General features: G+C 68.6%; 52 protein-coding genes (2 of these 52 cut by a window edge). 28 read left to right on the forward strand and 24 right to left on the reverse strand.

Translation table 11 applies throughout. From position 1 onward, the window contains the following. Positions 1 to 1,817 carry the 3' portion of a ligase-associated DNA damage response DEXH box helicase gene (locus MKK67_RS24550; RefSeq protein ID WP_279601815.1) on the forward strand. 931 nt of this gene lie to the left of the window's left edge, so only the last 1,817 of its 2,748 coding nucleotides appear in the window; the start codon falls outside the window, past its left edge; the stop codon is at positions 1,815 to 1,817. 41 nt (positions 1,818 to 1,858) lie between these two features. Continuing rightward, on the forward strand, positions 1,859 to 2,572 hold the full coding sequence (gene pdeM, locus MKK67_RS24555; RefSeq protein ID WP_243970414.1) for a ligase-associated DNA damage response endonuclease PdeM: 714 nt from the start codon (positions 1,859 to 1,861) through the stop codon (positions 2,570 to 2,572). A 7-nt stretch (positions 2,573 to 2,579) separates the two neighbouring features. Here pdeM and MKK67_RS24560 read toward each other — a convergent pair whose 3' ends face one another. The 3 genes from MKK67_RS24560 to MKK67_RS24570 form a co-directional block, all read right to left on the reverse strand. Next, complete coding sequence (locus MKK67_RS24560) at positions 2,580 to 3,062, reverse strand: DUF3455 domain-containing protein (RefSeq protein ID WP_243970416.1); 483 nt, start codon at positions 3,060 to 3,062, stop codon at positions 2,580 to 2,582. Between the two features lie 105 nt (positions 3,063 to 3,167). After that, positions 3,168 to 4,628: a methyl-accepting chemotaxis protein gene (locus MKK67_RS24565; RefSeq protein ID WP_243970418.1), complete on the reverse strand. Its 1,461-nt coding sequence runs from the start codon at positions 4,626 to 4,628 to the stop codon at positions 3,168 to 3,170. A gap of 196 nt (positions 4,629 to 4,824) precedes the next feature. After that, the gene (locus MKK67_RS24570) at positions 4,825 to 5,811 is read right to left on the reverse strand and encodes a CorA family divalent cation transporter (RefSeq protein WP_243970420.1); all 987 of its coding nucleotides are present in this window, start codon (positions 5,809 to 5,811) and stop codon (positions 4,825 to 4,827) included. Between the two features lie 211 nt (positions 5,812 to 6,022). Between MKK67_RS24570 and groES the strand changes: the two genes are divergently transcribed. Both groES and groL read left to right on the forward strand, forming a co-directional pair. After that, positions 6,023 to 6,313, forward strand: a complete 291-nt coding sequence (gene groES / locus MKK67_RS24575; protein ID WP_007567860.1) for a co-chaperone GroES — start codon at positions 6,023 to 6,025, stop codon at positions 6,311 to 6,313. A gap of 72 nt (positions 6,314 to 6,385) precedes the next feature. Next, on the forward strand, positions 6,386 to 8,029 hold the full coding sequence (gene groL / locus MKK67_RS24580; RefSeq protein ID WP_243970422.1) for a chaperonin GroEL: 1,644 nt from the start codon (positions 6,386 to 6,388) through the stop codon (positions 8,027 to 8,029). A gap of 75 nt (positions 8,030 to 8,104) precedes the next feature. Here groL and MKK67_RS24585 read toward each other — a convergent pair whose 3' ends face one another. The 8 genes from MKK67_RS24585 to MKK67_RS24620 form a co-directional block, all read right to left on the reverse strand. Continuing rightward, positions 8,105 to 8,923, reverse strand: a complete 819-nt coding sequence (locus MKK67_RS24585) for a prephenate dehydrogenase (RefSeq protein WP_243970424.1) — start codon at positions 8,921 to 8,923, stop codon at positions 8,105 to 8,107. A 342-nt stretch (positions 8,924 to 9,265) separates the two neighbouring features. After that, positions 9,266 to 9,775 carry a 5,6,7,8-tetrahydromethanopterin hydro-lyase gene (gene fae, locus MKK67_RS24590; RefSeq protein WP_243946719.1) on the reverse strand — a complete coding sequence of 170 codons (510 nt, stop codon included), beginning with the start codon at positions 9,773 to 9,775 and terminating at the stop codon, positions 9,266 to 9,268. Positions 9,776 to 10,014: 239 nt separating this feature from the next. Continuing rightward, positions 10,015 to 10,848 (reverse strand): triphosphoribosyl-dephospho-CoA synthase, encoded by an 834-nt coding sequence (locus MKK67_RS24595; RefSeq protein WP_243970426.1) that lies wholly within the window; start codon positions 10,846 to 10,848, stop codon positions 10,015 to 10,017. Next, positions 10,845 to 11,753 (reverse strand): RimK family alpha-L-glutamate ligase, encoded by a 909-nt coding sequence (locus MKK67_RS24600; protein ID WP_243970428.1) that lies wholly within the window; start codon positions 11,751 to 11,753, stop codon positions 10,845 to 10,847. The genes MKK67_RS24595 and MKK67_RS24600 overlap by 4 nt, the downstream gene beginning before the upstream one ends. A gap of 269 nt (positions 11,754 to 12,022) precedes the next feature. Next, the gene (gene mch, locus MKK67_RS24605) at positions 12,023 to 12,997 is read right to left on the reverse strand and encodes a methenyltetrahydromethanopterin cyclohydrolase (protein ID WP_243970430.1); all 975 of its coding nucleotides are present in this window, start codon (positions 12,995 to 12,997) and stop codon (positions 12,023 to 12,025) included. Next, a complete protein-coding gene (locus tag MKK67_RS24610; protein ID WP_243970432.1) occupies positions 12,997 to 14,145 on the reverse strand; it encodes an ATP-grasp domain-containing protein in 1,149 nt (382 codons plus the stop codon). Before MKK67_RS24610 ends, mch begins: the two co-directional genes overlap by 1 nt. Positions 14,146 to 14,167: 22 nt before the next feature. Beyond that, positions 14,168 to 15,061, reverse strand: a complete 894-nt coding sequence (locus MKK67_RS24615) for an NAD(P)-dependent methylenetetrahydromethanopterin dehydrogenase (protein ID WP_243970434.1) — start codon at positions 15,059 to 15,061, stop codon at positions 14,168 to 14,170. A gap of 92 nt (positions 15,062 to 15,153) precedes the next feature. Beyond that, complete coding sequence (locus tag MKK67_RS24620; RefSeq protein WP_243970437.1) at positions 15,154 to 16,134, reverse strand: beta-ribofuranosylaminobenzene 5'-phosphate synthase family protein; 981 nt, start codon at positions 16,132 to 16,134, stop codon at positions 15,154 to 15,156. Between the two features lie 307 nt (positions 16,135 to 16,441). On the opposite strand from MKK67_RS24620, the gene MKK67_RS24625 reads away from it, so the two are divergent. The 16 genes from MKK67_RS24625 to folK all read left to right on the forward strand — a co-directional run bounded on the left by MKK67_RS24625 (position 16,442) and on the right by folK (position 30,386). Continuing rightward, a complete protein-coding gene (locus MKK67_RS24625; protein ID WP_243970439.1) occupies positions 16,442 to 17,521 on the forward strand; it encodes a formyltransferase in 1,080 nt (359 codons plus the stop codon). Next, entirely contained in the window at positions 17,515 to 19,146 is a 1,632-nt protein-coding gene (locus MKK67_RS24630; protein WP_243970441.1) for a formylmethanofuran dehydrogenase subunit A, read from the forward strand. The genes MKK67_RS24625 and MKK67_RS24630 overlap by 7 nt, the downstream gene beginning before the upstream one ends. 264 nt (positions 19,147 to 19,410) lie before the next feature. Then, entirely contained in the window at positions 19,411 to 20,358 is a 948-nt protein-coding gene (gene fhcD / locus MKK67_RS24635; RefSeq protein ID WP_243970444.1) for a formylmethanofuran--tetrahydromethanopterin N-formyltransferase, read from the forward strand. Between the two features lie 3 nt (positions 20,359 to 20,361). Then, complete coding sequence (locus MKK67_RS24640) at positions 20,362 to 21,156, forward strand: formylmethanofuran dehydrogenase subunit C (RefSeq protein ID WP_243970446.1); 795 nt, start codon at positions 20,362 to 20,364, stop codon at positions 21,154 to 21,156. 84 nt (positions 21,157 to 21,240) lie between these two features. Next, positions 21,241 to 21,447 (forward strand): hypothetical protein, encoded by a 207-nt coding sequence (locus tag MKK67_RS24645; RefSeq protein WP_243970448.1) that lies wholly within the window; start codon positions 21,241 to 21,243, stop codon positions 21,445 to 21,447. Positions 21,448 to 21,493: 46 nt separating this feature from the next. Continuing rightward, entirely contained in the window at positions 21,494 to 23,128 is a 1,635-nt protein-coding gene (locus MKK67_RS24650; RefSeq protein WP_243970450.1) for a sensor histidine kinase, read from the forward strand. Further along, entirely contained in the window at positions 23,125 to 23,829 is a 705-nt protein-coding gene (locus MKK67_RS24655) for a response regulator transcription factor (RefSeq protein ID WP_243970453.1), read from the forward strand. Before MKK67_RS24650 ends, MKK67_RS24655 begins: the two co-directional genes overlap by 4 nt. A gap of 221 nt (positions 23,830 to 24,050) precedes the next feature. Further along, positions 24,051 to 24,140, forward strand: a complete 90-nt coding sequence (pqqA, locus tag MKK67_RS24660) for a pyrroloquinoline quinone precursor peptide PqqA (RefSeq protein ID WP_007564431.1) — start codon at positions 24,051 to 24,053, stop codon at positions 24,138 to 24,140. A 49-nt stretch (positions 24,141 to 24,189) separates the two neighbouring features. Then, entirely contained in the window at positions 24,190 to 25,089 is a 900-nt protein-coding gene (gene pqqB / locus MKK67_RS24665) for a pyrroloquinoline quinone biosynthesis protein PqqB (protein WP_243970456.1), read from the forward strand. 181 nt (positions 25,090 to 25,270) lie between these two features. Beyond that, on the forward strand, positions 25,271 to 26,368 hold the full coding sequence (gene pqqC, locus MKK67_RS24670) for a pyrroloquinoline-quinone synthase PqqC (RefSeq protein WP_243970458.1): 1,098 nt from the start codon (positions 25,271 to 25,273) through the stop codon (positions 26,366 to 26,368). Next, the gene (gene pqqE, locus MKK67_RS24675) at positions 26,365 to 27,510 is read left to right on the forward strand and encodes a pyrroloquinoline quinone biosynthesis protein PqqE (protein ID WP_243970460.1); all 1,146 of its coding nucleotides are present in this window, start codon (positions 26,365 to 26,367) and stop codon (positions 27,508 to 27,510) included. The genes pqqC and pqqE overlap by 4 nt, the downstream gene beginning before the upstream one ends. 41 nt (positions 27,511 to 27,551) lie before the next feature. Then, the gene (locus MKK67_RS24680; RefSeq protein WP_279601817.1) at positions 27,552 to 28,220 is read left to right on the forward strand and encodes a hypothetical protein; all 669 of its coding nucleotides are present in this window, start codon (positions 27,552 to 27,554) and stop codon (positions 28,218 to 28,220) included. Further along, positions 28,201 to 28,563, forward strand: coding sequence for a hypothetical protein (locus tag MKK67_RS24685; RefSeq protein WP_243970464.1), 363 nt, complete (start codon positions 28,201 to 28,203; stop codon positions 28,561 to 28,563). Before MKK67_RS24680 ends, MKK67_RS24685 begins: the two co-directional genes overlap by 20 nt. 139 nt (positions 28,564 to 28,702) lie before the next feature. After that, entirely contained in the window at positions 28,703 to 29,539 is an 837-nt protein-coding gene (folP, locus tag MKK67_RS24690) for a dihydropteroate synthase (RefSeq protein WP_243970466.1), read from the forward strand. Next, positions 29,536 to 29,919: a dihydroneopterin aldolase gene (folB, locus tag MKK67_RS24695; RefSeq protein ID WP_243970469.1), complete on the forward strand. Its 384-nt coding sequence runs from the start codon at positions 29,536 to 29,538 to the stop codon at positions 29,917 to 29,919. Before folP ends, folB begins: the two co-directional genes overlap by 4 nt. Further along, entirely contained in the window at positions 29,916 to 30,386 is a 471-nt protein-coding gene (folK, locus tag MKK67_RS24700; RefSeq protein ID WP_243970471.1) for a 2-amino-4-hydroxy-6-hydroxymethyldihydropteridine diphosphokinase, read from the forward strand. The genes folB and folK overlap by 4 nt, the downstream gene beginning before the upstream one ends. A gap of 118 nt (positions 30,387 to 30,504) precedes the next feature. On the opposite strand, the gene xoxJ is transcribed toward folK, so the two are convergent. From xoxJ to MKK67_RS24730, 6 genes are all read right to left on the reverse strand, one after another. Continuing rightward, a complete protein-coding gene (xoxJ, locus tag MKK67_RS24705) occupies positions 30,505 to 31,350 on the reverse strand; it encodes a rare earth element methanol dehydrogenase accessory protein XoxJ (protein ID WP_243970474.1) in 846 nt (281 codons plus the stop codon). Continuing rightward, positions 31,350 to 31,961 (reverse strand): c-type cytochrome, methanol metabolism-related, encoded by a 612-nt coding sequence (locus MKK67_RS24710; RefSeq protein ID WP_279594806.1) that lies wholly within the window; start codon positions 31,959 to 31,961, stop codon positions 31,350 to 31,352. The genes xoxJ and MKK67_RS24710 overlap by 1 nt, the downstream gene beginning before the upstream one ends. A 132-nt stretch (positions 31,962 to 32,093) precedes the next feature. Beyond that, positions 32,094 to 33,899 carry a lanthanide-dependent methanol dehydrogenase XoxF1 gene (xoxF1, locus tag MKK67_RS24715; protein ID WP_243970476.1) on the reverse strand — a complete coding sequence of 602 codons (1,806 nt, stop codon included), beginning with the start codon at positions 33,897 to 33,899 and terminating at the stop codon, positions 32,094 to 32,096. Between the two features lie 760 nt (positions 33,900 to 34,659). Continuing rightward, on the reverse strand, positions 34,660 to 34,947 hold the full coding sequence (locus tag MKK67_RS24720; protein ID WP_243970478.1) for a hypothetical protein: 288 nt from the start codon (positions 34,945 to 34,947) through the stop codon (positions 34,660 to 34,662). A gap of 220 nt (positions 34,948 to 35,167) precedes the next feature. Continuing rightward, positions 35,168 to 36,355, reverse strand: coding sequence for a ribonuclease D (gene rnd / locus MKK67_RS24725; protein WP_243970480.1), 1,188 nt, complete (start codon positions 36,353 to 36,355; stop codon positions 35,168 to 35,170). Positions 36,356 to 36,430: 75 nt separating this feature from the next. Further along, on the reverse strand, positions 36,431 to 36,844 hold the full coding sequence (locus MKK67_RS24730; protein ID WP_243970482.1) for a hypothetical protein: 414 nt from the start codon (positions 36,842 to 36,844) through the stop codon (positions 36,431 to 36,433). A 133-nt stretch (positions 36,845 to 36,977) separates the two neighbouring features. On the opposite strand from MKK67_RS24730, the gene aspS reads away from it, so the two are divergent. The 6 genes from aspS (at position 36,978) to MKK67_RS24760 (ending at position 42,927) form a co-directional block, all read left to right on the forward strand. Further along, entirely contained in the window at positions 36,978 to 38,822 is a 1,845-nt protein-coding gene (aspS, locus tag MKK67_RS24735; RefSeq protein ID WP_243970484.1) for an aspartate--tRNA ligase, read from the forward strand. Positions 38,823 to 38,844: 22 nt separating this feature from the next. Next, entirely contained in the window at positions 38,845 to 39,714 is an 870-nt protein-coding gene (locus tag MKK67_RS24740; protein ID WP_243970486.1) for a glycosyltransferase family 2 protein, read from the forward strand. After that, positions 39,714 to 40,790: an acyltransferase family protein gene (locus MKK67_RS24745; protein WP_243970488.1), complete on the forward strand. Its 1,077-nt coding sequence runs from the start codon at positions 39,714 to 39,716 to the stop codon at positions 40,788 to 40,790. Before MKK67_RS24740 ends, MKK67_RS24745 begins: the two co-directional genes overlap by 1 nt. Further along, complete coding sequence (locus tag MKK67_RS24750; protein ID WP_243970490.1) at positions 40,787 to 41,119, forward strand: hypothetical protein; 333 nt, start codon at positions 40,787 to 40,789, stop codon at positions 41,117 to 41,119. Before MKK67_RS24745 ends, MKK67_RS24750 begins: the two co-directional genes overlap by 4 nt. 66 nt (positions 41,120 to 41,185) lie before the next feature. Then, a complete protein-coding gene (locus MKK67_RS24755; RefSeq protein ID WP_243970492.1) occupies positions 41,186 to 42,247 on the forward strand; it encodes a hypothetical protein in 1,062 nt (353 codons plus the stop codon). 284 nt (positions 42,248 to 42,531) lie between these two features. Beyond that, positions 42,532 to 42,927, forward strand: coding sequence for a hypothetical protein (locus MKK67_RS24760; protein WP_243970494.1), 396 nt, complete (start codon positions 42,532 to 42,534; stop codon positions 42,925 to 42,927). 13 nt (positions 42,928 to 42,940) lie between these two features. Here the strand turns inward: MKK67_RS24760 and MKK67_RS24765 are convergent, their stop codons facing one another. Together MKK67_RS24765 and MKK67_RS24770 are read right to left on the reverse strand one after the other, a co-directional pair. Beyond that, positions 42,941 to 43,195, reverse strand: a complete 255-nt coding sequence (locus MKK67_RS24765) for a DUF3297 family protein (protein ID WP_007564388.1) — start codon at positions 43,193 to 43,195, stop codon at positions 42,941 to 42,943. Next, positions 43,192 to 43,869 carry a CatB-related O-acetyltransferase gene (locus MKK67_RS24770; RefSeq protein ID WP_279601819.1) on the reverse strand — a complete coding sequence of 226 codons (678 nt, stop codon included), beginning with the start codon at positions 43,867 to 43,869 and terminating at the stop codon, positions 43,192 to 43,194. The genes MKK67_RS24765 and MKK67_RS24770 overlap by 4 nt, the downstream gene beginning before the upstream one ends. 78 nt (positions 43,870 to 43,947) lie before the next feature. Here MKK67_RS24770 and MKK67_RS24775 point away from each other — a divergent pair, with 78 nt between their 5' ends. After that, positions 43,948 to 46,275, forward strand: coding sequence for an NADP-dependent malic enzyme (locus tag MKK67_RS24775; protein ID WP_279601804.1), 2,328 nt, complete (start codon positions 43,948 to 43,950; stop codon positions 46,273 to 46,275). 56 nt (positions 46,276 to 46,331) lie between these two features. On the opposite strand, the gene MKK67_RS24780 is transcribed toward MKK67_RS24775, so the two are convergent. The 5 genes from MKK67_RS24780 to MKK67_RS24800 form a co-directional block, all read right to left on the reverse strand. Beyond that, positions 46,332 to 48,428 (reverse strand): methyl-accepting chemotaxis protein, encoded by a 2,097-nt coding sequence (locus MKK67_RS24780; protein ID WP_243970498.1) that lies wholly within the window; start codon positions 48,426 to 48,428, stop codon positions 46,332 to 46,334. Between the two features lie 556 nt (positions 48,429 to 48,984). Next, the gene (locus MKK67_RS24785) at positions 48,985 to 50,538 is read right to left on the reverse strand and encodes a Ppx/GppA family phosphatase (protein ID WP_243970499.1); all 1,554 of its coding nucleotides are present in this window, start codon (positions 50,536 to 50,538) and stop codon (positions 48,985 to 48,987) included. Positions 50,539 to 50,808: 270 nt separating this feature from the next. Further along, positions 50,809 to 53,394 (reverse strand): RNA degradosome polyphosphate kinase, encoded by a 2,586-nt coding sequence (locus MKK67_RS24790; protein WP_243970502.1) that lies wholly within the window; start codon positions 53,392 to 53,394, stop codon positions 50,809 to 50,811. A 91-nt stretch (positions 53,395 to 53,485) separates the two neighbouring features. Continuing rightward, a complete protein-coding gene (locus MKK67_RS24795; protein ID WP_243970503.1) occupies positions 53,486 to 54,196 on the reverse strand; it encodes a hypothetical protein in 711 nt (236 codons plus the stop codon). Positions 54,197 to 54,216: 20 nt separating this feature from the next. Then, the gene (locus MKK67_RS24800) at positions 54,217 to 55,347 is read right to left on the reverse strand and encodes an AI-2E family transporter (protein WP_243970505.1); all 1,131 of its coding nucleotides are present in this window, start codon (positions 55,345 to 55,347) and stop codon (positions 54,217 to 54,219) included. A 156-nt stretch (positions 55,348 to 55,503) separates the two neighbouring features. Here MKK67_RS24800 and purM point away from each other — a divergent pair, with 156 nt between their 5' ends. Next, positions 55,504 to 56,306: the 5' portion of a phosphoribosylformylglycinamidine cyclo-ligase gene (gene purM, locus MKK67_RS24805; RefSeq protein ID WP_243970508.1), read on the forward strand. The gene runs 265 nt beyond the window's last position; 803 of the gene's 1,068 nt are visible here — the first part of the coding sequence; its start codon is at positions 55,504 to 55,506; its stop codon lies beyond the right edge, outside the window.

The following is a 56,306-nucleotide window of genomic DNA, read 5'->3' on the forward strand; positions in this document are numbered from 1 at the left end:
TGCGCATGCTCGATCTCGGCCGGTCGCTGCCGATTGCGGGGCACACCGCCTGGCACTCGATGCCGGCGATCTACGACCTGATCAAAGAGCACCAGACGACCCTGGTCTTCGTCAACACCCGGCTCCAGGCCGAGTACACCTTCCAGGAGCTGTGGCGGCTCAACGACGACGCGCTGCCGATCGCGATCCATCACGGCTCGCTGGACGCGCAGCAGCGCCGCCGGGTCGAGGCCGCCATGGCGGCGGGCCAGCTGCGGGCGATCGTCTGCACCGCGACCCTCGATCTCGGCATCGACTGGGGCGACGTCGATCTCGTGGTCAATGTCGGGGCGCCCAAGGGCGCGAGCCGGATCATGCAGCGGATCGGCCGGGCCAACCACCGCATGGACGAGCCGTCGAAGGCCTATCTGGTGCCGGGCAACCGCTTCGAGATGCTGGAATGCCAGGCGGCGCTCGACGCCGTCGAGGAGGCTGCGCAGGACACCCCCGATGCGCGGCTCGGCGCCCTCGACGTGCTCGCCCAGCACGTGCTCGGCATGGCCTGCGCCGACGCGTTCGATCCGCTGGGCCTCTATGACGAGATCGTCTCTGCATCGCCCTACACCGGCCTGACCTGGGAATCGTTCGAGCAGGTGGTCGATTACGTCGCCACCGGCGGCTACGCCCTGCGCGCCTATGAGCGCTTCGCCAAGATCCTGCGCGGTCCCGATGGGCTGTGGCGGGTGCGCGACGCCCGCACGGCCCAGGCCTACCGGATGAATGTCGGCACCATCGTCGAGGCGGCGCGGGTGCGGGTGCGGCTCGGCCGGACCCTGCGCGGCAAGCCCGGCACGGTCCTGCCGAAGGGCGGCCGGGTGCTCGGCGAGATCGAGGACGAGTTCGCCGACACGCTCACGATCGGCGACACCTTCCTGTTCGCCGGCGAGACCCTGCGCTTCGAGGGGCTCGCCGAGGACGAGGCCCTGGTGACGCGCGCGCCGCTCGGCACCGACCCGGCGATCCCCTCCTATGCAGGGGCGAAATTTCCGCTATCGACCTTTTTGGCCGAGCGGGTCCGGGCGATCATCGCCGACCCGTTCGAATGGGACCGGCTGCCGAAGCAGATCGGCGATTACCTGCAGCAGCAGCGTCGCCGCTCGGTCCTGCCGGGCGAGCGCGACCTGCTGGTCGAGACTTTTCCGCGGGGCAAGCGCCACTACCTCACGGCCTTCCCGTTCGAGGGGCGGCTGGCTCACCAGACGCTCGGCATGCTGCTCACGCGACGGCTGGAGCGCGACGGGCTGCGTCCCCTCGGCTTCGCGGCGAACGATTACGGCATCGCCATCTGGACCACCCGGGACGTGTCCGAGCGGGCCGCGCTCGATCCCGACTTCATCGGCGACCTGTTCGCGGTCGACATGCTGGGCGACGACCTGGAAGCGTGGCTCGACGAATCGGCGATGATGAAGCGCACCTTCCGGCAATGCGCGGTGATCGCCGGCCTGATCGAGCGCCACCATCCGGGGCTGAAGAAGTCGGGCCGGCAGGTCACGATCTCCACCGACCTGATCTACGACGTGCTGCGCAAGCACCAGCCGGACCACCTCCTGCTCCGGGCGGCGCGGCAGGATGCGGCAACCGGACTCCTCGACGTGAGGCGCCTCGGCATGATGCTAGAGCGCATCCAGGGGCGAATCATCCACAGGGCTCTCGATCGGGTCTCGCCGCTCTCCGTATCCGTGATGCTCGAGATCGGGCGCGAGCGGGTCTACGGCGAGGGTGCCGACGAGATCCTGGCCGAGGCAGAGGCCGAGCTTCTTCAGGAGGCTCTGTCCTGACCGGCGATCCGCCCTTCCCCTTTGAGACCGAGGATGCGATCTTGGCGGCCGGCCTGAGACTCGAGAAGACTCACAAGCATCCGACCCTGCTGCTCGCGGGCGAGACCCTGATGCTCGACCTCTGCGGCGGCGTGTGGCTGCCGGAGCATCGCACGCTGATCGTGTCCGATCTCCACCTGGAGAAGGGTTCGTCCTACGCCGCCCGGACCGGCCAGTTCCTGCCGCCCTACGACACCCGCGAGACCCTGGCCTGCCTGCACGAGGCGGTGATCCGGCACGATCCGGCCCGGGTGGTCGCGCTCGGCGATTCCTTCCACGATCACCGGGGGCCGGAGCGGATGGAGCCGGGCGACCGGGCCATGGTGGCGGCCCTCCAGGAGGGCCGCGACTGGGTCTGGATCGCCGGCAACCACGATGCGGCGGTCAGCGAGGGCGTCGGCGGCCGCTACGCCGACGCGCTGACCCTCGGCAGCCTCATCCTGCGCCACGAGCCGAGTCCCGAGCCCGTGCCCGGCGAGATCGCCGGCCATCTCCATCCCTGCGGCAAGGTCGCGATGCGCGGCCGGGCGGTCCGCCGGCGCTGCTTCGTCTCCGACGGCACCCGCCTGGTGATGCCGGCCTTCGGCGCCTTTGCGGGCGGGCTGAACGTCCGCGACCGCGCGATCGAGGGCCTGTTCCCCAACGGGTTCACGGCCCACCTGCTCGGGGACGGACGGGTTTTTTCCATCGGCCGGGCGCAGCTCGCCCGGGATTGAACGGTCGTCAGCGGTAGAACGTGTAGGTCGCCGTATAGGGCATCCGCGCGGTCTGGCCGGGCGTGCATCCGCCGGGCGGCTTCTCACCGCCGGCCGTGTCCCGGCGCAGGACGTAGCGCGTTCCGGCGAGCATCCCGGTTCCGGTCGCCTGGCCCGAGAGCAGCAGCCACGCAACGGCCTGGGGCTGCGGTGCCGGTGCTTGGTCGATCACGGATCCGACCACGCGGGAGCCGTCCTGCGATTCCCAGGTCGGGCCCTCGAAATGGCGGCCGACGACGCGTCCGTCGGCCTGGGAAAGGTCGGCTTCGGGCTTGGCCGCGCCCCAGGCCGGGGCTCCCTCCGCGGCGGTGCAGGCATAGATCTGCACGCCCCGGGCGGCGAGGCTGACGATCGGCGCGCTCCCGGGCGGCGGCCCCAGGGGCGCCGGCTCGGCCTCGGCGAGAGCCGGGACGCCGCACGCGAGCGCGACGAGGACCGGCCGCCGGAACATCCTGAAAGCGTAGGGGATCGGCTCAACTCCTCCGACATTGCGTATCGGGGATACGCACGAGGCCGCGTGCGCGTTTCACGGCCTCGAGTCGCCCCTGGCGCGGGATCAGGCGGACTTCATGAACCGCTGGACGCTCTCCGAGAGGTCCGACGAGTGTCCGGCCAGGCTCTCGGCGACGCCGAGCACGGCCTCGGCGAGCTGGCCGGTGGCGTTGGCGGCGTTCGAGACGCCGCCGATATTGCCGGACATCTCGTGGGTCGAGACCGCCTGCTCCTCGACGGCGCTCGCCATCGCCAGGGTCAGGTTCGAGAGCTCGGCGACGGCGGCGGTGATCATCTCGATCGCCCCGACCGCCTCGCCGGTGGCGCTCTGGATCGCCGCGACCTGCTGGGTGATGTCGCCCGTCGCCTTGGCGGTCTGTTCGGCCAGGGCCTTGACCTCGCTGGCGACCACCGCGAAGCCCCGACCGGCGACGCCGGCGCGGGCGGCCTCGATCGTGGCGTTGAGCGCCAGCAGGTTGGTCTGGCCGGCGATCGACTTGATCATGCCGACCACCGCGTCGACCTCGCGGGCATTCTCGGCCAGCCGCCGCATCGTGGCGTCCGTGGTCTCGGCCTGGACCGCGATCTGCCGGGCGCGCTCCGACACCCGTCCGACCTGGCCGGAAATCTCCTGGATGGCGCTGTTCATCTGCTCGGAATTGACCGCCACCGACGACGCCTTCTGGCGGGCGGAATCGGCGGACTGCGTCAGCCCCTCGGCCGAGTGCTGCATCTGCCGGATGGCCGATCCGACGGCATCGACCACGCGGCTCACGTCGGTCGCCATATTCACCTGGGCGGATACGATGGCCCAGGTCAGCATCGGCCCGATATAATTGCCCTTGCTATCGTTGACCGCCGTGACCTGCAGGTCGAGCGTCTCCGGGCCGACCTTGATCTTGGTCCGGTGCGGCAGCCGGCTCGCATCGGCCAGCATGGTGCGCTGATGATGCGGGTTCTTGTGGAACACGTCGAACGAATGGTCGAGCATCTGATCGACCTTGATCGGCAGATACTGCTCGAGCGGCCCGAGGGTCCGGCGCGAGGTGGCATTCAGGTAATTGATCTTGAACTCGTTGCGCGGATCGGCCGTCATCACCGCGACCGGCATATTGTCGATCATCGACATCAGGCGGTCGATCTGGTTCTTCTTGGCCGAGATGTCGGAGGCGAACTTGACCACCTTCACCGGCTGGCCGCGGGCGTCGAGGATGGGATTGTAGGTCGCTTCCAGCCAGACCTCCGCGCCATCCTTGCCGAGTCGCAGGAACTCGCCGGTGACGTAGTGGCCGCCTTTCAGCTTCGCCCAGAACTCCGCGTATTCAGTGCTCTGAGCATAGGCGGCATCGACGAAAATACGATGATGCTTGTCGTGTACATCCGCCAAGGAGTACTTCATCAGATCCAGAAAATTCTGGTTTGCGGCGATGACCTTGCCGTCCATCGAAAATTCGATGATCGCCAGCGATCGATCCAGGGCGTCCAGCTTGGCCTGCGACTCGCTATATACGGATCTTTTGAACATTTTAGTGCCCACGCTGCTCGATTAAGCACGTATCCGAGACGGCGTTAATTTTCGACTAATTTGGCGGCGTTTCGATAGTTTCCGCAATATTGGATACGCAGAAAGATATTCAATCCGAAGATCTATAGCCGATGAAACGTGTATTTGGTTCTTGACCCTTCAATCACTTGGACCGGTCTGTATTGATTGGCGAATATCAGAACCACCCGCGTATCCGGAAATAAACGATCGGCGCCAGAGCGCTGAATAAGATCAGACCGAGGGCGTAGGGATAGCCGTAGGCCCAGTCCAGCTCCGGCATGTGCTTGAAATTCATGCCGTACATCGACGCGATCAGCGTCGGCGGCACGCCCACCACCGACACGACCGTGAGCACGCGGAAAACGTTGTTCTGCTCGATGTTGATGAGCCCCAGCGTCGCGTCGAGGAGGAACTGGACGTTCTCTGCAAGCCGCGTCTCGAACTCGTCCAGGGAGTCGATATCCCGCCGGATCGTCTCGAAGCGTCCGTCCTCGGGCAACCCCAGGCCGTCGCAGGCGGCCGACACGAACGGCACGATTCGCTCCAGCCCGAGCAGGCTGGCGCGGATCTTACCCAAGACCTTTCCGCGGTTGCTGATCCCGCGCAGGATCCGCCGCAGCGCCAGATCGCGGCGGCGCGGCGGCGGGCTCTCCAGCCGTCGCCGGTTCGCGCCGCGCACGTCGAAGTCGAAGATTCGGGTGGAGAGCTGGTCGAGTTCGGTGGCCATGTCCTCCAGGGCGTCGGCGAGGCTGTCGACCAGCTCTTCCAGGATCACCAGGAAGATCTCGCTCGGGGTCACGCTGCCGTCGCCGTCGGCGATCCGCTTCTCGGAGGAGTCGATCGCGCGCAGGTCGTGGAACCGGATGGTGACGAGGTGGTCCTTCGACAGGAGAAAACCCAGCGGCTTCAGCTGCGAGTCGCTGCGCTCGAAGGTGATCATCGGCGTCGACAGCGACAGGCCGCCCTTCACCCGCCGCAGCCGGCTGGAGGATTCCACCTCCGACAGGGCGGCCCGAGAGGGCACGCGCAGGCCCGTCGCGGCCTCGACGGCGGCGGCCTCCTCGGAACTCGGATCTTTGAGGTCGAGCCAGACGGCGTTGCCGGGGATCGGGCCGCCCGGGTCGGGCGTCACCGCGCCCTCGGGTCCGTGCAGGCTCAGCATGAAAACGCGTTATCCATGGGGGAAAATGGGGCCGATGCCCCGTCATCGCACGGTCGCGGGCGGGTGCGACAGCATTGACTCGAAACCGCGCGAGGGCTATCTCGCCGCCGTCATTGGCACTCGCCAAGACAGAGTGCTAACAGTCCGGCTCGGAGGCGGCCTCGCCGGCCGCATCAACGCCAACTGCAGACTTGAAGCAAGAGGGCAGCTCATGAAGTTCCGTCCGCTGCACGACCGCGTGGTCGTTCGTCGCATCGAGAGCGAGGAGAAGACCAAGGGCGGCATCATCATTCCGGATACCGCCAAGGAGAAGCCGCAAGAGGGCGAGATCGTCGCCGTCGGGCCCGGCGCGCGCGACGAGCAGGGCCGCGTCAACGCGCTCGACGTCAAGGCCGGCGACCGCGTCCTGTTCGGCAAGTGGTCCGGCACCGAGGTCAAGATCGACGGTCAGGACCTCCTGATCATGAAGGAATCCGACATCATGGGCGTCGTCGCCCTCTGATCGGATCACCCGTCCCAGCCCTTTGAGGCCGTCCGAGGCCTTGGGGTTCAATCCAACCACAAGAGGCAAACCATGGCAGCGAAAGACGTTCGTTTCTCCGCCGACGCCCGCGATAAGATGCTGCGCGGCGTCGACATCCTCGCCGACGCGGTGAAGGTGACGCTGGGCCCGAAGGGCCGCAACGTCGTGATCGAGAAGAGCTTCGGCGCCCCGCGCATCACCAAGGACGGCGTCACCGTCGCCAAGGAGATCGAGCTCGCCGACAAGTTCGAGAACATGGGCGCCCAGATGGTGCGCGAAGTGGCCTCGAAGACCAACGACATCGCCGGTGACGGCACCACCACCGCGACCGTGCTGGCCCAGGCGATCGTCCGCGAGGGCGCCAAGTACGTCGCCGCCGGCATCAACCCGATGGATCTGAAGCGCGGCATCGACCTCGCCACCGCCGCCGCCGTGAAGGACATCGTCGCCCGCGCCAAGAAGGTCTCGACCTCCGACGAGGTCGCCCAGGTCGGCACGATCTCCGCCAATGGCGACAAGGAGATTGGCGAGATGATCGCCCACGCCATGCAGAAGGTCGGCAACGAGGGCGTGATCACGGTCGAGGAGGCCAAGACCGCCGAGACCGAGCTCGACGTCGTCGAGGGCATGCAGTTCGACCGTGGTTATCTCTCCCCGTACTTCATCACCAACGCGGAGAAGATGGTCGCCGAGCTCGAGGATCCGTACATCCTGATCCACGAGAAGAAGCTGTCCTCGCTGCAGGCGATGCTGCCGGTGCTCGAGGCCGTGGTCCAGACCGGCAAGCCGCTGCTGATCATCGCCGAGGACATCGAGGGCGAGGCGCTCGCCACCCTCGTCGTCAACAAGCTCCGCGGCGGCCTGAAGGTCGCGGCCGTGAAGGCGCCGGGCTTCGGTGATCGCCGCAAGGCGATGCTGGAAGACATCGCGATCCTCACGAAGGGCCAGATGATCGCCGAGGATCTCGGCATCAAGCTCGAGAACGTGACGCTCACGATGCTCGGCCGCGCCAAGCGGGTGCGGATCGAGAAGGAGACCACCACGATCATCGACGGCGTCGGCGAGAAGGCGGACATCGAGGGCCGGATCTCGCAGATCAAGGCGCAGATCGAGGAGACCACCTCGGATTACGACCGCGAGAAGCTCCAGGAGCGTCTGGCCAAGCTCGCGGGCGGCGTCGCGGTGATCCGCGTCGGCGGCGCGACCGAGGTCGAGGTCAAGGAGAAGAAGGACCGCGTCGACGACGCCCTCAACGCCACCCGCGCTGCGGTGGAAGAGGGTATCGTCCCGGGCGGCGGCACCGCGCTGCTGCGCGCCAAGAAGGCGGTCGCCGAGCTGAAGTCCGACGTTCCGGACGTCCAGGCCGGCATCAAGATCGTGCTGAAGGCCCTTGAGGCGCCGATCCGTCAGATTGCCCAGAACGCGGGCGTCGAAGGCTCGATCGTCGTCGGCAAGATCACCGACAACACCTCTTCGGAGACCTACGGCTTCAACGCCCAGACCGAAGAGTATGTCGACATGATCCAGGCCGGCATCGTCGACCCGGCCAAGGTCGTGCGCACCGCCTTGCAGGACGCGGCTTCGGTCGCCGGCCTGCTGGTGACCACCGAGGCCATGGTCGCCGACGCACCGAAGAAGGATGGCGGCGCCCCCGCGATGCCGGGCGGCGGCGGCATGGGCGGCATGGACTTCTAAGTCCAAGCCAACCAGCGAGACGAGGAAAGGGGTCGCCGCGAGGCGGCCCCTTTTCCGTTGGGCGGTCCGATCCTTTCACGCTCCGGCGTGAGACCGGGCGATCGTCATGGACGGCTGTCTGGGGGCCAGGGCATCGTCGTCCCGGGCGAGATCGGCCTCGACCTGCGCGGCGAGTTTGAAGAAGCGCTGGCGGACCTCCGCGGCAAACGGGTTCGACCGCTCGATCGCCTCGAAGACTTCGGGCGCGTCATGCCGGACCATGTCGACCGCCTGCATGAGCAGTGAAAAGCTTCGTGTGGTCATCTGCGTGGGAAGCGGCTCCATAGCGACGAGCACCCGCGCGATCAGATGGGTCAGGCCCTGAACGGCTGCGGCCTCGCGGTCATGGGCTTCCGGCGTCGTGACGATCACCTTGAGCTTCAGCACCTTCCGAAGGAAGGCCGCGGCACGACGCCCCCGCCGTCCCGAGACCGGACACACGGCGATCTTCAGGCCGGCTATCCCGTCGACGGCACTCTGGGTTCCGAACAGGGGATGGGTGCCGAGGATCTCGACGCCGGCCGGCAATCCCGCCCGCATGATCGCGACGGGCCGCATCTTCACCGAGCCGACATCGACCACCAGCGTTCCCGGCCGGAGATGCGGGGCTATCGCGGCCACGACCTCGGCCAAGCGGGAAACCGGAACGGCGAGGATGACGATCGGGCAGCGTGCGGCCGCTTCAAGGCCGGTCCGCACGGCACCGTAGGTCTCGGAATCGGGCTCAGCCGGGCGCGGATCGTAGACGCGTAACGCCCCATGCGGCGCGAGGTGCCGGGCGATCAGGCGACCGAAGGCGCCGAAGCCGATGATCCCGATGGCCGGGCGGAGCTGAGTGATGTGGGAGGATGACACGGGGACCTCGGGCAGGCGCGAGGTCGGCGGATCATGAACAGGAGCAACCGCCGACGACGCAGCGGTTGGGCATGATAAGCAGGCCGCCGCTATGGGAGCGGCGGGTAATACGATCCGGTGCGGAGCAAGCTTGGCATGGTGGGTTGCCTCTAGGCCGTGCCACCTGGCGCGTCAACTGCACCGCCTCGACGGCAGGTTCGAGGGAGCCTGAAACCAAAAACGGGACGGCTTGCGCCGTCCCGTCGGTAGGTGTCGTTATCGACCTAAGAAGATCGAGGCCAGTCGCTGGAGCAGGCCCCGCGGTGCGGGCGGAGGCTCACTCTGCCCAGGACCGTCCCCGATCTAATTGGCGGCGAAGGGGTGCTGAGCCGAGTTGCGCTGCTCGGTGACGGTCGCGGCCTTCGGCTCGCCGTTCACGGCGCGCTGGATCGAGAGCTTGGTGGCCTCGTAGTTGTACTTCTGGATCTTGGCGTCGTCGGCCGCTTCCCAGTGGATGAACACGCCGACCAGGATGAACAGGTCGTCGGCCTCATCGGCCGGGATGATGCCTTCGGCAACGGCGTCCTGGACGGCCTTGGCAACGCCGTGCTGGGCCGGGCCGAACATCTGGACGGCCTGACGGGCGTCGTTGATGGTGACCTTGTTGAACATTAGGGTGTTCGGCTTGCAGGGCAGGTTCGGCGCGATGACCGCGAGCAGGCTGGTGAAGCCGTGCTTGTTGTTCACGAGGCCGTTGCAGAAAGCCGTCTCGGCGGGCGAGCCGCGCGGTCCGATGATCAGGTCGATGTGAGCGACTTCGTTGCCGTCGCCGACGAGGGCTTCGCCAACCTGAACCTTGGTGATCTTCGCCATTCGGTGTCTCTCCCTGGATTCCGAAATAGGGCCGCGGCGCCGGACGAGGCCAGCGGCCGGGAAGCCATCCTTGTTATCGGCGCCCGTCCCTCCGGCCGTGCCGGATGGGCCGAGCCGGTTGGGCCGGACAGCGCGCCGGACCCTACAGTGAGGCCCAGCGGCTCACAACCCGCGCAAGGCCCTGATGATGAGGAATTTCTTTGGCGCCTGGCCTCGAAATGCGGGAACTTTTCGACCTTTCACGCCAGGGCGGCCCCAGCCGATGCGAGCGCATCCCAGAACAGCGTCGCCACCGTGAAATCCGCGCTGGTGCCGGGGTTGAGCCCGCGCGCCTTGAGTGACGCGTCGAGGGCGAGCAGCGCCTCAACCGGCCGGGCGGCGAGGTCGAGCCCGGAGAGCGCGGCTTCCACCTCCCGGCGAACGCCCTCGGCCACCGACGCGCCGGCCTTGCGGGCGATGTGGCTGTCCAGGACGGAGCGGAGATAGGCGAGATGGATCGCCGTCGTGCACCAGGACGGATCGAGGCCCTGGGCACGCGCCTCGGCGAGCGCCGGCAGCCCGATCGCGCTGATGTCCGAGAAGCCGGTGCCGTAGGCGCGGGCGATGCGGTCCCGGTCGGCCGCTCCCGCCATGGCGGCGCGCAGGGAGGCGGGGGCCTCCGCCGCGACGTCGTGCTTCGCGGCCCGGCCGAGGCCGCCCGGGTTGGCGAGCCGGATCGCCGCGAACACCGCGGCCGAATCTGCAGCGTCGAGATCATCCAGCACCGCGCGGACGGTCTGGCCCCGCTCGGCAGCGACCGCGAGGGGCGCGCAGAGCAGGAGAATCCCGAGATTCGTGTTCTGGGCGACCGCCGCCAGGGTCGCGGCGATCCCGGCCCGGACCCGCTTGCCGACCCCTGTGCCGGCCCGCGCCAGTTCCGGCGCCGAGACATCGGCGCTGGTGACAAAATCGGCCACCACCATGCGATGGCCGGCGGCGTAGGCGTGGACGTTGCCGGGCTTCAGCGCGTCGAGCTCCGCCAGGCAGGCGGCACGGTAGAGCGTGCCGATCAGACCGGGGTCAAGGGCGCTCATGCCACCACGAGCCGCGGAACGCTGGCGCCCCGGACGGCGGCGAGAAAGCCCCGCACCACGGCGGCGGCGATGTCGGTCTCGCACACGGTCTGGAGGCCCGACCAGGCCGGCATGGAATTGACTTCGAGGATCGCGAAGCCGCCCTCCCCGTCCTCGACGAGATCGACGCCGGAATAATCGACCCCGACCGCGGCGGCAGCGGCCTCCGCCATCTCGGCGGCCGCGGGCGGCATCGCCCAGGGCAGCGGCCGGCCACCGCGATGGACGTTGGTGATCCAGCCGTCGCCCTCGCGGATCATGCCGGCGATCGCCCGGCCGTCGCAGACGAAGACCCGGTAGTCGCGCCACAAGCCGTCGCGCCGGGGCACGTAGCGCTGGAGATAGTAGACCCGGGCCACCGCCTCCTCGTCGGGCAGGTCTTCGGGCCGCTCGATCAGCGCGAGCCCCTCCCCCTGCGATCCGAACAACGGCTTGAGCACCAGCGGCGCGCCGGGGCGCGCCTCATGCGCCACGATCCCGGCGGCGGCTTCGCGCTTCGAGACCACCCAGGTCTCCGGTGTCGGCAGGCCGGCCCGGGCGATGAGGAGCGAAGTCGCCGCCTTGTCCACCGAGCGCTCGATGGCGGTCGGCGCGTTCCAGACCGTGACCCCGGCCGAGACCAGGGCGTGCAGCACGCCGAGCCGCATGGTGGTGGCCTCGAACGTGCCGCCCGCGATGGTCCGCAACAACACGCCGCCGGGTAGCGCGCCGGAAAAGCCAGGGACGCGCAGGGGCTCGCCGCCGCCTGTGGCGACGATCACGTCGGCCAGGGAGAACAGCACCGGCTCGACCCCCTGCGCCCGCAGGGCCGCCAGGAGCCGGGCCTTGTGCCAATTGCCGTTATCGGCCGCTAGGGCGATGCGCATGGATGGAAGACTCTCGCCAGCCCTCCCGCTCGGGGGAAGGCTTCGGTCGTTATGGTTTCGAGGCGCGATCGCGAAAGCTTGCCACGACGCGCCCCCTCTCCCGTGCGGGAGAGGGTTGGGGTGAGGGACCAGGTTTTTCCGGAGAGGTCGCACCCCTCACCCTGTCCCTCTCCCGAACGGGAGAGGGGACCCGCGCTTCATGCGGTCGGCGCCGTGACGCGGTTCACGCCGCTCTCTCAATAAAGCGCAGCCAGAAGGATCCGATCTGCCTACGCGAAGGACGCATCCACCAGCGTCGGCTCCAGGCGGCCGCCGCGATAGGTGGCGCCGGTGCGCACCGAGGTGACGATCGCCTCGGCGGGCGAGAACAGGGCGCCGTCGATCTTGTAGAAATCGCCGTTCACCTGCGAAAAGATCTCGGCGAACGGGGCGCCGTGGTCGCTCGACGTCGTGGAGGGGATCTGCTCGGCGAGCAGCTTGGCGTCGGCATCGTCGGCGTCGACGAAGAGCTGGACCCGGCCGCCATAGATGATCGCGTCGTTGGTCCGGCCCATCGCCTTGATGAAATCCGGGTGCGGTGGCGAGAGCGGCGCCGAGCCGATGCCGTCGACGATGGCGTGCAGGTCGAAGCCGACCGTGTGGGCCTTGTGCAGGGCCACTTCCAGCACCCGGGCGACCACTTGGGTCGAGCCGGCGAGGCTCTGGGTCGGGGCGAAGATGAAGGTGAGATCTTCCGGGCGCAGGCCGGCGGCCTCGGCGACCTTGGCGACCACGCTCTCGGGCGGCCCGCCGGCCGCTTCGAGGACCAGGGCGGTCTTGGTGGCCGAATCCCGGTAGCCCAGCTCCTGATACAGGTCCTCGACGGCCGCGACCGCGCGGCCCGGGCCCGAGCCGAGGGCGAAGAAGCCGGAATCGCCGGCCTCGTCGGCGAGGCTCCAGCCGGCATACTGGCTGCCGAGGCAGGCGAGCACCGGATCGGCCGCGTGGACGATCACGGAATACGGCCAGGAGGCGATCGGGCCGCTCGGGGCGATGGTCACGCTGCCGAGGCCGCCGAGGCAGATCTCGGCGATGCGCCGCCCGGCCTCGATCGAGCCCCGCGCCTGCGCGCCGGCATCGACCATCCGGGCTCCGCCGGCCGCCTGCGAGACCGACAAGCGCAGGGTCGCGGCGTCGGCCACGAACCGCTCGATCAGCGGCGCCGTCAGCGCGTTGACGCTGGGATAGGATTGGCTGGCACTCATCACAGGGCTTCCTCGGGGTGCGTTTTCTTTGCGGCCAGGGCAGCGTGCAGCTGCGCCGTCCGCGTGTTCAAACTGTCGAGCGCCGCCTGCCGGTCGGCCCCAAGGGCAAGCACCGTGCAGAGGGGCGCGTCGCGGCGGACCACCGTGCCGGGGCGCGGGCGGTCGCGCACGTGATCCGGCCAGGACAAGTCCGGGACGGGCGCATGCTCGCGCTCCGCGTAACAGATCTGCGCGGCTGCCGCATCCGCCGGTTGCGCGCCGAGTGTCGGCATGCCGCCGAGGCTCGCATCGATATGGACGGCCAGCAGGGGCGTACTTCGCCGATCCAGGATATCGAGGGTCGCGCCGGGCCGCGGATTGATCTCGGTGAGCCACCAGCCGGATTCGTCAACCAGAAAATCTGCGCTAGCGAGCCCGCGCAGGCCCGTCGCCGCGATGATTTTTTCAATGGCCTCTGCGACCGTGGCGAGCAGCGCGTCGGGGAGAAGCGGCGCCTCCGCAGCGCCGGTCGCGAGTGCGCCGCCGTAGCGATAGGGCCGGATCGGCGACGGCACGCACCATTGCTCGGTGCAGGCGAGCACCCGGATCGTGCGCCCATCGGCGAGGACATTCAGTGCATAGGGCCGGCCGGGGACCCGAACCTGACAATAGTGGCCCTCCGGCGCGGGCCCGCGTGTGGCCGGCCGGATATGGCTGCCTCCGCTGTCGCCGACCCGCTTGAGCAGCCAGCCGGACGGATCGGGCGGCGGGTCCGTGGCAATCGCCGGATGCGGGACGCCAAGCCGAGCGCAGAGCGCAGCGAACGTGAACGGATCCTTGAGCGCCGCGATGGCGCCGGCATCGGCGCCGATCAGCCGATGATTGTCCGCGATGCGGGCGACGAGGCCGGGGGCGTCCTCGAAGCCGCTGCCGAGGACGATGCCCATCGGCGATCCGGCCGCATCGGCCAGTGCGTCGATGGCCGCCAGGGTCGCCTCTGCGGCGATCGGGCTGCCGAAACGGCCCGGGAGCGGCCGGTAGGCTTCGCTCAGCGCCAGCGTGTCGGAATCGCCGAACAGGTCGGCCACGTAGGGGCGCAGGCCCGCTCGCCGGGCCGCCTGGGCGAGGGCGCGCCCGGCCTGTGCGGCGATCAGGATCGCCTGGGCCATGCCGGGATGCGCCGGTGCCGGCTCAGCCGGCGATCTCGACCGCCAGGGTGTAGGCGTCGCGGAAATCGAGGCAGAGCGGCGTGTCGGAGGCGAGCATCCGGTCGAACAGGCGGCGCTGCGTCTGGTACTTCACGTTGCCCACCGCCAGGGCGCCGATGCCGACGCCCTTGCCGGCCGGCAGGGGCACGTCGACCGCGTTGACGTCGATCCCGGCGATGCCGGCCGGCGGTACGGCGTTCACGTCGGAGGCGACGAGTAGCTTCGGGGCCGATTTCAGATCCTCGGCAGAGAGGATCGGGATGCCGGCCGGGCCGGCGGACAGAATCACGTCGGCGTCGCGGATGGCGAGGCGGCGATCCTCCGGCGTCGTGCCGTCGACGGCGCCGACCTCGGTGCCGAAACGCCATTTCATCGTGAAGGCGATCTTCGAGACCCGCTCCTCGCCGTCATGGCCGACCAGCACGGTCTGCGCACCCTGGAGCGCGCCGATCACCGCGGCCACGTAGGCCACGACGCCGGCGCCGCCGAAGATCACGATGCGCTTGCCGGTCAGGTCGGTGTTGAACTTCTGCCGCAGCGCCCGGGAGACCTGCGCGACCATGGCGGCGCCCGTGGTGAACGAGCCTGCCGGATCGGCGAAGACGTGGTTCACGAAGGGCGGCACGAAGGCCTTCTTGGCGCGGTCGACCATGTCGAGGGCGTCCTCGGCGTTCTTGCCGCCGATGAAGAGGCCGGTGCGGGTGCCGTCGGCCGGCGCCCGCGAGAAGATGGAATCCTGGGTCAGCGAGACCACATCGGCGAGGCTGACCTCCGTGTAGGTCACCACCGTCTCGAAGCCGGCATCGACGGCCATGTTCACGTCGAACGGGCTCATGTGCCGGAGCGGCGTCAGCATGTGGAGGATCGAGCGGGCCATGGCGTCCTATCCCGTGCGGCGCGCGTCGATCCGCGCCTGCTGTCCGTCCAAAACGCCCTGCGGACGCCGCGGTCAAGCCCGGGGGCGCCGGTTCAGGCCGCCGTGGTTATCGTGGCGCCGGTGTTGCGGCCCCGGGCGATCAGGAAGCGGAGCGGCCCGCCGCGATCGAGGCTCGCCACGAGGGCCTGCGCCTCCGCTTCGGAGGGCATCAGCACGAATCCGGTCGGCCCCCAGGACGACTGGCCGTAGCCCGGCACGCCCTGCGCGCCGGCATTCGCCAAAGCCTCCGCCACCGCGGCGCTGGCGTAGCGGCCGCCCTGGTGCGGGGCGAAGTGGTCGCCGATCAGGTCCTGGATTCGCGTGATGCCGGCGCCGAAACCCTGCGGCTCGGCGAGCGCCGCCGCCGGCAGGACCTGCATCAGCACGATCCGGCAGATCTCGGCGGCCTGCGCCTCGGGAAAGCGCGGGAGATCGCGGAACGCCTCCACCTCTCGCGTGCCGTGGACGCCGGCCATGCTCTGGTCGAGGATGAGGACGATCCGCCAGGCTTCGGGATAGGCGAGCCGTGCCGTCACCGGCGGCGGCGCGCCGTCGTCACCGCGGCCGCCATCGACGATCAGGCCGCCCTCCGTGAAGGCGCAGAGGCCGACGCCCGAGCGGTTGCCTCGATCGAGGCTGGCGGAGAAAGTTTTTGCGGAAAACGCGGCCCCATTGAGCTGCGCCACAGCCGCCGCCACCGCGAGGGCGAGCTGCGTGCCCGATCCGAAGCCGGCATGGGCCGGGATCGTCCGCTCGACATGGATGGCGACCGCATCCGGGCTGCCGAGATGGCCGGCGGCCGCCTGGGCGTAGCCGCGGACCCGGTCGGCTTCCGCGCCGGTGACGGATACATCCGCGGCCCGGCGGGCGGTAAGCGCCAGGGATGGTTCGTCGATGGCGAGCCCGATGCTGCCGAAGCGCCGGCCCAGGCCGCCATGCAGGTCCAGGAATCCGAAATGGAGCCGGGCCGGCGCCTCGACCCGGACGGCACCCTGCGCCGTACCCGCCTCGTTCCGCCCGGGAACCTCGCCCACGCCCATGCCCCTGAAACCCGCCGGCGAACCGCCCGACCGGCGCGCTTGTCCCACGCGGCAGGCGGCCGAAGCAACGGGATCGTACGGCCGATCGGTCGGCGTGTGCTCCGACCCCCCTTGCCGCGGCGGCCGGATGAATGCAAACCTAGGCCAGCGACGGCGCGCCGAGTTGCCGCCCGCCCGGATCTGCCGGGCGGTCGAGCCATTCCGATCCGGCGGGATCCCTTCCTTCGGAAGCGACCCGCTACGTCCGGTCTTACGGCCGTCGCCCGCTCCGAAGCCAAACAAGAACGTCGCGTGAGGGAGCATGGCAGCCTGGGTGAAGGGTGGCGCGACGGACGCGGGCACCGCCATCGAGGCGGCCGTATCCTTGCTCGCCAAGGCGCGCGCGCCGGTGATCGCCGGCCTCAGCGCCGATGTCGCCGCGATCCGCGCGGCCTACGATCTCGCGGGGCGCATCGGCGCCTCCATTGATACCGCCGGTGCGGTCGGTACCTATGCCGAGCTCGGCGCGCTGAGCCGTGTGGGTGCCATGACCTCGACGCCGGCTGAGGCGGTCGGCCGGGCCGATGCGGTGCTCGTCGTCGGCGCCGCGCCGTGGCGCACGCCCCTCCTGAAACGCTTGTCGGAGACGAAGCCGACGCGCGGGCGCGCGGCCGGGTCGGACCGCGCGCTCCTGGCACTCGGCGCCGGGGCCGATGGCGCCAAGGCAACGTTCTCCCACCCCGCCGAGGGCGGCTTGGCGGAGGCGGTCGCAGAATTGCGCGCCTACGGAAAAGGCCATCTCGCCGGTGACACGCCGCAGGCCAAGCTCCTGGCGCAGCTCACCGCGGGGCAATACGGCGTTCTGCTGTACGATCCCGCGGAGCTCGGCGAGCTCGGCGTGGAGATGCTCCAGACCTTCGCCATGGAGCTGAACGAGTCCACGCGCTGCTTCACCCTGGCGGTGTCGGGTGCGGACCAGGACCGCGCCGTCGTGCCGGTGGCCGCCTGGCTGACCGGGCAGGCGCCGCGCAGCGGGTTCGGCCGCCGCGTCCCGGAACACGATCCCTGGCGCTTCGATGTCGCCCGGCAGGTCGCCGCCGGCGAGGTCGATGCCGTGATCTGGCTCGCCGCCCTGCCGGTGCCCCGTCCCGATTGGCTGGCCGCCGTGCCGTCCGTGGGGCTGGTCGCCGAGGCCGAAGCCTCTTTCGCCGACGTGGTGATCGCGGTCGGCCGCCCCGGCCGGGACCTGGGCGGCGTCTTGTGGAACGAGCAGCGCGCCGCGCTGACCTACTGGCCGGCTACGGCACCGAAAGATCTGCCGTCTGCCGCGTCGGTGCTGGGCGCCCTGAAGGATCGCCTGGCCGAAGGTCGCGCCGCGTCGAGGAGTGAGCCCGCATGCTGAGCGTGATCCGGGGCGGGCGCGTCGTCGATCCGACCGCGTCCCGCGATGCCGTCGGCGATGTCTGGATCGAGGACGGCCGCATCGTCGATCCGGAGGGCCGGCAACCCGATCGGGTGATCGACGCGTCGGGCTGCGTCGTGATGGCCGGCGGCGTCGAGGTGCATTCGCACATCGCCGGCGGCAACGTGATCACGTCGCGCCTGCTCCTGCCCGACCTTTACGTGAGCGAGGCGTCGCCCGAGGGGCATCCCTTCGCCCATGCCGGCGGGGCCGCGGGCTGGATCGGCTCGACCTATGCGCGGATGGGCTACACCACCGCGGTCGAGCCGGCGATGCCGCCGACCCACGCGCTGGCGACCCAGCTCGAACTCGCCGACATCCCGCTGCTGGATCGCGGCGCGCTCACCGTGATGGGCAACGACGACCAGCTGCTGCAGCTGCTGCGCGAGCGCCAGGGCGGCAACGCCGTGCGCGATCTCGTGGCGCTCTCGGTCGCCACCTCGCGCGGGCTGGGCGTGAAGTGCATCAATGCCGGCGGCGCCTCCGCCTTCAAGGATGGGGCGTTGCGCCTGTCGCTGGATGAGGAGATCCCGGTTTACGGCCTCTCGACCCGGCAGATCATGGGCTCGCTGCTCGACGCGGTCGAGGCGATCGGCGTGCCGCACCCGCTGCACGTCCACTGCAACAATCTCGGCCTGCCCGGGGCGGACGATTCGTTCGTCGAGACCCTGGAGGCGGCCGAGGGCCGGCGCATCCACTTCGCCCACGCGCAGTTCTACGCCTACGGCGCCACCGAGGGCGGCGGCTTCCGCTCGGCTGCCGAGCGGATCGCGCAGGCGATCGCCGACAACCCGAACGCGACCCTCGATATCGGGCAGGTGGTGTTCGGCCAGACCGTGACGGTATCGCTCGACATCCTGCGCCAGTTCGCTGGCCGCAAGGGCGCCAACCCGAAGAAGTGGGTGCTGAATGCCGGCGATGCCGAGGGCGGCGGCGTGGTGCCGTTCCTGTACCGGCCGCGCGGCCCGACCAGTTCGCTGCAATGGGCGATCGGCCTGGAGATCATGCTGCTCTCCACCGATCCGGAGCGCACGATCCTGACCACCGACCACCCGAACGGCGGCCCGTTCACGCAGTATCCGCGCATCATCCACCTGCTGATGGACAAGTCCGAGCGCGACCGCGAGATCGCGACCCTGCCCGGCATCGTCGGCGAGCGGTCCGGCCTGCCTGGCCTGGAGCGGGAATACACCCTCTCGGAGATCGCCCAGCTGACCCGGTCCGGTCCGGCCAAGCTCCTGGGCCTCGCCGACCGCGGCCACCTGCGGCCGGGCGCCTGCGCCGACGTTGCGGTCTATCGCGACGATACCAACCGCACCGCGATGTTCAGCGCCGCCAAGCTCGTCCTCAAGGACGGCGTGCCGATCGTCGAGGATGGCGAGGTGGTCGAGTGGCGCGCTGGCCAGACACTGTCGCTCACGGTCGAGTCCGATCCGGCGATGGCCAAGCGTGCCGACGCCTACCTGTCCGACCGGTTCGGCGCGGGGCTCGACAGCTTCGCAGTGCCGGATGCGGCCTTCGACGCCGATGCGGACACCTTCGAGGCGGTGCCATGCCGGGTTTGACAGCCGCTACCGGCCCGTTTCCCGCTGCATATGCTGCCGGACGTGGCGCGGGTCCCCTCTCCCGTGCGGGAGAGGGACAGGGTGAGGGGTGCGACCTCTCCGGAAAGACCTTATCCCTCACCCCAACCCTCTCCCGCACGGGAGAGGGGGCACCTCGCGGTTCTGGTGAACCGATCTATGAAGGTCTCAGCGGGCCATCGGTCTTGAACAGGCCCGAGATTTATCTCGGGAGAGGGTTCGGGCTGTCGCGGAAGTCCCAAAACAATGTCTGAGCTCAGCCTCAACGGCATCCCGATCGTCGACACCTTCGCGGAGGCGTTCGACGTGGCCGGGACCGCCATCGTCGTCACCAACGACACCGCCAAGTGGGCCATGATCGCGGCCACCACCATGACGGGCTTCGCCACGTCGGTGATCGGCTGCGGCGCCGAGGCCGGCATCGATGCCGTACTGGCCCCGGAGGAGACTCCGGACGGGCGGCCGGGGGTGCGCATCCTGCTGTTCGGCTTCGAGCCGAACGGCCTCAAGGAGCAACTCATCAAGCGGGTCGGCCAGTGCATCCTGACCTGCCCGGGCACGGCCTGCTTCGCAGGCGTCGATGGTCCGAACAAGATCAAGCTCGGCGGTGCGATCCGATACTTTGGTGACGGTTTCGCCATCGCCAAGCGCCTGCCCGACGCCTCCGGCAAGGCCCGGCGCTACTGGCGCATCCCGGTCATGGACGGCGAGTTCCTCTGCGAGGATTCGGTCCGGGCCGTGGATGGCGCGGTCGGCGGCGGCAACCTGCTGTTCCTCGGCCGCACCCACTCCGAGACGCTGATCGTCGCCGAGGCGGCCGTGGAGGCCGCCAAGGCGGTGCCGGGTGCGATCCTGCCGTTCCCGGGCGGCATCGTCCGCTCGGGCTCGAAGGTCGGCGGCCGGACCAAGGGCATGATGGCCTCCACCAACGACGCCTATTGCCCGACCCTGAAGGGCCGAGCCGGCTCGGCGCTCCCCGCCGAGTGCGGCGTCGTGCTGGAGATCGTGATCGACGCCCTGACTTCGCAAGGCGTGTCCGATTCGATGCGGGCTGGGCTCCATGCGGCCACCAAGATCGGCGGCAAACACGGGCTGATCGCCGTCACGGCGGGCAATTACGGCGGCAATCTCGGCCGCCACCATTATCACCTGCGCGACCTGCTCGCGCGGGACGACGCCAAGACGGAGGGCTGAGCCTTGAGCACCCTCACCCTGCGCGAAACGCCGCCCGAGCGGCTCGACTTCCTGAACATCAACCCGCTGGCGCTGAGCCGCCTGTCGCAGGCCGAGGCCGAGCGCCTGGAGGTCGGGACGACCCGCACCGGCGTGCGGCTCGGCGACTGCTTCTCGGTGTCGCTCGACGGCTCCGACACCCTGACTATCGCGGGCGGCCATGAGCGCCTCGACCGGGTCGGCGCTTCCCTGTCCGAGGGCACGATCCGCGTTACCGGCGATGTCGGCCAGCGCCTCGGCGCGGGCATGGCCGGCGGCAGCCTGACCGTGACCGGCCATGCCGGCCCCTATGCCGGCGCCGGCGCCACCGGCGGCACCATCACCATCGACGGCGATGCCGGGAACTATGCCGGCGGAGCGGTCTACGCGGCCAAGGCCGGTCTCGACGGCGCGACGCTGATCATCCGCGGGACGGCCGGCGCTCATCTCGGCGATCGCATGCGGCGCGGCATTCTTTTGGCGGGCCGCGCCGGAGCGTATGCCGGCTCCCGCATGATCGCCGGGACCCTGGCGGCACTCGCGGTGGGCGACCATCCGGGCTACGGCATGCGCCGCGGCACCCTGCTGATCGGTTCACACGGGCGGCTGTCGCCGACCTTCGTGGAGACCGGGACGCACGACCTCGTGTTCCTGCGTCTCCTCGGCAAGACCCTCGCGGGCCTCAGCGCCGAGCATGCCGCGCTGCTCGACCGGCCGCTGCGGCGCTATTCCGGCGATCTCGCGACCATTGCCAAGGGTGAGATCTGGGTCGCGTCCTGACGCCGCCCTGGGCAGAGCGGCCGCGCGCGGCATATGCTCTGCCCAAGCCGGCCCAGACGAGGCCGGCAATCTGGGGAGACGCCCATGCTCCTGCTTCTGTCGATCTGCCTCGTCGCCCAGCCCTCGACCTGCCGCGAGGACCGGATCGAGATGTCCTACGAGGGCTCGAACCCGTTCATCTGCCTGCGCCATTCGCAGAGCGCGCTGGCGACCTGGCAGGCGTCCCATCCGGACTGGCACGTCGAACGCTGGCGCTGCGCCGCGCGCGGCAGCGTGCCGAAGGATCTGTGAGCGCGTCCCGCGATTGCGGGCGGAGGTTCTCGGCGGGGCGCAACCGATGCGCTCGCTGAAGCTTCGCTTCGCGCTGCTGCTCGGTGGCACCGCCATCGTGGTGATGCTGGCGGCCATCGCGGCGCTGGCCTCGATCGCCGCCGCCGAGCGCACCGTCGACCGCACCCTGGAGGCGCAGCGGCGCCTCGAATTGCTGGCCGAGTTGTCCGGCCGCCTGACCCAGTTCGGCTTGGCAGCGGTGGAGACCGTGGGCAATCCCGATGGGCAGCCCGAGGCCATGGCGATCGCGCGCGACAATGCCGACCGGGCCCTGGCCACGGTCGACGAGGCGCTGGCCAGGAGCTTCCCGCCGAGCGACGACCCGGCCGATCGCATGCAATACGCCGCGCGTACGCGCCCGATGGCGCAACTGCGCGCAGCCCGGGTCGTGCTCGACCGGCAGGTGGCCCGGATCAACCGGCAGACCGAATCCGACAAGCGCCAGGACGCGATCAAGGGCGCGCTCAACGGTTTCGGGGCGATGACCGGCCAGCCGCTCTCGTTCCTGATCGAGGCCGAGCGGCGCAGCATGGCGCTCGGGTCCGAACAGGCCCGAGCCCTGTCGGCGCGCCTGCGCGTGGCCGCGGCGGCGGCGGTGACGGCCGCCCTCGTTCTGCTGGCCGTGCTCTATCGCGGCGTCACTCGTCCGACCCTGGCCCGGATCGAGGAGGTCCGGCGTGCGGCGAGTGCCATCGGCCATGGGGCGCTCGACACGCGCCTCTCGGTGGCGACCCGGGACGAACTCGGCCTGCTCATGACCAACGTCAACCGCATGGCCGCGCGGCTCGCCCGCCGGGAATCGCGAGTCGCGGCTGACCGGGCGGCGCTGGAGGATACGGTGGCCGCCCGCACCGCCGATTTGCGTGCCGCCAATGCGCGGCTCGAAGCCGTCGATCGCTCGCGCCGGCGCTTCTTCGCCGATGTCAGCCACGAGCTGCGCACACCGCTCACCGTCATCCTCGGCGAATGCGACCTGGCGCTCCGCGGTGCCTCCCGAGGCGCCGATCCGGGGCCGGTCTTCGCCACGATCCGCAAGCGGGCGCAGCGGCTGAAACTGCGCGTCGAGGATCTGCTGCGCGTCGCCCGCTCCGAATCCGGCGAGATCGAATTCGACAAGCGCCCCCTCGGGCTCGCCTCGGTGCTGGCCGAGGCGGTCGACAACATGGCGTCCGAGGCCGCGCGCCGCCGGGTCGCCCTGAACCTCGAGCCCGGCAGCCAGGACGTGGAATGCCTGGCTGACCGGGAGTGGATCCGCCAGACCGTCGAGAGCTTGGTGGACAACGCCCTGCGCCATGCCAAGGGCCTGAGCCGGGTCGAGGTCGCGCTGTCGGCCGGGCCGGGCGCCCTCGCCCTGATCACCGTGACCGATGACGGGCCGGGTTTCGGCGCCTCGGAGGCCGAGCTGTTCGAGCGCTTCCGGCGCGGGGCGGGGCCGAGCCCGGATGAGACCGGCTTCGGCATCGGCCTCGCGCTGGCACGCTGGATCGTCGAGCAGCATGGCGGCACGATCCGCCTCGGCGCCGGCCCGGACGGGCGCGGGGCCCGGGTCAGCCTGGACATTCCGGCGCTCGATCCGGCATGGGAAACGGGCACGGCCGGGGATGCGGCCGGCGGCGCGCAGGTGAGGGAGTCGGCCGCATGACGCGGATCCTGATCGTCGAGGACGATATCGACATCCGGGGCCTGTTGGCCCGCGGCCTGGAAGCCGAGGGGTTCGAGGTCGGCACCGCGGCCTGCGTGGACGAGGCGCTGAAGGCCGCGCACGATCCGGCACCGGGTGCGGTCCTCCTCGACATCAACCTGCCTGACGGGTCCGGCCACGATGTCTGCCGCTCCCTGCGCGAGGGCGGCTTCCCGGGGGCGATCCTGTTCCTGTCCGCCCGCGACGAGATCCGCGACCGGGCCGAGGGGCTGGCGCTCGGCGCCGACGACTACATCATCAAGCCCTTCGTGTTCGACGAGTTGGTGGCGCGCCTGCGCACTCACCTGATGCGGCGCGAGCAGGCCGAGGCGCCGCGCTCGCGCATCACCGCCGGCCGGCTCCTGCTCGATCTCGACACCCGCCAGGCGAGCTGCGGCGAGGCCAGCGCGCGGCTGACACCGCGGGAGGCCGACCTGCTCGCCATGCTGATGGAGAGCATCGGCAAGCCGGTGTCCCGGGCCGACATTTTCGACCGGCTCTGGGCCAGCCAGGGCGGCGTCTCGCTCAACGTGGTGGACGTTTATATCGGCTATCTCCGCTCCAAGATGGCCGACTTCGTCCGCTACGGCGGGCCGGGATTGGTCACCGTCCGCGGCAAGGGCTTCATGCTGGAGCTGCGCGGTCCGGACTTCCGCCAATAAACGATTTTACTTAAGTCGAACCCGGTAACGTTTCTCGGGCGTATCTGGGCTTTTAGGTGGAGTCTCACGAAAAATTTGGGAGGATCCGGCAAGTTAGTGCTTGAAGACCGCAGCTGAATCGCCGATATCGGGGGCGCGCCGGAAACCAGAGCGCCATCAGTGTCTTAGAGGTTTCTTAGGAACCCGTGACGCTCGGTGAGGAACCCCCAAGGAGAAACACCATGAAGTGGGCTGCCCCCGTTGTGTCCGAAATCTGCGTCGGCATGGAAGTGACGAGCTACGAGTCGGCCGAGATCGACACGTTCAACTGAGCGTTTCGCAACGAAGTTTCCAGGGGCCGGGGATCGCGGGAGCCGCACCATGCGCATCGTGATCCTCGGCTCCGCGGCCGGCGGCGGCCTCCCGCAATGGAATTGCCGCTGCCCCAACTGCACCTTGGCGCGGTCCGAGCCCGACCGGGTGTGGCCGAGGACCCAGTCGAGCATCGCGGTCTCGGCGGACGGGTCCGACTGGCTGCTGATCAACGCGTCGCCGGACATCCGGCAACAGCTCTTCGACAATCCGCAGATGCACCCCCGTGAGGGCCTGCGTCACTCGCCGATCCGGTCCGTGCTCCTGACCAACGGGGACGTCGACCACGTGGCGGGTCTGCTGACCTTGCGCGAGGGCCAGCCCTACACGCTCTACGCCACCCGCGGCATCCTCGATTCCGTCAACGCCAACCGGGTGTTCGACGTGATGGCCGAGGGTGTCGTCGCCCGGCAGGCGGTCGCCATGGACCAGCGTTTCGAGCCCCTGCCCGGCCTTTTCGTCACGCTGTTTGCTGTGCCCGGCAAGGTGCCGCTCTGGCTCGAAGACGAGACGATGGAGATCGGCGCCGAGACCGAGACCACCGTGGGCGCCCTGATCGAGGCGAATGGCCGCCGCCTGGCCTACATCCCCGGCTGCGCCCGGGTGACGGACGGCCTGCGCGACCGGATCGCCTGCGTGGACGCGCTGCTGTTCGACGGCACCGTCCTGTACGACGACGACATGATCCGGGCCGGTGTCGGCACCAAAACCGGTTGGCGGATGGGCCATGTCCCGATGCGGGGCGAAAACGGTTCGATCGATGCGCTGGCCGGCACCGCCATCGGGCGTCGGGTCTTCGTCCACATCAACAACACCAACCCGGTCCTGGTCGAGGGCTCGCCCGAACGGGCCGATGTCGAGGCGGCGGGCTGGACCGTGGCGCATGATGGGCTGAGCCTGGCCCTCTGAGACATGTTCGACCGGCCGTTGGGTGCAGACCGCGCCGGCACTATATCGACTCCGAGCCCGGACATTCGCCCCGCCGGGGCCGCGTTCTGAAAGACGGTCTCCGGCTATCGGGACGAGGCTCTCAACGAGGGCGGGATCGGAGTACAGGAAACGCGACCCGAGAACGGATCCCGGACACGCCATGAACGCAGTCTTCCCGACCCCCTCGCCAACCCCCGACGCCGCCGACAGCCAGCGCCTTCTGAGCCCGGACGAGCTTGAGGCGGCTTTGCGCGACATCGGCGCGCGCCGGTACCACATCCTGCATCCGTTCCACCGGCTCCTGCACGACGGCAAGCTTTCGAAGGACCAGGTCCGGGCCTGGGCGCTCAACCGATACTATTACCAGGCGATGATCCCGGTGAAGGACGCCGCGGTGCTCGCCCGGATGACCGACGCGTCCCTGCGTCGGATCTGGCGTCAGCGCATCGTCGACCATGACGGCGACCATCCGGGCGACGGCGGCATCGAGCGCTGGCTGAAACTGGCCGAAGGCGTCGGCTTCGATCGCGACTACGTGCTCTCGACCCGGGGCATCCTGTCAGCGACCAAGTTCTCCGTGGAGGCCTATGTCCACTTCGTCGCCGAGAAGAGCCTGCTGGAGGCGATCGCGTCGTCGCTGACCGAGATGTTCTCGCCGACGATCATTTCCGAGCGCGTCGCCGGGATGCTGAAGAACTACGACTTCATCACGAAGGACACGCTCGCCTATTTCGACAAGCGCTTGACCCAGGCGCCGCGCGACGCCGACTTCGCCCTCGACTATGTGAAGACGCACGCGACGACGCCCGCGCTGCAGCGCCAGGCGATGGACGCGCTGACCTTCAAGTGCAACGTGCTCTGGACGCAGCTCGACGCCCTGTACTTCGCCTATGTCGCTCCCGGGATGATCCCGCCGGATGCCTGGACGCCGGGGACCGGCCTCGTCGCTGAGGCGCCGGCCTCTCAGGCGGGTGCCGGCGTGCGCAAGATGGTGGCGGACGACCGGCCGCGCCTGCCGCGCGGCGTGCGGCTGCGTCATGACGAGACCCGCGGCAAACATGTCCTGCTCGCCCCCGAGCGGACCTTCGATCTCGACGACAACGCCGTGGCGGTGCTGAAGCTCGTGGATGGCAACCGCAGCGTCGCGGTGATCGCCGACGAGCTGGGCCGGACCTATGCGGCCGACCCGCGGGCCATCGAGGCCGACATCCTCGTGATGCTGGACGGCCTGGCGGAGAAACGGGTCCTGGAGCGATGAACGCACTGACGCCGAACCGGCCGGACCTGCCGGCGCCGGTGGGTCTGCTCGCGGAGCTGACCCATCGCTGCCCCCTGCGCTGTCCCTACTGCTCCAACCCGCTGGAGCTCGACCGCCGGTCCGGCGAGCTCGACACGGCGACGTGGCAGCGCGTCCTGACGGAAGCGTCGGGCCTCGGCGTCCTTCACGTCCACCTGTCCGGGGGCGAGCCGACGGCGCGCAACGACATCGTCGAGATCACCAAGACCTGCGCGGATCTCGGCCTCTACTCGAATCTGATCACCTCCGGGGTGGGCGGCGCGCTGTCCAAGCTCCAGGCCCTGTACGATGTCGGGCTCGACCACGTGCAGCTCTCGGTGCAGGGCGTCGACGCGCAGAACGCCGAGCGGATCGGCGGTCTCAAGAATGCGCAGCCCCAGAAATTCGAATTCGCCGCCAAGGTGGTCGAACTCGGGCTACCGCTGACGCTGAATTCCGTGATCCACCGCGGCAACATCCACGAGGTCGAGGGCTTCATCGACCTGGCCGTGAAGATGGGCGCCAAGCGCCTCGAAGTGGCGCACACGCAGTATTACGGCTGGGCCTATGTCAACCGCGCCGCCCTGATGCCCGACAAGGCGCAGGTCGATGCTTCGATCCGGATCGTCGAGGCGGCGCGCGAGCGGCTTAAGGGCCAACTCGTCATCGACCTCGTCGTGCCGGACTATTACGCGAAGTACCCGAAGGCCTGCGCCGGCGGCTGGGGCCGCAAGCTGATGAACGTCACGCCCCAGGGCAAGGTCCTGCCCTGTCACGCGGCCGAGACGATCCCCGGCCTCGAATTCTGGCACGTCACCGAGCATTCGCTCGGCGAGATCTGGCGGGATTCGCCGGCCTTCACCGCCTATCGCGGTACCGACTGGATGCAGGAGCCCTGTCGCTCCTGTGACCGACGCGAGAAGGATTGGGGCGGCTGCCGCTGCCAGGCCCTGGCGCTGGCCGGCGATGCCGCAGCGACCGACCCCGCCTGCTCGCTCTCGCCGCTCCACGCGAAGGTGCGCGCGCTGGCCGTCGAAGAGGCGGCCGAGACCCCGCCGGATTATGTGTACCGGACGATCGGCAGCAACGTCCGGTCGCCGTTCAAGGAGGACGTCAACTCGTGAAGCTTCTCGCCACGACAGCCGTCGCGCTGGTGCTGGCCGCGATGCCAGCGCTCGCCGAAGAGGCGCCCAAGCCCGCGGCTGCGGTCACCTCGGTCAATGCGGCGGCCCCGCCCAGTGCGGCCGACCTGCTGTTCGAGCAGCCGCACATGAAGAACGCGGCCCCCGGCTCGACGATCACGTATGATTATCTGCGCCGGTCCGGCATCGCCAAGGGACCGTTCGGACCGCCCCTGTCGGATACGGTCACGCTCACGCTGGAGCCCGGGAAGAGCCCGGAGGCCCGCGACATCCGCGTGGCCATGTTCTCCGGCCTGAACCGCGTACCGGCCGGTCCGTTCGAGGACATGAGCGGCAACCCGGTGGTCTCGCTGTTCCTGGAGAACCACCTCCGGTCGCTGGCGAAGGTGCTGGAAGCCAATCCGCGCTACCTGAAGCTCGCGATCCGCAAGGGTCTGCGCGAGGCGGCGACCGTGACGCCGACCAAGGTTTCGGTGGGCGGGCGCGAGGTCGATGGCTGGCGGGTCGAGATCCAGCCCTTCGCCAAGGACGCCATGGAACAGCGCATGCGCGGCCTGGACAAGATGATCTACACCTTCATCACCGCCCCGGAGGTGCCCGGCGAGATCGTCTCCATCGAGGCGTCGTCGAAGAACGCCGAGGGTGGCGAATTGCTCGAGGAGAAGCTGAGCTATGATCAGAAAGCTGGCTGAACGCGGCGCGCTGGCCGCCCTCGCCCTCACCCTGTCGGGCCTGGCCGGCTGGGCAGCCGAGGAGAACGACTATCCCACCGACGCGCGGGTCGATTATGTCTTCGGCTGCATGGCGGCCAACGGCCAGACCCGCGAGAGCATGCAGCGCTGCTCCTGCTCGCTCGACCAGCTCGCCGCGATCCTGCCCTACGACAAGTACGTTCAGGCGAGCACGGTCCTGTCCATGCGCCAGGGCATCGGCAACCGCGCCAACGAGTTCAAGTCGACCAAGATCTTCGACGACAAGGTCGCGGATCTGCGCCGCGCCCAGGCCGAAGCCGAGATCCGCTGCTATCGCGGATGATGACTCAAAGCACGCTGCGGAACAGTGGAATTCGGTTTTCCGAAATCAGCATGCTTTGGTGATGACGGCCGGCGTTGCGCTGGCCCGTCGTTTCGATCACACCGGGTCCCGAACCGCATCCGCGAACGGGACCCGATCCGTGCCCCCCTCCCCCCGCCTATCCGACCTGCTGCCCGGCCTCGGGGCCCGCACGCTGGTGATGGGCATCCTGAACGTCACGCCGGATTCCTTCTCGGACGGCGGCCTGTTCTCCGGCGAGGCCGAAGCGGTGTCGCAGGCCGAACGGCTGGTGGCCGAGGGCGCCGCGATCCTCGACATCGGCGGTGAATCGACCCGGCCCGGCCATGTTCCGGTACCGGCCGAGGACGAGCAGGCCCGCGTCCTGCCGGTGATCCGGGCGCTGGCGCCCCGGCTTTCCGTGCCGATCTCGATCGACACCTACAAGGCCTCGACCGCCCGCCTCGCCCTCGAAGCTGGGGCCCGCATCGTCAACGACGTCTGGGGCCTGCAGCGCGAGCCCGACATCGCTGCCGTCGCGGCCGCACATGGCGCCCCGGTGGTGATCATGCACAACCGCGAGACCATCGACGCGGATCTCGACATCGTCGCCGACATGCGGGCCTTCTTCGAGCGTTCCCTCGACATCGCCCGCCGCGCCGGCCTCCCGGAGGGCGACATCGTGCTCGATCCGGGAGTCGGCTTCGGCAAGACCTGGTCGCAGCACCTGGAGGCGCTGCGGCGCCTGCCCGAGATCCGGGCGCTCGGCTTTCCGGTTCTGGTCGGCGTCTCCCGCAAGTCGCTGCTCGGGCGCCTGCACGACCGCGAGACCCGGCCCGCCGACCGCCTCCACGGCTCGCTCGCCGCCCACGCCCTGGCGGCGACGCTGGGGGCCGACATCGTGCGGGTGCATGATGTCGCCGCCCATATCGACGCCATGCGGGTGGTCGACGCCGTGATGCGGCCGGAGGCCCGATGAGCAGCCAGCTGGACCGGATCGAAGTCGCACGCATCGCGGTGTTCGGGCGCCACGGTTTGCTGCCCGAGGAGGCCGTGCTCGGCCAGCGCTTCTACATCTCGCTGGAGGCGGGGCTCGATCTCGCGCCGGCCGGCCGCTCCGACGATGTCGCCCATACGGTGAGCTACGCGGACCTGACCCAGATCGCCGTCGAGATCGCCACCGAGCGCCGCTTCAACCTGATCGAGGCCCTGGCCGAGGCCATCGCCGCCGCCATCCTCGATCGCTTCGCGCCCGTGGAAACAATCACGGTGCGGATCGACAAGCCGAGCGCGCCGGTTCCGGCGATCCTCGACGGGGTCAGCGTCGCGATCACGCGTCGGCGGGAACAGCGCGCGTGAGAGCCTATCTCGGGATCGGCAGCAATATCGGCGACATGGCCGCGATGCTCGACCGCGCGGTCGCGGGGCTTGCCGCGACGCCCGGTATCACCGTGGTCGCCCGGTCGGCGGACTATCGCACGCCGCCCTGGGGCAAGACCGACCAGCCCTGGTTCCTCAACGGCGCGGTCGCCATGGATACGGATCTTGATCCGCACGGGCTGCTCGATGCGTGTCTGTCCGTCGAGCACACGCTCGGGCGGATCCGCGAGGAGCGCTGGGGTCCTCGGGTGATCGACATCGACGTGCTGGCCTACGAGGGCGCGACGGTCGACGACGCCCGACTGGTGCTTCCGCACCGCCACGTGCGGGAGCGCGCCTTCGTGCTGGTGCCCTTGGCCGAGATCGCGCCGGACCTCGTCATCGGCGGCGAGCGCGTGGCCGACGCCCTGGCGAAGCTCGACCAAGCCGGCATCGAGCGGATCTAGGAAGTCCTGGTTTCAAAAGGTCTGAGACCTTTTGCGGGTCCAGGGCGGAGCCCTCAATGCTCAGGGGCTTTGCCCCCGAACCCCGCCAAAGGGCTGGGCCCTTTGGAAACCCATTATTTCAGCGTTCGCTGGGCTCGGTGACTTTGTTCTCCTCGTCGTCGAGGAGAGGCACGTCGTAGTCGCGCAGCACCGTGTCGATATCGGCCTTGCGCTTGCGCAGCACCGTGTTGAGCGACCGCTTCCAGTCGTTCTCGCCCAGCCGCACGCCCATGGCGATCCGGTAGGCCATCGGCGGACGCGCCGGCTCCTTGAGCAGGGGAACGACCGTCATCGGTGCGCCCGACTGCTTCGCCAGCCAGCCGGCGGCCGGTCCCCAGAGCACGGCCGCGTCGATCTCCTTCGCGGCGAGCGCCCCGATGATCTCGGCGCCCACCGTCTGGAACTTGCGCGATGGGTCGAGCTGGTAGGGCGCATACGCCTTCATGGTCGAGACCAAGCCGAGATCGCCCATCCGGTTCACGGGCGGCGTGCCGGCGATGACCCCGATGGCCTTGCCCTTCAGCCGGGGGTCGTCGAGGGCGGTGATGCCATCGAGCTCACCCGCGCGGGTGACCAGCGTGTAGGACGAGCGGTAATAGGGGTTGGTGGTCTGGACGAGGTCGCTGCCGAAGGCCTGACCGATGATCAGGTCGCATAGGCCCGTGCCGAGCGTGTTGCGCACGAAGCCCGGCCCCTGGGTCAGCCAATAGTACCGCAGCTTGACCTTCAGCTCGTCGGCGATGATCGCCGCGATCTTGTTCTCGAAGCCGTCATCCTTGCGCTCGGAGAACGGCATGTTGCCGGGATCGCCGCAGACCCGCAGGACATCGGTGGTCACCGTGTCCGGCAGGTGCTGCGCGGCAGCCCCCTGCGCCACCGTCATCGACAGGGCGCAGAGGGCGAAAGTCCGGAGCAAGGGCGCCATCAGCTGCCCATGCACTCCTTCTCGGCCTTCCGGGCAGTCTCGGGCTTGTCCTCGTGCTCGGAGGGACGGACGCGACCGACCGCGCCGTCGGCGCGTGCCTTGAGGTAGGTGTAGAGGTCGTCCGAATAGCACATGACGTTCTTGTTATCGCCGAACGCCGGCATGACCTTCTGCTCGGAGGCGCTCACGTCCTGCTTGCCGCCGACCAGGATGCCGATGAACTCCTCGTACGAGAGGTGCTTCAGCGAATCCTTCAGGGCCGGCGCATAGGTCGAGCCCATGCCGTCAGGGCCGTGGCAGACGTGGCACTCGGCATGATAGCGGCGGTAACCCGAGTAGGTGTACCAGTCGAGCTTCTTGCCATCGTCGGTGATGTGGTACGTCGGGTGGCCATCGGCATCGACATACTTGCCGTCCTCGACCTTGACGGCGGCATTCTTTTTGAGCAGCGCGGGGTCCTGCTCGGCGGTCTTGTCGTTCGCGTTGAGCGAATTGGCGAGCGCCGGATCGGCAGGCTTGGCATCCTCAGCATGTACGGCAACCGCGGACACGGTCGCTAGGGCGAGGGCGGCCAAGAACGGCCGCGTGACGATGTTGCTGAGGTTGTGCAACGCGTAGTCTCCCTGGAGCGAGGCCCTTCGTCTCGCATCGAGCCGTAGCCTCTTACGACAAATTCTAATCATAACGATGCCGGCGCGGAAACCCGCGCCGGCACCATTTCGACACCTAAACCCTGCGGCCGATTAGTTCGGCAGAGCGAAGACGGTCAGCTGACCGCCGAGGTTGGTGTACTGCGAGAGGGCCGCGTAGCCGCCCACCGCGCCGAGACCGGCGTTCGGGTCGGTCAGGCCGGCCGCGAGGCCGATGCCGGCCCAGCCGCCGACGCCCGACAGGACGCCCACGTACTGCTTGCCCTTGAGCTGGTAGGTCATCACGTTGCCGATGATGCCCGACGGCGTCTTGAACTTGAACAGCTCCTTGCCGGTCTTGTCGTCGACGGCCTTCAGGTAACCTTCGAGGGTACCGTAGAACACCACGTCACCGGCGGTGGCGAGAGCACCGGACCACACCGAGAACTGCTCGGCGTTGGACCACTTGATCTTACCGTTGACGCCGTCCCAGGCGATGAAGTTGCCCATGCCGCCGTGCGAGTTCGGGGCCGGGTACATCGACAGGGTCGCACCGACATAGGGCTGGCCCGGGGTGTAGGTCACCCGGAACGGCTCGTAGTCCATGCAGACGTGGTTGGTGGGCACGTAGAACAGGTTGGTCTTCGGCGAGAAGGCAGCAGGCTGCTGATCCTTGGTGCCGAGGGCCGCCGGGCAGATACCCTTGGAGTTGGTGTCCTCACCGTTCTGCTCGGTCGAGAACTTCGACACGACCAGCGGCCGACCGAAGTTCTTCGAACCCTTGTCCATATCGACCTTGGACGCCCAGTTGACGGCCGGATCGAACTTCTCGGCGACGAGGAGGGAGCCGTCGGCGCGGTTCAGCGTATAGCCGAAGCCGTTACGGTCGAAGTGGGTCAGGAGCGGCTGCTCCTTGCCGTCGACCTTCTGATCCGTGAGGATCATCTCGTTGATGCCGTCGTAGTCCCACTCGTCGTGCGGGGTCATCTGGTAGACCCACTTGGCGACGCCGGTATCCGGGTTACGCGCCCAGATGGTCATCGACCACTTGTTGTCGCCCGGACGCTGCTTGGGGTTCCAGGTCGAGGGGTTGCCCGAGCCGTAGTACATCAGGTCGAGCTTGGGGTCGTACGAGAACCAGCCCCAGGTGCAGCCGCCGCCGGTCTTCCACTGATCGCCTTCCCAGGTCTTCAGCGAAGAATCCTTGCCGACCGGCTTGCCGAGCGAGGTGGTCTTTTCCGGGTCGACCAGCATCTGGTCGTCCGGGCCGACCGAGTAGCCGCGCCACACCTTCTTGCCGGTCTTCAGGTCGTAGGCGGTAACGTGGCACTGCACGCCGAACTCGCCGCCGGAGATGCCGACGATGACCTTGTCCTTCACGGGCAGAACCGTGGCGGTGTTGGTCTCGCCCTTCTTCGGGTCGCCGTTGACGACCGACCAGTTCACCTTGCCGGTCTTGGCGTCGAGCGACACGAGGGTGGTGTCGGCCTGGTGCAGCAGGATGGTGCCGTCGGCATAGGCGAGGCCGCGGTTGACCGTGTCACAGCACATGACCGGGATCACGGACGGATCCTGCTTCGGCTCGTACTTCCAGACGATCTTGGCCTCGTGATCGAGGTCGAGGGCGTACACGATGTTCGGGAACGGCGTGTGGACGTACATCATATTGCCGATCACGAGCGGCGAGCCCTCGTGGCCGCGCAGCACGCCGGTCGAGAAGGTCCAGGCGACCTGGAGGTTCTTCACGTTCGCCGAGGTGATCTGATCGAGCTTCGAATACCGAGTGTTGCCGTAGTCGACCGTCTGAAGCGCTTGTTCCGCCGGGTTGGCGATGCTCTTCAGAACGCTTTCGTTGGCCAGTGCCGGCGCGGCGGCGACCGCGACACCTGCGCCAAGCGCGAGGAGATGTACCGCTCTCATGGGTTCCTCCGACAAGTCTTTAAGAGTCGTTCAGACGCACTGAGAGAGTGGCGTCGCTCGGACCCCGACCTGACTGTTTGCGACAGGGATGGACGCTTCGGTAGCGGGCGTCGCGGACTTGAGGAGATCAAAAGATCCCGTAGCCAGGAGCCGCCATCCCTGAGGCGGCCCCCTCGAAACCGAAGCTTGAACGGACCTTAAGAGATTTTTGAGCGCCGTCAACTCGCAGTTCTCGCGTCCTGACCACACGGTGAAAGCTTCTTTTCGAGTGACAGAGAGACGTAGAATGTCATTGCGCCGCGAAGAAAAATGTTGCGCTGCACAAACGTGGCCGGAGCTGTTTTCCAAATGCTCACGCGGCCGTGACTGTTGTCATGCAAGACTTGCACGGTCGCCACGGATAAGCGGTTTGATTATGATCATGCCGCGGGGGTTGCTTCGCCGCTTGCGGATCGGCCGCCCAGCCAAGCGCCTGCTCGATTGCGCTGCGAAACGGCGCGCGCAGTCAGAAAAGTGGAGCCTTTTGCAGTCGAGCGTTGTGCGCCCTCTCGCCGCACGGCTCGCTGACGACCCCGGCAACGCGCGATCAGAAGCGTTCTCGCGCGTCTGTGATTATGAAATCCTTCGGGATCGCAAAACCGGTCCGGTGGGCTTTCGAGCCTAGAGCGGGCCGGGAGCGTTTTCTCAAGCTAAGCGGGCTTGGCCGCCGAGGGGCTGGCGTTGCGCCGGAGGCGCAGCCGGCATCAGGCGGGAAGAGCGCTCACAGCGCCCCGATATCGCCCGTACTCTCGAATTCGGCGGTGTCGCCGACCAGATCCGTCAGAGAGATATCGAGTCGGCGACCGGTCTTCAGCCGGAGTTGCGCATCCGGTTCCAGCCAGATCGGCCGCAAGCCGGCATGGCTGCCGTGGAGATCGCCATAGGCAAAGAGCCCGCCCTCCCGGCGCTCGACCACGACCCGGTAGCGCACCCGCACGGTTCCGCAGCCTTCGGCCGAGACGAGGCCGCGTCCGGTCAGAGTCGTGAGGATCTCGTTCGGCTCGAACATACGCTGGACGCGGCGGCAGGATTAAGTGGCAAAGACCATTGCCACTTAATCCTGCCGCCGGAACGTGTCACGTCCTCGTAACCGTACCGGCGCGCAAATCGGATTCTGCACGGGATCATTGGGCGGAACATGTGCCGTCGATGGACGGCGCCGCATCGCTTGCGACGAAACCAAAAGGATTGAACCGCGTGATCCGGATCCATCCGGTTCGGGCAGGCTCCTATTGCACGGTGGTCGGCCTATCCTCCGGCGGCGTCGGCTCCAGGTCACGGACGACGATCCGTCCGCTCTCCACCGACAATGCGAGGCGGCCCTGCTTCAGGGCGAGTGCCTTGTCGCCGAACAGGCTCCGGCGCCAGCCCTGCAGCGCCGGGACCTCAGCGGTGTCGTCATCCGCGATCGCCTCGAGGTCGTCCACCGTCGCAATGATCTTGGGCGCGACCGCCTCGGATTCGCAGACCGCCTTCAGAAGCACCTTCAGCAGCTCCACGATGGCGCCGTTTCCACCGCTCCGGCGCAGGCGCTCGGGCATGCGGATATCGGTGGTGTCCCGGGTCAGGCCGCGCTCCACGGCGGCCAGGATGTCGGCGCCCGTGCGCGAGCGCTCGAACCCGGCGGGGATCGTGCGCAGCCGGCCCAGGGCCTCGGCGTTGCGCGGCGCCGCCGAGGCGACGTCGATCACCGCCTCGTCCTTCAGCACGCGTCCGCGCGGGACGTTGCGGGTCTGCGCCTCGCTCTCGCGCCAGGCGGCCACCTCCATCAGTACGGCGATCTCCCGGGGCTTGCGCATCCGGCCGGACAGACGCCGCCACGCCTGCGCGGGATCGGCCCGGTAGGTCTCCGGCGAGGTGAGCACCGCCATCTCCTCGTCGAGCCAGGCGCCGCGATCCGTGCGCAGCAGCTCGGCGACGAGGACTTCGTAGACCTTCACCAGATGCGTGACATCCGACAGGGCGTAGCTGAGCTGGGCCTCCGAGAGCGGACGGCGCGACCAGTCGGTGAAGCGCGAAGACTTGTCGATCTTGGCCTTGGCCACGTCGTTGACGAGCTGCTCGTACGACACGGAGTCACCGTAGCCGCAAACCATGGCGGCGACCTGGGTATCGAAGAACGGCTGCGGCAGGATCCCGCCCATCAGCCAGATGATCTCGAGATCCTGTCGGGCCGAGTGGAACACCTTCACGGTCCGCTCGTCGGCCATCAGGTCGATGAACGGCTGCAGGTCGATCCCGGCTGCCAGGGGATCGACCAAGACACCGGTGCCGTCCGGCGCCGCGATCTGGATCAGACACAGTTTCGGATAATACGTCGTCTCGCGCATGAACTCCGTGTCGACGGTCACGAAGGGTTGCTCGGCGAGGCGGGCGCAGATGTCGTGCAGCGCGGCGGTGGTCGTGATCAGGTCCATGAATCCGGCTATACGCAACCGCCGCCGTCATGGGGAGCCGCCCGTGCGAAGGTCCCCATGTTTCACATGGTTGTTTCACATTGTCTGCGTCGCCGCGGCGCCTGGTCGGGTCGCGCGCCGGTGTGCGTGGGTCTGGCGGCGGATGCGTAGGGCGTCTGCCCGGCGCTGGGCCTCTGCGCGCGCGAGCAGCCGGTCGAGGATGCCGGTCTCGATGCGCTCGCCCGTGGCTCCGTCGGTGAGACGGCGGATCCGGTCGACCCGGAAGCCGCGATAGCCGCCCCGGCGGGCGTCGATGCCGCCCAGAAGCGTCCGGCCGGGCCCGAGCTTCAGCTCGCGCGCCGCCAGGGAGCGGTTGCTCCAGGCCCCGTTGGCATCCTCGTAGACCAGATCGAAACGGCCATCGATGGGTAGCGTGCGCCAAGCGCCGGGCGGGCTTTCGACCGGCCGGGCGGGGCGGCCCGGGGAAACGGAAAAGGCGTTGTAGCTCATGGACATCATATGGGAATTGGCTGTCCGTTCCGGTAGATCCGCGGCCCGATCCGCCACCGGATTCCGGCGGCCCATGCTTGACTTGGGGGGCCTCGCGTGAATGGTGCCGGCCTTCCCAGAGAAGAAGCCCGTCATGCACCGTTACCGTTCCCACACCTGCGGGGCGCTCCGCCCGTCCGATGTCGGACAGACCGTCCGGCTCTCCGGCTGGTGCCACCGCATCCGCGACCATGGCGGCGTGCTGTTCATCGACCTGCGGGACCATTACGGGCTGACCCAGTGCGTGGTCGATTCCGACTCGCCGGCCTTCAAGGCTGCCGAGGTCGCGCGCTCCGAATGGGTGGTGCGGATCGACGGCCGCGTGCGCACCCGGCCCGCCGGAACCGAGAATGCCGAGCTGCCGACCGGTGCGGTCGAGGTCTATATCGATGACCTCGAAGTGCTCGGCCCGGCGGGTGAATTGCCGCTGCCGGTATTCGGCGACCTGGAATATCCGGAGGAGACGCGGCTGCGCTACCGCTTCCTCGACCTGCGCCGGGACAAGCTCCACGCCAACATCATGAAGCGCGGCGCGATCATCGACGCGCTCCGCCGCCGGATGCGCGACGGCGGTTTCTTTGAGTTCCAGACGCCGATCCTGACCGCGTCCTCGCCCGAGGGCGCGCGCGATTACCTCGTGCCGTCCCGGGTCCATCCCGGAAAGTTCTACGCGCTCCCGCAGGCGCCGCAGCAGTTCAAGCAGCTGACGATGATCGCCGGTTTCGACCGCTACTTCCAGATCGCCCCCTGCTTCCGCGACGAGGACGCCCGGGCCGACCGCTCGCCGGGCGAGTTCTACCAGCTCGATATCGAGATGAGCTTCGTCACCCAGGAAGACGTGTTCCAGGCGGTGGAGCCGGTCCTGCGCGGGGTGTTCGAAGAGTTCGCCGAGGGCAAGCGCGTCACCAAGGACTTCCCGCGCATCACCTTCGCGGATTCGATGCTCAAATTCGGCGTGGACAAGCCGGATCTTCGCAATCCCCTCATCATCGTCGACGTCACCGACGAGTTCGCCCGGGACGACGTGTCGTTCAAGGCGTTCAAGGGCGTGATCGCGTCCGGCGGCGTGGTCCGGGCGATCCCGGCGACGGGGGCAGCCGCGCAGTCGCGCTCGTTCTTCGACAAGCTCAACGATTGGGCCCGCTCCGAGGGTGCGCCGGGGCTCGGCTACGTGGTGTTCGAGGACGACGGCGGCCAGCTCACCGGCAAGGGTCCGATCGCCAAGTTCATCCCGGCCGAGGTCCAGGCCCTGATCGCCCAAAAGACCGGCGCGAAGGCCGGCGATGCGGTGTTCTTCTCGGCAGGGACCGAGGCCAAGGCGGCGGCGCTTGCCGGCAAGGCCCGCATCCGCATCGGCGACGAACTGGGCCTGTGTGACAAGGACCAGTACGCGTTCTGCTGGATCACCGACTTCCCGATGTACGAGTGGAGCGAGGAGGAGAAGCGGATCGACTTCTCCCACAACCCGTTCTCGATGCCGAACATCGACCGCGAGGACTTTTTGGCACTCGACCTCGATGCCCTGGCCACAGAGGGCCAGGACGGCGAAGTCACAAAAAGAATCTTGGGTATCAAGGCGTTCCAGTACGACATCGTCTGCAACGGCATCGAGCTGTCCTCCGGCGCGATCCGGAACCATCGCCCCGACGTGATGGAGAAGGCCTTCGCCATTGCGGGCTACGGCCGCGAGGTGCTGGAGCAGAAGTTCGGCGGCATGCTGAACGCCCTGCGCATGGGCGCTCCGCCGCACGGTGGCATCGCCCCGGGAGTCGACCGCATCGTCATGCTCCTGTGCAACGAGCCGAACATCCGCGAGGTGGTGCTGTTCCCGATGAACCAGCGCGCCGAGGACCTGATGATGGGCGCCCCCTCCGAGGCGACGCCCAAGCAGCTGCGCGAGCTGCATATCCGCCTGAACCTGCCCGAGAAGAAGGCGTAAGGTCCGGACGGGCCGACCCGCGATGGTCGGCCTCGTCGCGATCGTCGTCGCCCATGACAGCGCCGAGGTGCTGCCGGCCTGCCTCGCGGCCCTGGCCGGCCAGCACGTCCCGGCGATCGTGGTCGACAACGCAAGCCGCGACGCCTCCGTGGCGGTCGCCGAGGCAGCGGGCGCGCGGGTGATCCGCAACGCCCGCAACCAGGGCTACGGCCGCGCCAACAACATCGGTGTGGCGGCGGCCGAGACGGCGGATCGGGTCCTGATCGTCAACCCGGACGTGGTCCTGCGCCCCGGCGCAGTCGACGCTCTGCTGGCCGCATCCCAAAAATGGCCGGATGCAGGCCTCCTCGCGCCGCGGCTGGTCGAGCCGGACGGGCGCTTCTTCTACCAGGCACGCTCGCTGCTCGCGCCGTATCTCGCCAATCCCGGCGGCCGCCTGTCGCTGCCCGGGGGCGATGCCTGCGCACCGTTCCTGTCCGGGGCCTGCCTGATGATCGAGCGCGCCCTGTTCCTCGACCTCAGCGGCTTCGACGAAAACATCTTCCTGTTCTACGAGGACGACGACCTGTGCCGGCGAGTCGCCGATGCCGGGCGCGCCCTGATCCATGTCCACGCTGCGGAGGCGCTGCACGGCCGCGGCCGTTCCTCGGCGCCGGAGCCGGGGCGCGTGTTCCGGTCGCGCTGGCACCAGGCCTGGTCGCGGGCCTATGTCAGCCGCAAATACGGCCTGCCGGATCCGAGCGTGTCCCACCTCATGACCAACCTGCCGAAGGCCGCGCTCTCGGCCCTGGTCCTGCGCCGGTCGGGTCTCGAGCGCTACGGCGGCTCCGCTTCCGGCGCCCTCGCCTTCCTGCGCGGGCAGGACGCCCTGGCGCGCGAAGGCCTGCGCTGATGGCCGGACTCACGATCGCCGCCGCCTTGGAGCGCGGCCGCAACGGGTTCACCGGCCTGCGCCTGGCTTTGGCCCTGGCGGTGGTCGTCTCGCACGCCTTCAGCGTCGCCAGCGGCGCCGCCGGCGACGAGCCGCTGGCCCGGCTCACCGGCTACACGCTGGGCGAGCACGCGGTGAACGGCTTCTTCGCGGTCTCCGGCTTCCTGGTCACCATGAGCTGCGACCGGCGCGGGATCCGCGACTACGCCCTCGCCCGGACCTTGCGGATCCTCCCCGGCTTCGTCGCCGCCACCCTTCTCGTGTCCCTGGTCCTTGGGGCCGCGATGACGCGCCTGCCGCTGGCCGAATACATCGGCGATCCCGGCCTCTGGTCGTTCATGCGCGGCACCCTGACGACGTTCAAGAGCAACGCCGCCCTGCCCGGTGTCTTCGAGGCCAACCCGTATCGGGCGCCGCTCGGCACGATCTGGACCCTGAAATACGAGGTTTTTTGCTACCTGGGCGTGCTGGTCGCCGCCCTCTGCGGCCTCCTCCGGCGGCGGATCCCGGCGCTCCTCATCGTTGCGGGGCTCGCCGTCGCCCTGACGGCCGCCATAGCTTTGCGTGGCACCGAGTTGCCAAAGGGGCTGGAGACGACGTTGCGGCTGCCGCTGATCTTTTCGGCTGGGGCCTGCCTGTATCTCTGGCGTAACCGCCTGCGGGTATCGGCAGCCGCCCTCGCCTGCCTGACTGTGTCAGCCATCGTCCTCGCCCGGACGCCGGCCTACCCGGCCCTGCTGTTCCTGGCCGAAGCCTACGGCTCCGTGTGGCTGGCGCTCGGGCCGATGGCGCGCAGCCTGTTCGATCCCAAGGCCGACCTGTCCTACGGAATCTATCTCTACGGCTGGCCGATCCAGCAAAGCCTGCACGCCCTCTGGCCTGACCCGTCCGGCTTCGCTCTGCTCGCTCCTGCCCTCGCTCTGACGCTGCCGGTGGCGGCCCTGTCCTGGTACGTGATCGAGCGGCCGGCACTGGCGCTGAAGGCGCGAGCGCTTGGCCGGCGCAGCCTCAGCACGATCGAGCCTGCGGGACCATGAGCACCCTGCCCCCATCGGCCGCTCTGGCTCTAGCCGCGCGGCTTCTGGAGGCCGAGGGCTTCGCCATCGTCGCCCGGAACGAACGCGGCGACAGCCTCTATTTCGCAAGCCAGGGCGAGCGCGCCACGCTCCGCCTCTCGAACCATGCGCGACGCCCAAGGCAGCGTCGAACCCATCCCGAGGTCGCCACCAGCCTCGTCATTCGGGAAGCGCGAAGCGCCGCGCAGATCGAGGCCCTGATCGCGGGAGCCAAGCGGAATTATTTCTTGGCGACTGCGGCAACATACGAGGTGGCAGGCGATAGCCCTGCCGAGGGCAGCGCGGAGTAATAGGATTTAATTGACAAATTTAGCGTCGAGATGTAGGCTTTTAGTCCGTTAGCTGGGGCTTGGCCGATGCCGCGATCAACCACCCGACATCACGACCGAGACGTCGCCGCGCTCCGCTCGGAACTTGCCGGAATCGCGGTCGAAGTCGGATTCATCCGGGTCGAGCGGATGCTCGCCCGGAAGTACCGGTCCGATCAGCCGCGGGCGCCTGCCGGCCAGCCTGACGGCGGCCGTTGGGCTACCGCTCCATCCGGCGGCGCGCGTTGGATGTCGGCGAATTCGGGCGGCCAGGCGGTGACCCGGACCGAGGAGGCCATGACCGAGGACGGGTCGCGCGTCCTTTCGATTCGCATCCGGGCCAACGCCCGCGCGGACTGGGATGCGCAGCACACCGTCACCGCGCCCAACGGAACGCGCACAGTCTTCGAGACCTCGGGCCTGACCCAGACCATCCGTGACGGCGAGACCGGCGAGATCCTGGGCCGGAGCACGCTGACCGCGGACGGGGCCGAGCCCGAGGCGTTCGTCCAGCCGGCGCGGGGCCTGCCGGGCAAGCTCGGGCAGCGGATCTGGCGAACCCTGGAGGCGGCGGGAACGCTTTTCTCGGTGCTTGCCGGGCGAGATCGCGACGGCGAAAGGGCCGTGTTCGCTGCGCCCGCGAGTGAGTACGTCCTGGGAGACGCGGAGGACGCACGAGCCATATGGGTCGGTGCGATCGGCCAGACCGAGCTGGACCAGATTTGCCCGCGGAACCGGGAGGTGCAGGCTCTTGCCGATTCGGTCGCAGCTGAGGTGCGAGCGTCCGGTGATTACAGGACCGCGCAGGACTTCGGAAATAAGGTTCATGCGCGGATCGCCGAGAACGTCAATGGTCGGCAAGATCCGAATTTCGTTGCAGAAACGTCATACGATCCTGCAACGGGCGTTGATCAAAATTCTGGCGCAAAAGGTTCTTTGCGCCTCGACTTACTGGAGCGAACTCAGCTTTCGACGGTGTGCGTCTACGACCACAAAACGGGGAATGCCGACTTGAGGCCTACCCGTGCTATCGATATCATAAGCGCCGTTCAGAAACGTTTCGGTCTAGGCTATAGGTATATTATGATTGTGATAAAGCCGAAGCTGTGACAAACGCGCGCCAAGTTAATCCGATTTTTCGAGATCTGATTAATCGTCATCCAAGTTATAAAATGACGAGCATTCGCTTTTTATGCAAAACACCCGTCCATCATTTGGCCTGCGGTATATTCGTAGAACGATCCTCAAATGCGAACTGCTGTTGGCCAAGATGGTCGGTGACACCGCTTTTCGTCTACAGAATATTTCACTATCTTGCGCTAGGGACCATTTACGAAAATCTGAGTCGGCCAAATACATCGGCAGATAGGTTCTGGCATTGGTCTGATCCGACGATGGTCTCCGACCTTATCGGAGCCATCGAGACGACGGCGATGCCAAAACTGTCATACTACGAGACAGTGGAATCCTACGCGACCCTCCCGCCCGAGACATACAGTCCGCTGCACGAACCACCCGAAGATCTGATGCTCGTCCATATCGCGATGGGTGAACTCGATGCCGCGCGCAAGATCTGGCATCAGCAGGATCTTTGGCATCGGAACTTACCGGGCCATCCGGTCCCGCGGCAGCGCTGGTTGCGGGAGCAACTCGAAGCCGTTGCCGAGCCCCTGCACGCCGGCGACCGGCCTGCTCTCGCGCGCATCCTGCACGGCTGGGAGGCCGCCAACGTCCAGGGTACGGAATTGGAGCGTTACTGGGAGCCGACCCCGTTCCCCCTGGAGTTGTGAGGCATAAGGCGCCTCAAGCCTCGCCGGTCTCGGGCTCGCGGAAATAGGGCTCGACGGTCCCCTTCAGCTTCACGGTCATCGGATTGCCGGCCCGGTCGAGGGTCTTGCCGGCCGAGAGGCGGACCCAGCCCTCGCTGACGCAGTATTCCTCGACGTTGGTCTTATCGACGCCCTTGAACCGCACGCCGACGCCGCGCTCCAGCATCTTCTCGTCGTAGAACGGGCTGTTCGGGTTCGCGGCCAGGCGGTCGGGGGGCGTGTCGGTCATCGTCCGGGTCTCGGGTCGGTTTCGTGTGCGGCCCCGCGGGTATCCGGCGGGGAGAAGGGCTCGCCGGTACGGGAATCCGCGTCGGCGCGCAACGCCGCGAGCAGGTCGGCGATCCGCCCGCTCTGCAGCAATGGCACGAGGCGCGTCACCGCATCGTGCGGCAGGTCCCACCAAGCCGTCGCCACCAGCGCCGCCACCGTGGCCTCGTCGAAGCGCTGGCGCACCACCCGGGCCGGATTGCCGGCGACCACCGCGTAGGCGGGCACGTCCCGGGTCACCACCGCCCTTGCTGCCACAACGGCGCCATGCCCGATCGTGACGCCGGACAGGATCATGCAGCCGGAGCCGAGCCAGACATCGTGCCCGATCACCACGTCGCCGCGCGACGCGTGGTAATCCTCCGGCGCGCTCGCGTCCGGGAACAGCCCGCGCATCGCCGCGAACGGGTAGGTCGAGGCCCAGTCGAGCCGGTGGTCGCCGCCCAGCAGGATCTCGACCTTGTCGGCGATGGAACAATAGCGGCCGATCGTCAGGCGACGGCCGCTCTCCGGGAAGCGCACTTTTGGACGGCCGTACGAATAAGAGCCTATGGAGAAACCGTAGGCTCTCGCCAGTGCGGCGAGGTGGATCCGGGTCTCGTTATGCGGGTTGCGCCCCCTGCGCAGCCGGTGCAACAGACCCCTCACGATGGGATCCGGCGCGGTGTGCGACCGCGTCGTCTCCGGGAAAGCGGGCGAGCTGGAAGGTGAGCGATGGCCGATAACATGTCCGAGGACCTCAAGGCCGGGGCGCTCGTCTACCACCGCCTGCCGCAGCCCGGGAAGCTGGAGATCCAGGCGACCAAGCCGCTCGGCAACCAGCGCGATCTGGCGCTCGCCTACACGCCGGGCGTCGGCGTCGCCTGCATGGCGATCCACGATGACCCGCAGCAGGCCGCCGAACTGACGATCCGCCAGAACCTCGTGGCGGTGCTCACCAACGGCACCGCGGTGCTGGGCCTGGGCAATATCGGCCCGCTCGCCTCGAAGCCCGTGATGGAGGGCAAGGCGGTCCTGTTCAAGAAGTTCGCCGGCATCGACGTGTTCGACATCGAGGTCGACCAGAACGACGTGTCCAAGCTCGTCGACGTGGTCTGCGCCCTCGAGCCGACCTTCGGCGGCATCAACCTCGAGGACATCAAGGCGCCCGAGTGCTTCGAGGTCGAGGAGCAGTGCCGGGCGCGGATGAACATCCCGGTCTTCCACGACGACCAGCACGGCACCGCGATCATCGTGGCCGCCGCCGTGCTCAACGCCCTCGAACTCGCCGGCAAGACCCTCTCGGATGTCCGCATCGTCACCTCCGGGGCCGGCGCGGCGGCGCTCGCCTGCCTCAACCTGCTCGTGTCGCTGGGCGCGACCCGGGAGAACATCACGCTGACCGACATCAAGGGCGTGGTCTACAAGGGCCGCCCCGAGCTGATGGACCGCTGGAAGGACATCTACGCCCAGGAGACCGAGGCGCGCACGCTGGCCGAGGTGATCCCGGGGGCGGACGTGTTCATCGGCCTCTCGGCCGGCGGGGTGCTGAAGCCCGAGCTCCTGGAGAAGATGGCGGACAAACCGCTGATCATGGCTCTGGCCAATCCCTACCCGGAGATCATGCCGGATCTCGCCCAGGCGAAGCGCCCCGACGCGATGATCTGTACCGGGCGCTCGGATTTCCCGAACCAGGTCAACAACGTCCTGTGCTTCCCCTACATCTTCCGCGGCGCGCTCGATGTCGGCGCGACCAGCATCAACGAGGCGATGAAGCTGGCCGCCGTGAAGGCGATCGCGGCACTCGCCCGCGAGACCCCCTCCGACGTGGTCGCCCGGGCCTATGACGGCGAGGCCCGGCCGTTCGGGCCGGAATCGCTGATCCCGAGCCCGTTCGACCCGCGCCTGATCGTGCGCATCGCCCCGGCGGTCGCCAAGGCCGCGATGGATTCCGGCGTGGCCGGCCGGCCGCTCAAGGATTTCGACGCCTATGTCGAGAGCCTCGACCGGTTCGTACACCGGTCCGGCCTGATCATGAAGCCGCTGTTCTCCAAGGCGAAGGCCGCGCCCAAGCGCGTGATCTATGCCGAGGGCGAGGACGAGCGGGTGCTGCGTGCCGTCCAGGCCATCGTGGAGGACAAGGTCGCGTTCCCGATCCTGGTCGGAAGGCCGCGGGTGGTCGAGTCGCGGCTCAAGCGCTTCGGCCTGTCGATCCAGGAGGGCCGCGACTTCGAGCTGATCGACCCCGAGGACGATCCCCGCTACCGCGCCTACGTCCAGACCTACCTGGACGTCGCCGGCCGGCGCGGCATCACCCCGGATGCGGCCCGCACCCTGGTGCGCACCAACAACACGGTTATCGGCGCCATCGCGGTCCGCCGCGGCGAGGCCGACGCGCTGATCTGCGGCCTGGAGGGCCGGTTCGAGACCCGGCTGCGGATCATCCGCGACGTGATCGGGCTCGCCCCCGGCATCACGCAATGCGCCGCCATGAGCCTGATCGTGACCAGCGAGGGCGCCTACTTCCTGGCCGACACCCATGTCCGGCAGAACCCCACCGCGGAGGAGATCGCCGAGGTCGCCCAGGCCTGCGCCGGCCATGTCAGCCGCTTCGGCCTGACGCCCAAGATCGCGCTGCTCAGCCACTCGGATTTCGGCCAGTCGGATTCGCCCTCGGCGGTGAAGATGCGGGAGGCGCTGGGAATCCTCCAGGCGCGCGATCCCGAGCTGATGGTCGACGGCGAGATGCAGGCGGATTCGGCGCTCTCCGAGCTGGTCCGCGACCGGGTGCTGCCGGGCTCGCGCCTCAAGGGGGCGGCCAACGTCCTGATCTTCCCGAATCTCGACGCGGCCAACATCGCGTTCCAGTTCGCCAAGGTTCTGGCGGATGCGCTGCCCGTGGGGCCGCTGCTGATCGGCCCGGCCAAGCCCGCCCACATCCTCACGCCCTCGGTGACCGCCCGCGGCATCGTCAACGTCACGGCCGCGGCCGTGGTCGAGGCGCAGTCCGAGCCCGCGCCGCTCCCCGGCGGCGAGGCCGGCGTCGGCATGATCTCGGAGTGAGGTAAAATCGCCTGTCCCGGCGGCTCTAAGCCGCCGGGACAGGCGGGGCGGTGGTCTCAGGCCGCCCGGACGGTGTCGAGGAAGCGCGCGACCTCGGCCGTGAGATGCTCGGACTGGCGTGACAGGTCCGTGGCCGCGCCAAGCACCTGGCTTGCCGCCTTCCCGGTCGCTTCTGCCGCCTCGGCGACGCCGGTGATGTTGCTGGTCACCTCGCCGGTTCCGGCTGCCGCCTGCCCGACATTGCGCACGATCTCCTGCGTCGCGGCGCCCTGCTGCTCCACCGCCGCGGCGATGCTCGTGGCCACGCCGTTGATCTCCTGGATGCGGGCGGTGATCGAGCCGATCGCCGTCACCGCCTGACCGGTCGAGGCCTGGACCCGGGCGATCTGACCCGAGATTTCCTCCGTCGCCTTGGCGGTCTGCTCGGCCAGAGCCTTCACCTCCGAGGCCACCACCGCGAAGCCGCGGCCGGCATCCCCGGCGCGAGCCGCCTCGATGGTGGCGTTGAGCGCCAGCAGGTTGGTCTGACCGGCGATCGACGAAATCAACCCGACGACGTCGCCGATCCGCGCCACGGCGCTGCTCAACTCCTGCACCAGCGCACCGGTCTGCCCGGCCTCGGCCACCGCGCCCTGGGCGAGCTTGGCGGACCCGTCCACCTGCCGGCCGATCTCCTGGACCGAGGAGCCGAGCTCTTCGGAGGCGGCGGCGACCGTGTTGACGTTGCTGGCGGCCTCCTCGGCGGCGGCCGCCACCGTGGTGGACTGGCTCGCGGTCTGGGTCGCGGTGGCGGTCAGGGTCTGGGCGGTGGCCTGCAACTCGGTCGCCGAAGACGAGACCTGGCCGATGATGCCACCGACCGCCTGCTCGAAACTCTCGGCCATCTGGCGCATGCCGGCCTTGCGCTGCGCCTCGGCGGCGAGACGGGCCTGGGTCGCTTCGGCTTCGAGCTGCCGGTTGCGGATCAGGTTGTCCTTGAACACCTGCACGGCCGCCGCCATGGGGCCGAACTCGTTCCGATACACCCCGACCGGGACTTCGACGGATGCGTCGCCCTCGGCCAAGGCCCGCATCGTCGCCGAGATCGTCCGGATCGGCCACAGCACGCCGCCGAAGACGACGATCAGGCCGAGGCTGACGAGCAGGATGACCGCCGCCAACGCGCCGACGTTGCGGATCAGGATGCCGCGCGCCTCACCGGCCAGGATTTCGGCGCGCGCGATCATCTCGTCGAGGGCGACGTAGGCGAGGTCGACGATGGCCGCCTGCGCGCCGGTGTTGCGTTGCCGATAGTCCTGGAAGGTGATGTTCGGCGTCGTCCGTTGGCTGAGCGCATCGAACACGGCTTTGGAGATGTCCGCGGCCGATCCCTCGAAATTCTCGGCGCTCGCCTTCCGGAAGGCGGCCTGGACTTTGTCGGACACGTCGGTCGCGGCTTCACGGGTGCTGGTCCAGGCGCTCTGGAGGCGCGCCCGCTCCTCGGCGGCGGCCACGGTTTCGGGAAGGGTCCAGGACGTTCCGGCCGCCAGCGAACCTTGCACCCGGAGGGCGACGTTCCCGATCGCGACCCGCGTCGCCCAGGCGGCACGCTTGAGGACCAGATAGCGCTGCAGGATCTCGTCCGACCGGGGGATGGCGCTATCGACGGCGTCCGTCGTGACGGTCAGGGCGTCCAGGAATTCCTGGAAGGCGGTGAGCGTGGCGGGCAGGAGCGCCGCGTCGCGTTGCGCTTTGGGGAGGCTCAGGGCCGCGTCGATGCGGGGACGCAGCGCATTCAGGGCCTCGTGCGCGGCGTTCAGGCGCCCGACCGTCGCCGTCACCGCGGGAACGTCCTGTTCGCGGAGGAGCACCTGCGCCCTGTCGAAGCTTTCTTCTATCGCCTTCCGGTTCGTCGCGATCACCGACAGCGTGTCCGGGCCGGCCGGTTCCTGGCCGCCCAGGGCGAGGGTCGAGCCGCGCTCGATCCGCACGGGCAGGATCGTCTTGAGCAAGCGCCGGCTCGCATGGGCCAGGGTGACGGCTCGATCGGCTTGTCCGGCCTGCTCGCGCGCATTGATGAGCGCGCTCGTCGTATAGCTCAGCAACATCAGCGCCAGCGCGCCGATCACCAAGCACAGAAGCGTCTTGATCGAGACTCGTCCGAGCCAGCGCATGGTCAAACTCCGGTGGCCACTTGCGGCCGTTGAGAGTTTTGATACCTGAACCCGAAATGCGATGCATCGGTTTTCGTAGAGATTGGAGAGGTAATGTCTTTTCGGGTCGGTAATCCGACTCGGTATTATTGAGTTAATCTATAGTTGATGATGAGGCGGCGTATTATTTTTAAGAGTTGTTTGGGCTGCGTCGTGCCTCGAAAAGAAAGGTTTTAATTTTGAATATGTTCCCGCGGACCGGCCGCGGACTTGGGCCATTCGAAACCGCCACGACGCGATGCGTCGCGCGCGAGACCGAAGGCGAACTCCGATCCTCCCCCGCCTTGCCGCGTGTCATGTCGGGCGACGAAGGCCTGTGCCCCTGCCCATCGACGGTTGGTATGCCGCGTATGCGCCGGCAATCCGCAAGCGATCGGCCGCCGCGGAAGGCGCTTCGCAGGCCGAGGCGATGCGGCTGCTCCGCGTCCAGCGTCCGGGGGGCCTGACGACGCGGTCTCGCGACTGCGCGCGCCCACAAGCGTGAGAAGCGCCGATCGGCCCCGTCCGCCAAACAAAATCAGTCGGCGGTGCCGCCGATCTCGATCCGTCCGTCCAGCCCGACGACGCGGCCGAGACCGCGGACGCGGTTCAGCAGCCGGTCGCTGGCGAGGGCAGCCCAATCCTGCGGCATCCGCAGGGTGGCGCGGCCATCCTCGACGACGAGCGGCGCGCGGGTGAGCGCTCCGTCCATGCCGGCCGAGATCGGGAAGGCGACGCGCAGCAGCGCGCCGAGGAGACGCGCCCGCTCGAACAGGCGCGGACCGGCGATGCTCCGGAGAATCGGGTTGGCCTTTTCCGGGGCTACGCCGCTATGGCGCAGCGACACCGACAGGGCGAGATAGGCCCGCCCGGGGTGATCCACCCCCACGAAGGCGGCGTTCTGGATCGCCGCGATGCTCTGCTCGTCACGGTAATCGGGATGGGCTCGCCAGCCGACATCCGAAAGGAGACAGCCCGCATGGCGCAGGCGACGCTCGTCCGCCGTCTCGGGGCCGTCGAGCGTCGCCACGAACCGGTCCGTCCAGGCGATCAACTCCTCCCCGTGGCGGGGCGAGCGGGCGCGCAGGGCGTTGAACTCCGCCGCAGAGGCGAGCAGCGGATCGATCAGGCGCGTATCGCGGTCGAGCTGCTCGAACAGCAGCCCCTCCCGCACCCCCGAGGCCGAGATCGCGATTTCCCGCGGGCGCCCGACCCGGATGATCTCTTCGAGAACCACCGCGCCGTAGGCCAGGAGCGGGCGCCGTGCCTCGGAGATCGTATCCAAGTCCGGGAGCAGCCCGACCTCCGTCTGCTCGACGATCTGGAGGAAGCTCATCTCGTCGGTGGGCTCGACCGAATAGCCGTGCATCACGTGGACGGGATAGCCGCGGGCCGCCTGGTGCAGCCGTGCCAGGGCGCGCCAGGTGCCGCCCACCGCGTAGAAGGTCCGGCCGCGCAGGGTCTCGAGCTGCGGCTCGGCCTTGCGCATGTGCTCGCGCACGATCTTGGCGGCCTTCTTGATCGATCCGCCGGAGAGGTCCTGCAAAGCGAGGCCGCCGAGCGGCATGGTCACGCCCTGCCCGACCACGGTGCCACGCACGTCCACCAGTTCGAGGGATCCGCCACCCATGTCGCCGACGACGCCGTTCGGCGCGTGGAAGCCCGAGATCACGCCCATGGCGGACAATTCCGCCTCCCGGCGACCCGACAGGAGCTGGATCTCCTGGCCGCAGGCGGCTTCCGCGGCGCGCAGGAAGTCCGGGCCGTTCTCGGCGTCCCGGGCCGCCGCGGTCGCCAGCACGAACACCCGGCCGACGCGCATCGTCTCGCACAGCACCCGGAAGCGGCCCAGGGCGGTCAGCGCACGGTTGACTGCGTCCTCGTTGAGGCGGCCGGTCGTCAGGACGTTGCGGCCCAGGCCGCACAGGACCTTCTCGTTGTAGAGCGGTGTCGGCGCGCGGCTCAGGCCGTCATAGGCGACCAACCGGACCGAGTTCGAGCCGATATCGATGATCGCCACCGGCGGCCGCAGGTCGCGCGACGGCCTGTCCGCGGAATGCGCGAGGGTGAGGTTGGCGCGAGGGCTGCCCAAACGTCCGAGTCCTTGATGGGGCGTGGCCGGCCGGACCGGCAAGCCGCGCGTGCAATCCGGAGCCGCAACCGAACTCGGCTCCAGGTCGATGATGCGATGCGCTTGCGGCCGAACCGAAATCCTTGGCGTCGGCGAATGCTCTAAGCCCAATCGGACCGGCAGGGCAACGTTTCGGCCGCCCGGCTGTCCGGCCGGGCGCAGAGTCCTCACGCAGAACTGCACAACACGTTTGCGAAACCTGTCGAGTTTCCTGCGCATCTGTCGGCGCACTTAGCCGCGCTGCGCCCGGCGGCTCAGAGCACGCGGGCTCGACTTCTTCGACGCCTTGCCGCGGCCGGAAAGACTCGGGTTCGTCATGAAGTACTTGTGCGCGTTGAACGGCTCCTCCCCCTCCGAGGGCTGAATCCGCTCGCAGCCGCCGGAGGCGAGCAGGCGCCAACTCTGGCGGTTGTCCAGGAGATTGGCCAGCATGATCTGGTCGAGGACCTGCTGGTGGACCGTCGGGTTGGTGATCGGCAGCAGCGCCTCGACCCGGCGGTCGAGGTTGCGGCTCATCAGGTCGGCCGACGAGATGTAGATGGTGGCCTTCGGATGCGGCAGCCCGACGCCGTTGCCGAAGGCGTAGATCCGGCCGTGCTCCAGGAAGCGCCCGACGATCGACTTGACCCGGATCGTCTCCGACAGGCCCGGGATGCCCGGGCGCAGGCAGCAGATGCCGCGCACCACGCAATCGATCTGCACCCCCGCGGAGGACGCATCGTACAGCGCGTCGATGATCTGCGCGTCGACCAGCGAGTTGCACTTGATCCAGATCGCCGCCGGCCGGCCGGCCTTGGCGTGGGCGACCTCGGCCTCGATGTTCTCCAGCAGCCGGTTCTTCAGCGTCAGCGGCGAGACCGACATCCGTTCCAGCTCGGCCGGCTCGGCGTAGCCGGTGATGAAGTTGAAGATCCGCGACACGTCCCGGGCGATCGCCGGATCCGCCGTGAAGAACGACAGGTCCGTGTAAACCCGCGCCGTGATCGGGTGATAATTGCCGGTGCCGACATGGCAGTAGGTGACGAGCTTGTCGCCCTCGCGCCGGACCACCAGCGACAGCTTGGCGTGGGTCTTCAGCTCGACGAAGCCGAACACCACCTGCGCGCCGGCCTTCTCCAGGTTGCGCGCCCAGCGGATATTGGCCTCCTCGTCGAACCGCGCCTTCAGCTCGACCAAGGCGGTGACCGATTTGCCGAGCTCGGCCGCCTCGGCCAGCGCCGCGACGATCGGCGAGTTCGACGAGGTCCGGTAGAGCGTCTGCTTGATCGCCACCACGTTCGGGTCCCGGGCGGCCTGCGCCAGGAACTGCACCACCGAATCGAACGATTCGTAGGGGTGATGGACGATGAAGTCCTTCTGCCGGATCGCCGCGAACACGTCGCCGCCGCTCTCGCGGATGCGCTCGGGGAAGCGGGGATTGTACGGCTTGAACTTCAGGTCCGGCCGGTCGATCCCGACGATCTGGGACAGCTCGTTGAGGGCGAGCATGCCCTCGATCAGGAAGATCGCGTCGGCGGAGATTTCGAGCTCGTCGGCCACGAAACTGCGGAGATCCTCCGACATCCCCGATTCGACTTCGAGCCGGATCACGACGCCCCGGCGGCGCTGCTTCAGCGCGGTCTCGAAATGCAGGACGAGATCCTCGGCTTCCTCCTCGATCTCGAGATCCGAGTCGCGCACCACCCGGAACGCGCCGCTGCTCTTGACCAGGTAGCCGGGGAACAGCCGCCCGGTGAATAGGCCGATCACCTGCTCGATCGAGATCAGGCGCGCGGCGGTCTCGCTCTCGCTGGCGGGCAGGCGCACGAACCGGTCGATGACGCCGGGCACGCGGATCAGGGCGCGCAGCAGGCGGCCGTCCCGCGGCCGCACCAGGGCCAGCGCGATGGTGGTGCCGAGATTGGGGATGAACGGGAACGGATGGGCCGGATCGATCGCGAGCGGCGTCAGGACCGGCGAGACGTGGTTGAGGAAATACTCTTCCAGCCAGGCGGCCTGCTCGGCGGTGAGGGCCGCGGGCTCGACGATCTCGATCTCGGAGGCCTGCAGCTCCTCGCGCAGCTGGCGCCAGCGGGCCTGCTGGTCAGCGGCGAGCCGCGCGACCTCGATGCCGATCCGGTTCAGCTGCTCGGACGGCGTCAGCCCATCCTGGGACGGGAGCGTCAGCCCGGCCCGGACCTGATCAATCAGGCCGGCAACCCGGACCATGAAGAACTCGTCGAGATTGTTCGCTGAGATCGACAGGAAGCGCAGGCGCTCCAGCAGCGGATGGTTCGGGTTGGATGCCTCTTCCAAGACCCGGCGGTTGAACTGGAGCCAGGACAGCTCGCGGTTTACGAACCGCTCGGGCGAATGACGGAGCGAGCGCCCGGCCTCGACCACGGGTTCGCGGGCGGCACCTACCGGCTGCTCCGCCGGCGCGGTCGGCACGGCGGGCCATTCATCGGCGGTGTCGACCGGCGCCGCGACAGCACCGGGGGCAGTCGCACTCGCCGTCGCCGCGCCCGACGCGGTCGCGCTGGCGGGAATCGCGCTCTTCGCGACCGGGCTTTTGGCGACCGGGCTTTTGACGGTTCCGCTATCAGCGATTGCGCTCTTGGCGGCCGTATTCCGGGCACGCGCGCTCGGAGCCGGCACGCTTTCCGCCGCCGTGCTCGGGGTCTCGCTCGGAGCGGCGACGCTCTTGGCAGCCGTGGCCCTGGCCGGCGCGCGCCTGACGGCGGTGCGGCGCGGTGCCGGATTGGTCGCGTCGGGCCGACGGGGCTCCGCGGCCTCGTCGGCGGCGTCGCGGTCCATGGGCTTCTGCGTCGATTCCATTCCGATTCCTGTCCCTGCCGATCGCGGCGCGTTTAGCATTCTACACCCGTAGCTTTCACGACGCTTTCGTGACGGCCACCGGGTTCCGATTTTATGCGTCCGCGTCGGCCTCGTCGTCGAAGCCCATGCGTCGTAGCACGGCCAGCGCCAGCGGGCGGCTGATCCGCCGTCCACGCCCGAGGGCGTCCCGGTCCAGCTCGGCGACCAGATCGCGGGCCCGGCCGAGAGACCGGTCGATCCGCAGGGCCAACGCCTCGATCACGCTGAGATCGACCACCAATTGCCGGTCCACGAACAGCTTGACCAGGACGGCGCGCAGCAGCGCATCGTCCGGCGCGTCGATGGCGATGCTGGGCGCGAGGCGAAGCCGCGAGCGCAGATCGGGCGTCGCCAGGCCGAGCGCATCGATCCCGGCCGCGCTGGTCAGCAGGACCGGGCAGGCCAGCTCGCGGGCGCGGTTGAGCAGGTGGAACAGGGCGGACTCGTCCCGGCCCGCGTCCCGGTCGATATCCTCGACGACCAGAGCCCCGTTCGACACGAGGTGCTGCACCGTGTCCGCCCCGACCTCGGCCGCCGTCACCGTCCAGGCATGGGCCCGCTCCGCCCAGATCGCCGCGAGATGGCTCTTGCCGCTGCCCGAGGGGCCGATCAGCACGAGCACGCTGTCGGGCCAGTCCGGCCAGGCCTCGACCAAGGCGTAGGCCGCCTCGTTCGCCGGCCCGACCAGAAAATCCTCGCGGCCGTAGCGGGGATCGAGCGGCAGATCGAAGGCCAGCTGCCGGGGTGGTGCGTTCTCGCGCATAGGTTGCTCAAATGGGTCGGTCAGGATGACCGGGTACCGGTGGCCGTCAAGGTCCGACCGGCCTCGTCGTTCAGGTCGATCAGCACCGGCTGCTCGGCATGGTACAGGCGGCTCTGGAGATAGCGCGCCAGGGCGAAGCGCACGAGCACGCCGATCGAGGCCGCTACCGGCACCGCGAGCAGCAGGCCGACGAAGCCGAACAGGGTTCCGAAGGCGAGCAGCGCGAACATCAGCCAGACCGGATGCAGGCCGGTGGATTCGCCGACGAGCTTGGGCGCGATGACGTTGCCTTCGAGGAACTGGCCGACCAGGAACACGCCCACCGTCAGCCCGAGATGCAGCCAGTCGGAAGTCGGCCAGAACTGCACCAGCGCGACGCCGACCGAGAGCAGGAAGCCGGTGAGCGTGCCGACATACGGGATGAAGGTCAGGAAGCCCGCGATCAGGCCGATCAGCACGCCGAAATTCAGCCCGACCAGCCAGAGCCCCACCGCGTAGAAGCTGCCGAGGATCAGGCAGACCAGGGTCTGCCCGCGCACGAAGCCGGTGATAGCGCCGTCGATCTGCCGGGCGAGGTCGCGCACGGTGGCCCGGTGCCGGGGCGGCACCCAGCTGTCCAGGGCCGCCATCATCCGATCCCAGTCGACCAGGATGTAGAAGGCGACCACCGGGGTCACGACCAGCAGCGAGGCGATCGAGATCAGGGCCTGGCTGCCCGACCAGATCGACTTGAGGAAGGCGAGGAGCCAGGCGCCGCCCTGGGTCGCCAGGGTGCCGACCGAGGATTGCAGCTCGGTCAGCACGTTGTCGCCGCCGACCCGCTCCAGCACCGGGCCGGCGCGTTCGGCGATGATCCCCTGGAGCCGCGAGACCATGCCCGGCAGCGCGTTGACCAGGCCGGCCATCTGGTTGGCGGTCAGCGGGATCAGGATCAGCAGCGACACGATGAGGGCCAGGACGAACAGCGCCAGGATCAGGAGGCTCGCGGCCAGGCGGCCGAGGCCCAGGCGCTCCAGCCGATCGGCCAGCGGATCGAGCAGGTAGGCGAGTGCGATGCCGGCCACGAAGGGCAGCATCACCTCCCGGAGCAGGTAGACCAGGAGGCTCAGCCCGACGAGGGCGCCCAGTCCGATGACAGCTCGTGTGCGCATGATCTCGCCCCCCGACGCTGCCTACGACGCCCTGTCGCAGAGTGGGCATCGGGCTTGTGCCGATCAAGCCTCGCGATCAAGCCCCGACGCTGCCGACTCGCGCGACGCGCTGGAAGCCGCTAGAGCGGACCCGATGATGACCGGGACGACGCTGGCATGACGGCCAAGGGTGGACAGGGACTGACCTACGCGCAGGCGGGCGTCGATATCGACGCCGGCAACGCCATGGTCGAGACGATCAAGCCGCTGGTGCGCTCGACGCGGCGGCCGGGGGCGGATGCCGAGATCGGCGGCTTCGGCGGCCTGTTCGATCTGAAGGCCGCGGGATTCCGTGATCCGATCCTGGTGGCGGCCAATGACGGCGTCGGCACCAAGGTCAAGATCGCCATCGAGACCGGCCGGCACGATACGATCGGCATCGACCTCGTGGCGATGTGCGTCAACGACCTCGTGGTCCAGGGCGCCGAGCCGCTGTTCTTTTTGGATTATTACGCCACCGGCAAGCTGGTGCCCGGCGTCGGCGCCGACATCGTGCGGGGCATCGCCGAGGGCTGCCGGCAGGCGGGCTGCGCGCTGATCGGCGGCGAGACCGCCGAGATGCCCGGCCTCTACGACGGCTCGGATTACGACCTCGCCGGGTTCTCGGTGGGCGCGGCCGAGCGCGGCACGCTCCTGCCGAAGCCCGGCATCCGCCCGGGAGACGTGGTGCTCGGCCTCCCCTCCTCCGGGGTCCATTCCAACGGCTTCTCACTGGTCCGGCGGATCGTCGCCAAGACCGGTCTCGGCTGGGACGCCCCGGCGCCGTTCGATCCGTCGCGCAGTCTCGGCGATGCCCTGCTGGAGCCGACCCGGATCTACGTGAAGCCGCTGCTCGCCGCGCTGGAGGCCACCGACGGCATCCGGGCGCTGGCCCACATCACCGGCGGCGGCTTCCCGGACAACCTGCCCCGGGTGCTGCC

Origin of the sequence: Methylobacterium sp. J-072 (assembly GCF_022829425.1) — a bacterium.
GTDB lineage: Bacteria > Pseudomonadota > Alphaproteobacteria > Rhizobiales > Beijerinckiaceae > Methylobacterium.

Coding starts and splice junctions, on each gene's coding strand:
- fae (WP_243946719.1), bottom strand. CDS start 9,775: ATGGCGAAGATCACCAAGGTTCAGGTTGGCGAAGCCCTCGTCGGCGAC.
- MKK67_RS24750 (WP_243970490.1), top strand. CDS start 40,787: ATGAGCACCCTGCCCCCATCGGCCGCTCTGGCTCTAGCCGCGCGGCTT.
- MKK67_RS24645 (WP_243970448.1), top strand. CDS start 21,241: ATGCTCCTGCTTCTGTCGATCTGCCTCGTCGCCCAGCCCTCGACCTGC.
- folB (WP_243970469.1), top strand. CDS start 29,536: ATGAGCAGCCAGCTGGACCGGATCGAAGTCGCACGCATCGCGGTGTTC.
- MKK67_RS24560 (WP_243970416.1), bottom strand. CDS start 3,062: ATGTTCCGGCGGCCGGTCCTCGTCGCGCTCGCGTGCGGCGTCCCGGCT.
- MKK67_RS24765 (WP_007564388.1), bottom strand. CDS start 43,195: ATGACCGACACGCCCCCCGACCGCCTGGCCGCGAACCCGAACAGCCCG.
- MKK67_RS24790 (WP_243970502.1), bottom strand. CDS start 53,394: ATGGAATCGACGCAGAAGCCCATGGACCGCGACGCCGCCGACGAGGCC.
- mch (WP_243970430.1), bottom strand. CDS start 12,997: ATGAGTGCCAGCCAATCCTATCCCAGCGTCAACGCGCTGACGGCGCCG.
- MKK67_RS24615 (WP_243970434.1), bottom strand. CDS start 15,061: ATGGCCCGCTCGATCCTCCACATGCTGACGCCGCTCCGGCACATGAGC.
- MKK67_RS24800 (WP_243970505.1), bottom strand. CDS start 55,347: ATGCGCACACGAGCTGTCATCGGACTGGGCGCCCTCGTCGGGCTGAGC.
- MKK67_RS24730 (WP_243970482.1), bottom strand. CDS start 36,844: ATGAGCTACAACGCCTTTTCCGTTTCCCCGGGCCGCCCCGCCCGGCCG.
- xoxF1 (WP_243970476.1), bottom strand. CDS start 33,899: ATGAGAGCGGTACATCTCCTCGCGCTTGGCGCAGGTGTCGCGGTCGCC.
- MKK67_RS24795 (WP_243970503.1), bottom strand. CDS start 54,196: ATGCGCGAGAACGCACCACCCCGGCAGCTGGCCTTCGATCTGCCGCTC.
- pqqE (WP_243970460.1), top strand. CDS start 26,365: ATGAACGCACTGACGCCGAACCGGCCGGACCTGCCGGCGCCGGTGGGT.
- groES (WP_007567860.1), top strand. CDS start 6,023: ATGAAGTTCCGTCCGCTGCACGACCGCGTGGTCGTTCGTCGCATCGAG.
- MKK67_RS24775 (WP_279601804.1), top strand. CDS start 43,948: ATGGCCGATAACATGTCCGAGGACCTCAAGGCCGGGGCGCTCGTCTAC.
- MKK67_RS24595 (WP_243970426.1), bottom strand. CDS start 10,848: ATGAGCGCCCTTGACCCCGGTCTGATCGGCACGCTCTACCGTGCCGCC.
- MKK67_RS24745 (WP_243970488.1), top strand. CDS start 39,714: ATGGCCGGACTCACGATCGCCGCCGCCTTGGAGCGCGGCCGCAACGGG.
- aspS (WP_243970484.1), top strand. CDS start 36,978: ATGCACCGTTACCGTTCCCACACCTGCGGGGCGCTCCGCCCGTCCGAT.
- MKK67_RS24625 (WP_243970439.1), top strand. CDS start 16,442: ATGGCAGCCTGGGTGAAGGGTGGCGCGACGGACGCGGGCACCGCCATC.
- MKK67_RS24680 (WP_279601817.1), top strand. CDS start 27,552: ATGCCAGCGCTCGCCGAAGAGGCGCCCAAGCCCGCGGCTGCGGTCACC.
- MKK67_RS24565 (WP_243970418.1), bottom strand. CDS start 4,628: ATGTTCAAAAGATCCGTATATAGCGAGTCGCAGGCCAAGCTGGACGCC.
- MKK67_RS24780 (WP_243970498.1), bottom strand. CDS start 48,428: ATGCGCTGGCTCGGACGAGTCTCGATCAAGACGCTTCTGTGCTTGGTG.
- MKK67_RS24630 (WP_243970441.1), top strand. CDS start 17,515: ATGCTGAGCGTGATCCGGGGCGGGCGCGTCGTCGATCCGACCGCGTCC.
- pqqB (WP_243970456.1), top strand. CDS start 24,190: ATGCGCATCGTGATCCTCGGCTCCGCGGCCGGCGGCGGCCTCCCGCAA.
- xoxJ (WP_243970474.1), bottom strand. CDS start 31,350: ATGGCGCCCTTGCTCCGGACTTTCGCCCTCTGCGCCCTGTCGATGACG.
- MKK67_RS24740 (WP_243970486.1), top strand. CDS start 38,845: ATGGTCGGCCTCGTCGCGATCGTCGTCGCCCATGACAGCGCCGAGGTG.
- rnd (WP_243970480.1), bottom strand. CDS start 36,355: ATGGACCTGATCACGACCACCGCCGCGCTGCACGACATCTGCGCCCGC.
- pqqA (WP_007564431.1), top strand. CDS start 24,051: ATGAAGTGGGCTGCCCCCGTTGTGTCCGAAATCTGCGTCGGCATGGAA.
- MKK67_RS24610 (WP_243970432.1), bottom strand. CDS start 14,145: ATGGCCCAGGCGATCCTGATCGCCGCACAGGCCGGGCGCGCCCTCGCC.
- MKK67_RS24760 (WP_243970494.1), top strand. CDS start 42,532: ATGGTCTCCGACCTTATCGGAGCCATCGAGACGACGGCGATGCCAAAA.
- MKK67_RS24655 (WP_243970453.1), top strand. CDS start 23,125: ATGACGCGGATCCTGATCGTCGAGGACGATATCGACATCCGGGGCCTG.
- MKK67_RS24650 (WP_243970450.1), top strand. CDS start 21,494: ATGCGCTCGCTGAAGCTTCGCTTCGCGCTGCTGCTCGGTGGCACCGCC.
- MKK67_RS24755 (WP_243970492.1), top strand. CDS start 41,186: ATGCCGCGATCAACCACCCGACATCACGACCGAGACGTCGCCGCGCTC.
- MKK67_RS24600 (WP_243970428.1), bottom strand. CDS start 11,753: ATGCGCATCGCCCTAGCGGCCGATAACGGCAATTGGCACAAGGCCCGG.
- MKK67_RS24685 (WP_243970464.1), top strand. CDS start 28,201: ATGATCAGAAAGCTGGCTGAACGCGGCGCGCTGGCCGCCCTCGCCCTC.
- groL (WP_243970422.1), top strand. CDS start 6,386: ATGGCAGCGAAAGACGTTCGTTTCTCCGCCGACGCCCGCGATAAGATG.
- MKK67_RS24720 (WP_243970478.1), bottom strand. CDS start 34,947: ATGTTCGAGCCGAACGAGATCCTCACGACTCTGACCGGACGCGGCCTC.
- fhcD (WP_243970444.1), top strand. CDS start 19,411: ATGTCTGAGCTCAGCCTCAACGGCATCCCGATCGTCGACACCTTCGCG.
- MKK67_RS24570 (WP_243970420.1), bottom strand. CDS start 5,811: ATGCTGAGCCTGCACGGACCCGAGGGCGCGGTGACGCCCGACCCGGGC.
- pqqC (WP_243970458.1), top strand. CDS start 25,271: ATGAACGCAGTCTTCCCGACCCCCTCGCCAACCCCCGACGCCGCCGAC.